The organism is Bacteroides sp. GD17, assembly GCF_038448625.1.
Taxonomy (GTDB): Bacteria; Bacteroidota; Bacteroidia; order Bacteroidales; family Bacteroidaceae; genus Bacteroides.
Window position 1 is genome coordinate 403,699 of record NZ_JBCEZS010000002.1, and the last position, 57,671, is coordinate 461,369.

Consider the following 57,671-nt stretch of genomic DNA (forward strand, 5'->3'; position numbering starts at 1 on the left):
GCTACCATCGGCAAGTTGCGGAAGGTACGGCTGGTATTGTCGTAATCGCTGTCTATCTGCGCCCAGCACACTGCCACGCCGGTAGGATCGTAACCCAGACTGCGGCTGGTCACCCTGTGATATTGCGCCACCACCACCACAAGGAATCCCAATATAAACGTCACCCCTACAAACTGGATGAAGAGCAGTGGCCGCTTCCACGACGTCTTCCGCTCCGTGTAGCGGCGGAATACTTGCGTGACGGGTACCGACGAGAGCAACCATGCCGGCAACACACCTGCCAGCAAAAATACCAGCAACACCACCAGTGCAGGCACCCACAGCGTCTGCAGGCTGAAGAGCGATCCCAGCCGTGCTGCCACCGTCTCTTCCACAAAGTCGCGGAAGTTGTACATCAGCAGCCCCACCAGGAAGATGGAGAAGAGCACGATCATCGCCGTCTCCAGCAGAAACATCGAAAAGACATTGCCACCGGTAGCACCGCTGCACTTGTGTACCCCCACCGCCTTGGCACGCCGTGCCATCGAAGAAATGGAGATAAGCACATAGTTGAACGCCGCCAGCAGCAAGATGGCAACGGCAAGGACAAGCATCACCACGATCATCGTATGGACGGTAGGGTCTTGAGTATGATAGTCCGACAAAGGACGGAAGGAAAGCTCCCAGCGGTCGGCAGCATCCTTGTTGAAGTCGGGCATATACTTGCGCAACATGTCGGGCAGGCGTGCCTCCACAGTGGCGGCATCTGCATCGGGATGGCGGAAGCGGACGATAGAATAGTAGCTCATGTCGAATCCCCAGCCGGCACGGTTGGCATTCCAGTACCAACTCATGGAGTTTACCACGTCAAAACGTATATCCGTATTCTCAGGTAGATCCTCGAACACACCGCGCACATTGAACGGCTGGGTACGGTTGTAGTAGAGCGTCTGCCCGATGGCATCGGAAAGATTCTCGCCTACTCCTATCCGTTGCGCCATAGAGCGGGAGATGAATACGGCATCTTCCTTCAGCAGTTCTTCGGGACGTCCTGCCAGTACACGAATCCCCAGGGTAGAAAACGAATGGTCGTCTCCGTAGATGCACTCTTCTACCAGGCGCTTGCCGTCGTGGTAGTACACCAACGGAGCAACGTCGCGAATTGTGGTGGCATCTTCCACCTCTTGCGGAAAGTTCTCGCGCAAGGCGGCCGAAAGCGTACCGTAAGTGTCGGGAAAACCTTCGTCAGGCACTCCGTTCAGTATATTGGTCAGATACGTCACGTAGAGCTGTTGCGGCTCACGGAAGAAGTTATTGAAGCTCAACTGAAAAGCGATGCAGGCGAACAGCAGAATCCCGATAAACAGCCCTACCGTGAGGGAGAGTATCTTGGTGATGTTGCTGTCACGTCCACGGATCAGCGTCTGAATGGCGTAGTATAATTGTCTCATGGTCGTTATCTCATTATTCGCTCTTGATACTCTTTACCGGATTCTCATTGGCAATGCGCCAGGCCTTGACTACTACCACCAGCACAATCAGTACCAGCAACAACAATCCCAGCAGGATAAACCAAAGCGGTGAAAGCAACGTACTGTCCGGGAACTGCTCCATCCAAATGCCGGAGACATACCAGGCCGAAGCAATGCCTATCACTACTGCACCGAGCGCCACCTTCAGGATGCCGATGGAGAGCAGATGCAGAATGGAAGCAGCCTCCGCCCCGTTCACCTTGCGGACGGCAATCTCCTTGCTGCGCCGCTGCGTTTCGTCACTGATGTAACCTATCAACCCCAGCAGGACAATAAGCAGGATACAGCCGGAAGTCATATAGACCGTGTTACGGAAGCGCAGCACCGAGGCATTACTGTCACTGCGTACATCTTCATAACTGAGAAAGGCAAGGCCGAGCTTGGGATAAACCTGTTTCACGAAATCATTCAGACGTAGCAGATTGTCGTGTTGCGGCTCCTTGAGGCGCACATGGAAAGTGGCACTGAGTGCGGGGTCGAGGATGAAAGCCACACAAGTCTTCCCGGAGAAGAAGCCCATGTTGCGCACGTCACGTACTACGCCCACTACCTTGGCACGGTCGGAACTGCCTCCACCACGATGGGCACGCAGACACTCACGACCTATCACCTGATCGTCCCAATTCAATTCCTTCACCATGTTCTCGTTCACCAGTGCCTCCCCCTCGTTCTGCGGCCAACGGCCCTCCACGAGTTCCAGCCCCACGGCTTCGGGAAAACCCTTGACGAAATATTGAAAATGTATCACCGAGCGTTTGTTTCCTCCCTCCGCTTCTACCGGCTGCGAAGAGTAATGCTCCAGCAGGTTCTGTTCACTGCAGCCCACAGCCTCCACGTAGGGTTGGCGGAGAAGTGCATCGGCCACCTGCTGCGCACCTTTTATAAACTCATCCGAGCCGTATGGTCCGAAACCTGCCGAAGCCTTTCCCACAGCCAGGCGGTCGGAGTTGAAGCCGATATCGCGTGTCATCAAATCGTGGTACTGATGCGCGCTGGTAAGCAGCATTCCCGAGATAAACGCTATGCCCAGAAACTGTACAAACAACAAGCCACGCTTCCAGGAACGTTTGTCGTCGGTGTAGCGGCGGAACACTTGCGTCACCGGAATACGGGCAAACATCTGCCCCGGCAACACACCTGCTATCAGAAAGAGCAAGACAACCGTCAGAACCGGCACCCACAACGTCTGCCACGTGAAGAGTTCCCCCAACCGGGACAATCCCAGCATCTCCTTGATAGGATCGCTGAACAAGTACATCAACAGAAGACTGCAAATGATGGAAAGCATCATCATCAAGCCCGTCTCCCAAAGAAACATCCCCATGACATGTCCCGAATCTGCACCGCAACACTTGTGCACGCCTACCATCTTGGCACGCCGCCCGATAGTGGCAATGGCTGCCAGCACATAGTTCATGCCGGATACAAAGAAGATGGAAAAGCCCAGTACAAACAGAATGACGATACGCCGCACATTGTCCGAACTGGTGAAATAAAAATCAGTCACAGGTATCACCTGGCATTCCATACTTCCTCCGTTATAAAGGTCTTTCACCGGAGTGTAGTGTCCTACGGCTTCGGTGACGCGTTCATTCACTTTCTCCAAATCATCGGCATGACGCAAGCGGACATAAATCATATAGATGTCGTTCTGGCTCCAGCTGCCTTGCCCGAAGTACTTCTCGACAGTGGGCAGGGAAACAAGGATATTGCTGGGGAAAGAGGTGTTTCCAGGCACATCCTGATAAACTCCCCGCACGGTAATGTCCTGACGTTTGTCCATGTTGAACGTCTTCCCTATAGGATTCTCGCTACCGAAAAGTTCACGTGCCTTGCTCTTTGAGAGGAAGGCATTGCCATCTTGTGCCAGCAGTTGCGGGTCACCGCTCAGCACTTCGATGCCCATAGTGCGGAAGTAGAGGGTATCGCCATAGATGACTTGAGTTTCTTCCAACTTCTTGTCGTCAATGTAAAGATCGGGGTGATACCAGAAGAACACAGGTGTGGCACACTCCACCAGATCGGGAAATGACTCGGCTACAGCCGCAGCAGCCGGACGGAAGGTATCGTACTCCCAATCGCCGGCAATGCCTTCACTGGAGACATTGCGAGTACCGAACATAACGAGCCGATCATGGTCTTTGTAGAAAGTGTCGTAGTTCAGTTCATAAATGATCTGCGAGAAGAGCAAAATGCCCACCAGCAGTCCCAAGGTCAGTGACGTCAACTTAACCAGGTTTCCTCCACGTCCGCGGAGCAATGTTTGTAGTGTGTAATAGAATTGTCTCATGTCGGTTCTTTTAAATACCCGTTATCGTTCTTTTAAATGCTCATTATAAATCTTGCGAAGCCACACTTGCCACCACGCTACCATCGAACAGATGTACCGTGCGGTGGGCAAAAGAGGCATCGTGCTGAGAGTGGGTCACCATGATGATGGTAGTACCTTCCTTGTTCAGCTCCGTCAGCAGGCTCATTACCTCGGCACCGTTCTTGGAGTCCAGGTTACCGGTAGGCTCATCGGCAAGTATCAGCTTGGGGTTCGTTACCACTGCACGGGCTATGGCCACACGCTGCTGCTGACCACCGGAGAGCTGTTGCGGAAAGTGCTTGGCACGGTGGCTGATGTTCATACGCTTCAGGATATCTTCTACCATGCGTTTGCGCTCACTTGCCTTCACGCCGAGATACGTCAACGGAAGCTCTACATTTTCGTAGACATTCAGTTCGTCTATCAGGTTGAAGCTCTGGAACACAAAGCCCAGCTTGCCCTTGCGTACGCGGGTACGCTCCTTCTCTTTCAAATCGGCCACTTCCTGCCCCAGTATCTTATAACTGCCCTCCGTAGGATTATCCAGCAGGCCGAGGATGTTCAGCAAGGTAGACTTTCCGCAACCGGACGGTCCCATTATAGCTACAAATTCTCCCTCTTTCACTTCGAGGTTTACGTGGTTCAATGCTACTGTTTCTACTTCTGAAGTACGGAACACTTTACTGATGTTGTTAATTTCAATCATGATGTTTATGGTTTATATTGTTACTAAATTATTCGCTCTTAATACTACTCACCGGATTTTCATTCGCTATCCTCCAGCTCTTCCAAAGCACGCAGCCCACGATTACCGCCAGGTTGGCTATCACCACCAGCAGGTAGACTGCCGGACTGAGCGAAATGCGCTCGGCAAACTGATCCATCCAAATTCCGTTGACGTACCACGCCGCTACCGTACCGATAATCACTGCCGGAGCTGCTACGATAAGCACATCTTTGGACAGCATTTCCAGGATACCTGATGCTTCTGCCCCGTTCACCTTGCGGATAGCAATCTCCTTGCTGCGGCGGCGCACTTCGTCGGTGGTGTATCCTATCAAGCCCATCAGCATGACGAAGAACATTGTTACCGCTGCCATCAGCGTGGCATTGCGGAATACGCGGACACTGTTGTATTGCCCTGCAATCACCTTCTCGTAATCTCCGAAGTCGATAGTCTTGTCGGGGAATGCCTCTTTCGCCGCCTTACTCAGTTTTTGAAGATTGTCGGCAAAAGGCTCTTTCAGACGGATGTGCACAGCGCCGTAGAAAGCTTTGTTGCCCACTGCCATGAAGGGTTTCTTCTCGCTGGTGAAAGTTCCTATCTGGAAGTCATTCAGTAATCCGGTCACTTTATAATTGTCCCCTCCCACGTTGATGGTGCGTCCCACTACATCGTTACCCCAGCGCATCAGTTTGGCAAAGGTTTCGTTCACCACGACTTCATCCTTGGTGCGTGCCATGCGTCCCGCCTTGAAGATCATACCCATCAGTGCCGGAAAATCTTCGCGCATATAGTAACAGTAGCGCGTAGAGAAAAGCGAGTTGCCCGCCTCATCGTTGATAAAGTTACCGCTATAGCCGTAGATAGGCGTTCCCTCGGCACTGCTGACAGCTTCCACGTAGGGCAGTCCTTTGAAGAACTGATAAGCGGCATCCCGTCCAGCCTCTTCATCTAAATAAAGCTCGCCGCAAACCAGTCCCTTGGGATTATAACCCATATCTTTGTTCAGCACATACTGATATTGCGCCATCACCACACACATCAGCCCGCAGATGAAAGCAACACCGGCAAACTGGACGAAAAGCAACGGGCGCTTCCACCCCTTCTTACCCTCGGAATAACGGCGGAATACCTGTGACACAGGAATGCGCGCAAACAAACGCCCCGGCAATACACCGCCCACCACAAACAATGCTGCCACTACCGCAATCGGTACCCAGATACGTTCCGGTGCAAACAGCATGGAGAGCTTCGCCACTGTAGTGTCTTCTACAACATCACGGAAATTGAGTAGCAGCATCGCCATCAGCAGCAAGGCGCCCAGAATGATCAAGGCTGTCTCCAGCAGGAACATCCCGAAGATGGTACCGCCATTGGCACCACTGCATTTGTGCACACCTACCGACTTGGCACGATAGCTCAGGGAGGAAATGGAAATAAGCACATAGTTGAGGGCGGCAATAAAGAGAATGGCCAAGCCCAGGATGCTCATGATGTTCGTCATGCGGCGTACATCTTCGTATCCGCGATAGGTGTCGCGGATAGGTTGTACGAAGGCAGTATAGCCGAACTCTTTCTTATCTTCTGCCGGACGATACTTATCGATCATTGCGTCAATGCGCTTGTTCACTACCGAACGGTCAGCCCCTTCGCGGAAGCGGATGTATTCTACCCAGCTGTCTCCCCCGCTCCATGAATAGTTACCCTCCAGGTGGCGGCTCCAAGCCGTAGGCAGGGAGATAACAGCTTCGGGACGCATGGTAGCGTTGTCGGGCAAAGTAGCATACGTACCTCTCACAGTCAAGTCTATCTGATGGTCGTAACTGAGCACCTTCCCAACCGGGTTCTCACCACCGAAGATCTTCTTTGCGAAGCGTTCGCTCAGGAAGATGACATCGGGCTGAATCAAGTCCCGTTCAGGGTCACCGCTCAATACTTCGATACCCATGGTACGGAAGAAGAGCGAGTCGGCAGCTACCTTCTGATCGTCGAAACGAACACTGCCGTTATAAAGAGGATTCGATACCAGCCATCGCCCTATACTGGTAGCAGCCTCCACTTCCTTAGGGAAGTTTTCGAGAATGGCACCTGCCACGGGACCGCAGTTCATCTGCGAAGGCTCGTGCTTCTCGCCGTTAGTAGTGAATACCGACCATATCTGGTACAGATTGTCAGTGTCATTGAAGCACTTGTCGAAGCTCTGCTCGTAGGCTACGCGCGAGAACAGCAGGATGCTCATCGTCAGTCCCAATCCCAGTGATATGACTTTGATAATGTTGGAGCCGCGTCCACGCAGCAAAGTCTGAATTACATAATAGAGTTGTTTCATATCGTTTATAGTTATTATATACATCTTCCTGCTTTAATAATGCAGAAAACGTGCCAAAGCACAAACATCACTGATTATCAACGGATAAGCGAAAGCAAGTTTCAGCGACAGTGTCTAATAATTAGACACTGCTGTCCAAGAATTAGACATCCTTTCTCCATGTGGAAACTATAAGTTCGCCCCCCAAGAACAAAAAAAAGGAGATTTAAGCAAGTCTTTAATCAAATGAAAACTCTATCTTTGCCCGAAGTTTTTCACTAATCAATGCCAAACGAATACTATACATATATATGAAACTATCCAAATTCCTATTCCCCTCGTTCCTCTGCCTGCTCATGGGCAGTTGCGACCTGATAGACTATCATCCTTACGATGTACGTATCAGCGGGGAAACTAATGTCAATGCCCATAACATCGAAAAGATAGAGAGGAACTGCAAAGACAAAACTACAATCCGCTTCGTCACAATGGGCGACTCACAACGCTGGTACGATGAAACAGTAGACTTCGTAAACCACCTCAATAAACGGGATGATATTGATTTCGTCATCCACGGAGGCGACGTCAGCGACTTTGGCGTAACCAATGAATTCCTCTGGCAACGGGACATCATGAACAAGCTCAAAGTGCCCTATGTAGTGATTATCGGCAACCACGACTGCATCGGCACCGGCGAAGAAACCTATCGTGCCGTCTTTGGTGAGACGAACTTCTCTTTCATCGCCGGACGAATCAAGTTTGTCTGCCTCAACACCAATGCCATCGAGTACGACTACTCCCGTCCTATCCCCGACTTTGAGTTTATTGCCGACCAGATAAGCGACCGACGAGATGAGTTCGACAAGACCGTCGTGTCCATGCATGTACGTCCGTACTGCTATGAATTCAACAATAATGTAGTGCGCGTCTTCGAACGCTATGTTACCGAATTCCCGGGATTACAGTTCTGTACAGCCGCCCATGAACACCATCTTTACGAAGAAGACACTTTTGAAGACGGAGTGATGTACTACATGAGTGATTGCATGAAAAATCGCAGTTACTATATATTCACGATAACACCCGACGGTTATGAGCGCGAAGTGGTATACTATTAAAAATCGGCTGAGGTATACCGCAGTCCTCTTCCTGGCATTACCTTTTTCTATCCTTGCACAAACCACACCCGATACCATTGTCGTGGTGAAACATGATACCGTATGGATGAGCCGTCAAACGGGAAAAGTAGTTGAAAGTGAAGTGCGCCCCAGCCGTTACGACCGCCGCGTACACCGTTACCGCAAGCACTGGGAGGTGCTTATCCCGACGCATACCAAAATCCAGTTTGCCGGTAATATGGGACTGCTTTCCTTCGGTACGGGATGGGATTACGGGAAACGGAACCAATGGGAAACAGATATCCTCCTCGGAGTGCTTCCCCAATACCAGTCTAAGCGTACCAAACTGACGTTTACTCTGAAACAGAATTATATGCCTTGGAGTCTTGACCTTGGCCGGCAGTTCTCCGTAGAGCCGTTGGCTTGCGGCATGTATCTGAATACGGTGTTCGGAGATGAATTCTGGACGCACGAACCGGAACGCTATCCGAAAGGCTACTACGGTTTCTCGTCCAAAGTGCGCATCCACGCCTTTCTGGGGCAGCGCATCACGTACGACATCGACCCTAGAAGACGGTTCACAGCCAAAGCAATCACTTTCTTCTATGAGATAAGCACATGCGACTTATACGTCGTCAGCGCCTTTACGAACAAATATCTCAAGCCGAAAGATTATCTGAGTCTGTCGTTCGGAATCAAGCTGCAATTATTATAATGATTTTACTTTTTCTTCCGTTTCCGTACGGAAGGGAAAATGTAAATCATTAACTTTGCCTGCAAGAAATAGAATTAAACCATGGCTAAGAAAACCGGAAATATCCTGATCGTTGATGACAACCGAGGCGTACTTACCGCCTTGCAACTCTTGCTAAAGCCGTATTTCGAACAGATCACCACACTGCCCTCACCGGTAACGCTCCCCAGCATGCTGCGCCAGCAAGCCTGGCAAGTGGTGCTTCTCGATATGAACTTTACTTCCGGCATCAATACCGGCAACGAGGGCCTTTACTGGCTGCACGAGATCAAGAAACAATGTCCCGCCCTGCCCGTTGTCCTCTTCACCGCATACGCCGACATCGACCTTGCCGTACGCGGCATCAAGGAAGGTGCCACGGACTTTATCGTAAAACCCTGGGATAATCAGAAACTGGTAGAAACCTTGCTGAATGCCGCATCTGCCACAAGCAAGAAGTCTTCTGCCCCAGCAAACAAACGCACAGACGACCCTTCATCTTCGGACGGACACGGCATGTACTGGGGCAACAGCGCCGTCATGCAGCAACTCCGCCTGCTGGTAGAGAAGGTTGCCACTACGGATGCCAACATCCTCATTACCGGTGAAAACGGCACAGGAAAGGAGATGCTGGCACGAGAGATACATTCCCTCTCTCCACGCCGACTGCAGGAAATGGTGAGCGTAGACATGGGTGCAGTGACCGAGAGCCTTTTTGAAAGCGAACTCTTTGGTCACATGAAAGGTTCCTTCACCGATGCCCACACCGACCGGCCGGGCAAGTTCGAAGCTGCCAATCACAGCAGCCTTTTCCTCGATGAAATAGGCAACCTCCCCTATCACCTGCAAGCCAAACTGCTGACTGCCATCCAGCGCCGTAGCATAGTCCGCGTAGGCAGCAACACTCCTATTCCTATAGATATCCGGCTTATCTGCGCCACCAACCGCAATCTTTCCGAGATGGTGGCAAAGGGAGAATTCCGTGAAGACCTGCTGTACCGCATCAATACGATACACCTCGAAATACCTTCGCTGCGCGACCGTACCGAAGACATCATCCCGCTTGCCGAACGCTTCATCACCCGCTTCTGCAAGCAATACGACAAGCCGCTTGTCAGCTTGACCGACGGTGCCCGCGAAAAACTGATGCAGCATCCCTGGTATGGCAATATCCGCGAACTGGAGCACGCCATCGAGAAAGCCATCATCATCTGCGACAACGACCGACTACCTGCCGAGTTGTTCCAGTTGCCCCGACGCACCGATATGCCCGAAGCAACCGCATCTACGCTCGAAGAGATGGAAATGCAGATGATACGCAAGACACTGGATAAATGCAACGGCAATCTCTCGGCCGTAGCATCGCAGCTGGGCATCACACGGCAGACCTTATACAACAAGATGAAGAAGTATGGACTTTAATCGCTAAACAGATGAAGATTAAGAACCCGGCACAATATTACCCTTTCCGCACTGCCGTCAGCTTGTTGGTAGCGCTCTTTGCGGGAGTGATGTGGGCAGATGTGTTCATGAATCCCTCCCAATCCCACGGACTGGGCGATCCGTTGTTCTGGGCTATCTTCTCTACGGCGCTTCTCCCCTTGGCTTTGCGCTGGCAGCAGAAGCTGTACCGGCATCATGTACGGAAAGTGCTCTTCATGCTCGATGCCATCGAGAACAACGATAATGCCATCCACTTCTCCGAAACGGAAGATACCTCCGACGCACGACTGGTGAACCGTGCACTGAACCGGGTAGCCCACATATTATATAATGTAAAGAGCGAAACGGCACAGCAAGAGAAATACTATGAGCTCATCCTTGACTGCGTAAACACCGGCATCCTCGTCCTGAACGACAGTGGTGCCGTCTATCAGAAGAACAGCGAGGCACTACGCCTGCTGGGACTGAATGTATTTACCCACGTCAGCCAGCTGGACCGTGTAGACACGCGCCTCACCGCCGTCCTTGCCAACTGCCGTCCGGGAGACAAGTTGCAAGTGCCTTTCAGCAATGAACGCGGCACCGTAAACCTGTCTATCCGCGTCAGCAACATCACCGTACGCCAGGAACACCTGCGCATCCTTGCCCTGAACGACATCAACAACGAACTGGACGAGAAAGAAATTGACTCCTGGATCAGGCTTACCCGCGTGCTGACGCACGAAATCATGAATGCCGTAACCCCTATAACTTCCCTGAGCGATACCTTGCTGGGATTGACGGAAGAACAAGCCTCCAAAGAAGAAATCAAGAACGGCTTGCAGACCATCAGCAGCACAGGCAAAGGCCTGCTTGCCTTTGTGGAATCTTACCGGAAGTTCACCCGCATTCCTACCCCGGAACCGTCGTTGTTCTATGTCAAGAGCTTCGTTGAGCGCATGGTGGAATTGGCGCGGCATCAATATCCCGACGTCCAAGTAACCTTCCATACGGACATCACACCGGATGACCTTATCTTATATGCCGACGAAAACCTGATATCACAGGTTGCCACCAACTTGTTGAAGAATGCCATACAAGCCATTGAGGGAGAAAAGGATAAGGAAGGCCATATCCACATCCGTGCCTATTGCAACGAAGCAGAAGCAGTGCTGATCGAGATATCCAACAATGGTCCTGCCATTCCACAGGACATTGCCGAACATATCTTTATTCCTTTCTTCACCACCAAGGAAGGCGGAAGCGGTATAGGTCTGAGCATATCCCGGCAAATCATGCGGCTTTCAGGCGGCAATCTCTCTCTGCTTCCCGGTAAGGAAACGACATTCGTATTGAAGTTCAATTGAACTTTTCAGGCTTGCAATTGTTAAATATATTGCATATCTTTGTGCTTTGAGATACAGAAACTATCATATTCTAAACCATATAACACAAAAATTATGTTATTTACAGCTGAAAACATATTACTCGTAGGTTCTATTTTGCTTTTCGTCAGTATCATCGTTGGTAAGACCGGCTATCGTTTCGGAGTTCCCGCCTTATTGCTCTTCCTCGTAGTCGGCATGATATTCGGCAGTGACGGACTGGGATTACAGTTCCACAATGCCAAAGAAGCGCAGTTCATCGGTATGGTTGCACTCAGCATCATTCTGTTCTCCGGTGGTATGGATACTAAATTCACGGATATAAAGCCTATCCTTGCGCCCGGTATAGTTCTGTCTACCGTGGGGGTACTGTTCACTGCCTTGTTCACCGGATTGTTTATCTGGTGGCTGTCCGGCATGAGCTGGACCAATATTCACTTACCGCTGATAACTTCCCTGCTGATGGCAGCTACCATGTCTTCAACGGATTCCGCTTCTGTCTTCGCCATTCTGCGCTCCCAGAAGATGAACCTGAAGCATAACCTGCGCCCCATGCTGGAGCTGGAAAGCGGTAGTAACGACCCGATGGCATATATGCTTACTATTGTACTGATTCAGTTCATACAATCGTCCGGAATGGGAGTTCCTCATATATTGGGGTCATTTGCCGTGCAGTTCATTGTCGGTGCTGCCGCAGGCTATCTGCTGGGCAAGCTCGCTATCCTTATGCTGAACAAACTGAACATCGATAACCAGGCACTTTATCCTATCTTGCTGCTTGCTTTCGTATTCTTCACCTTTTCCATCACCGACTTGTTGGGAGGCAACGGCTACCTTGCCGTATACATTGCCGGAATGATGGTGGGCAACAACAAGATTATGCATCGCAAAGACATCTACACGTTTATGGACGGATTGACATGGCTCTTCCAAATCATCATGTTCCTCTGCCTCGGTCTGCTCGTAAATCCTCACGAAATGCTGGAAGTTGCCGTAGTAGCGTTGCTCATCGGCGTATTTATGATTGTCATCGGACGTCCGCTCAGTGTTTTCCTTTGTCTGCTGCCCTTCGGCAAGAAGATTACATTCAAATCTCGGCTCTTTGTATCGTGGGTGGGACTGCGTGGTGCCGTTCCCATCATCTTTGCCACCTACCCGGTAGTTGCCAACGTGCCCGGTGCACACGTTATCTTCAACATTGTGTTCTTTATCACCATCGTCTCACTGGTTATCCAGGGTACTACGGTTTCATGGGTAGCACGCCTGCTGGGACTTTCCACGCCGCTGGAGAAGACCGGAAACGATTTTGGTGTGGAACTGCCCGAAGAGATTGACTCCGATCTGCGCGACATGACCGTCACCGAAGAGATCCTGGATCGTGGAGATACGCTGAAAGACATGAACCTGCCCCAAGGCACACTGGTAATGATTGTGAAGCGTGGTGACGAATACCTTATTCCGAACGGAACGCTGAAACTGCATGTAGGAGACAAACTGCTGCTAATCTCCGAAAAAACAAAGAATGAATGATTTCAGAAATCATTGCTCTAATGATTTCTGAAATTGTTACTGCAATGATTTCTGAACTCATTGCAGTGATGTCTTTTTAGTATTAACGGATGAATCGGAAAAAAGACGGTAACAATTTGCTTCGCATCGCGATAAGCCCTATCTTTGCGCAACTAAAACCAATGTGTGCAAAAACGAATGGAACAGGAACAAGGGTTCATTGACTATATAGAACAAAGCATCATTCAGAATTGGGATCGCAACGCTCTCACAGATTATAAAGGTATTACACTTCAATACAAAGATGTAGCAAGGAAAATAGCTAAATTTCATATCGTATTGGAAAGTGCCGGTATACAACCAGGTGACAAAATTGCTGTATGCGGACGTAACAGTGCGCATTGGGCGGTAGCTTTTCTTGCCACAATTACATACGGTGCCGTCATCGTCCCTATTCTGCACGAATTCAAGGCAGACAATATCCACAATGTCGTCAATCACTCCGAAGCCAAACTGCTCTTTGTAGGCGACCAGGCATGGGAGAACCTCAATGAAGATGCAATGCCGCTGCTGATGGGTGTTGTACTGCTGACGGACTTTACTCCGGTAGTTTGCCGTAACGAGCGCTTGCTCGAAGCTTTTGAACATCGCAACGCCATCTACGGCGCACGCTTTCCCAAGAACTTCCGTCCCGAACATATCTGTTACCGCAAGGAACAGTCGCCCGAGGAGCTGGCTGTCATCAACTACACTTCGGGTACTACGGGATATTCAAAGGGAGTCATGCTACCCTATCGCAGTCTTTGGTCGAACGTAGCCTATTGCCATGAAATGCTTCCCGTCCGTCCGGGCGACCACATGGTTTCAATGTTGCCTATGGGACATGTATTCGGCATGGTATACGATTTTCTGTACGGATTCTCAGCAGGTGCACATTTGTATTTCCTGACCCGTATGCCGTCGCCAAAGATTATTGCCCAATCGTTCTCGGAAATCAAACCGCGTGTCATTTCGTGCGTACCGCTGATTGTAGAGAAGATTATCAAAAAGAATATCTTGCCGCGCATCGACAATAAGATAGGTAAACTGCTGCTGCACGTACCTATCATCAACGACAAGATAAAAGCTGCTGCACGCAAGGAGGCTATGGAAATCTTCGGCGGCAACTTCGATGAGATCATTATCGGCGGCGCTCCGTTCAATGCGGATGTGGAACGCTTCCTCAAACAAATAGGTTTCCCCTACACCATCGCTTACGGTATGACCGAGTGTGGTCCTATCATCTGTTCCAGTCGCTGGGAAACGTTGAAACTCGCCTCGTGCGGCAAAGCTACTACCCGTATGGAGGTGAAGATCGCTTCTCCTGATCCTCAGAACGTGGCAGGTGAAATCATCTGTAAGGGCGATAATCTTATGTTGGGATATTATAAGAATGACGAAGCAACTTCTCAAATCATTGACGTCAATGGCTGGTTGCATACGGGTGACCTTGCTACTATGGATGCCGAAGGATATGTCACCGTACGCGGCCGTAGCAAAAACATGCTCCTTACTTCCAGCGGACAGAACATCTATCCGGAAGAAATAGAAAGCAAGCTGAACAATATGCCGTATGTATCGGAGTCGCTCATCGTCCTTCAGCAGGACAAGCTCGTAGCCCTGATATACCCGGACTTTGACGATGCCTTTTCTCAAGGTCTGCAACAAGCAGACATCGAAAGAGCAATGGAGGATAACCGCAAAGAACTGAATCTACAGTTGCCGGCTTACTGCCAGATCTCTAAGATAAAGATACACTTCGAGGAGTTTGAAAAGACGGCAAAGAAGAGTATCAAGAGGTTTATGTATCAGGAGGCGAAAGGCTGATAGTATCTTTATTCTCCTCCTCCTGGGAGGAGAATAAAGATAGTCTGTTAACAAAAGTTGGAGTACCGCTGTACTCCTTTTTTTGTGCCTATACCTCAAATACCGAACAGTTTCTTCAATCCTTTCATTTCAGATTTATCCTTTACTTCCAGAATGCTGATAGCATAGCCACCTCCCGGAGCAGCTTTTAACTTCAGAATCGTTTTCGGCGAAACAATACCTTTGCGAATGACATAAGCTTGGGGATTTGTTTTATAACCGGCATCCTTGGCATCGGCGTAAACAGTAGCAATGTATTGCTTGTCCGCATCCAGGAAATCAAGTTTCAGGGTGGAAGCATGTCCCTCTTCACCACTGGTGCAACCGATAAACCAGTTGTTCGTACCTTTAGCTTTGCGGGCAGCGGTAATGTAACGTCCCGGCTCGGCTTCCAGGTAACGGCTGTCGTCCCAATCTACGGCAACATCCTTGATGAACTGGAACGCATCCATGAAACGCTCGTAGTTCTCAGGAAGATCGGCAGCCATCTGGAGAGGGCTGTACATTGTTACATAAAGCGCCAGTTGGCGTGCCAGGGTAGAATTGACATGCGTATGGCTCTTCGGGTCCAGCTTGTTGATATCCATCTCGAAGATACCGGGAGTATAGTCCATCGGGCCACCTTGCAGGCGGGTAAACGGAAGTACCGTCGTATGCGAAGGCTTGCTTCCGGCAAAGGCTTCGTACTCGGTGCCACGGGCAGATTCGTTGCCTATAAGATTGGGATAGGTGCGGCACAGACCGGTGGGACGCACAGCTTCGTGGGCATTGACCATAATCTTGTGCTTGGCAGCTTCGGTCACGGCGTAAAGGTAGTGGTTGTTCATCCACTGTCCGTAATGATACTCGCCACGCGGAATGATATTACCGACATAACCGCTCTTTACGGAATTGTAACCATACTTGTTCATCAACTGATAGGCAGCTTCCATGTGACGCTCGTAGTTACGGGCAGAAGCGGAAGTCTCGTGATGCATCATCAGGCGTACTCCTTTGGAATGGGCATATTCATTGAGATACTTGATATCGAAATCGGGATAAGGAGTGACGAAGTCGAAAACATAATCTTTGGAATTGCCGAACCAGTCTTCCCAGCCCGTGTTCCATCCTTCTACCAGTACCTGGTCGAAACCATGTTCGGCGGCAAAGTCGATATACTTCTTTACGTTGGCTGTATTGGCGGGATGGATGCCGTTGGGCTTTACTTTGGAGTAATCCGTTTCGTCCAGCTTTACGGAAGGAAGGTCGAAGGTGTATGCCCAAGGCTTGCCGCCTGCAATCATCTCCCACCACACGCCTACGTACTTGACGGGCTTAATCCAGGAAGTATCTTCGTATTTGCAAGGGTCGTTCAGGTTCAGAATCAGGTTGGAAGCCAGTATGTCGCGGGCATCGTCGCTGACCATGACCGTGCGCCACGGAGTATGGCAGGGAGACTGCATATAGCCTTTGTTGCCTTGTGCGTCGGGTGTCAGCCAGGATTCGAAGACGAGGTTCTTGTCGTCCAGGTTGAGGTGCATGCACGAGTAATCTACCAAAGCGGCTTCGTGCAGATTGATGTACAGGCCATCGGCAGTCTTCAGCTGAAGGGAAGTTTGTACGCCGGTGGGTGAGAACTGCGTTTGCGAAGCGTTGCTGGTGATGGCTCCCTGCATCAGTCCGCGGATTTCGGAGAGTTTGGACTCTGTGTAGTCGTATTCCTGGGTATCGTAATCGCCGGGAATCCACCAGGCGGTGTGATCGCCGGTCATGACAAAACGGGTACGCTCCTCTTTAATGACGAAGTAAACCAGATTCTTCTGCTGCGGGAATTCATAACGGAATCCAACGCCATCATCATACACACGGAAACGGATGTTCATAAAACGATCGGTAGCGGGCTGCTTCAGTTCCACCAGCAATTCATTGTAGTGGTTGCGGATATCTTTCGTTTCGCCCCATACCGGTTGCCAGGTTTCGTCGAAGGTGGAAGTGGAAGTCTTTACAACTTCAAAGCCGTCCAGCAGACTGGTAGTGCCTTTTAATTCCAAACCCAACGTACTGGGGTTGATAACCGGAGTTTCTTTATAATCCACCTGATAGGTAGGTACTCCTTTCGCTAACTCAAAATTCAACTTCACCTTGCCCGAAGGAGACGAAACTCCTTCGGCTCTTCCAGCCAAAGCAAGAAGCAACAAGGCGGTGCTAAGCATTAATTTCTTCATAATGATATTTTTGTATTAATAGATAAATTCAATTATATGTTCCTTCCCGTCATCCGGCAATCTCAGCAAGCAAGTGCCTTGCTTCTTATCGGGACACCAAGCTGTCGTTGCAAACTCCGTATCCTGATTCCCGTTCAGCTTTTCGGCCGACGTCTTCTTGATTTTCTTACCATCTATGATTGCTCCCTTCGGCATCTGCCCGGCATAGATACGGAACATCAGATTCCGTTGCCCCGGCAGCGTATACTTCTCTCCTGCCCTTGCCCCAATCTTCAGGGTATATCCCTTCTCCGACGTCAGGCAAGCAACCGGGGTACGCATAAACTCTCCACGCAGATACCCCAAATCCGTACCGGCATCCTCATAAAGAGAGAAAGACGCTTCACTGCCCGTTGCTGCAGGAAATACTTCGAAGGTAAGCGGATAGACAGCCTTCTCATCCGTGTAGTTCATCACCGGCATTTGCGGAACAATGCTTCCTTTACGCACAAACATAGGGATTACATTCAGCGGAGCATCCACCGTAGCCCACTGCTCACCGCTATACTCAGTGCGCTTGTCGTTATAATCAATCCACGTTCCTTCGGGAAGATATACATTCTTGTTGCGTGCCCCCTTCTTTACCACCGGAGCCACCAGCAATTCACGACCAAACATAAACTGTGCATCCGTAGCAAACGTCTCCATATCCGACGGATATTCCAGGAACATGGGCCGCATCAGGGGCAAACCGGTGTCGTGCGCCTCGCGCGCGTACGTATATATATAAGGTAGCAGGCGATACTTCAACTCAATGGCCGCCTTCACATTCTTCTCAGCCTCTTCACCGAACAACCACGGTTCTACCGCCACATCGCCCTCGTGATGAATACGGCTCAAAGGATTGAAAGCTCCCATCTGCACCCAACGGGTATAAAGTTCTGCCATAGCAGGATAATCTTCTATATCTCCGCAGTAACCGGAAATATCGCAAGTAGTGAAAGGAATGATACCCAAACCGGCCGACAAAAGTACCGGAATCTGATTGGCCATCTGTCCCCAGCCTTGCGACACGTCGTCACCATTCCCGCTATCGCCCGTCCAACCGAACGTATAGCGTTGCAGACCTGCAAAGGCGGCACGCGTCATCTGGAAGACACGACGGTCGGGATTGCGTTTCTCGAACTGCTCCTTCACGACCTTGTCCCACGTAAGGCCGTACACATTGTGAATCTCATCGTGCATGCCCAGGTGATGCCGCATGACGAGGCGTTCAGTCTGTTCCTCATTGCTCCAGGCAGGTTCGCCCATATCGGTCCAAAAGCCGGAGATACCGTCGTCGATAGGTTTCTGCTGATAAGCTCCCCACCAGTCGGCTACTGCAGGAAGAGTGAAGTCCACCACTCCGCAATTGCCGCCCCACGGCCAGGGCATGTCGTAGCTTTTATTCGTAGTAGAGTCTTTTACGAAATAACCAAGGCGGTCTGCTTCGGCCCACTGCTCCTTGTTGGCTTGGGAGATGACGGGGTCTTGCGAAACAATGACTTTAAAGCCCATTGCCTTCAGGTCGGCAAGCATCTTCCGAGGGTTCTCGTAGTTTCCCTTGCGCCAGGCAAAGTCCTGCAAATACTGCGTCCAGCCGATGTCCTGATAGATGATATCGCAGGGAATGCCACGCTTACGGTAGCCTTCGGCTATTTCGTAAGACAGCTTCTCGTTGGTCAGCAAGCCACGGCATTGGGCAAATCCAAGTGCCCAGCGGGGAGGCATGATGGGCTTGCCGGTCAGCTCTACATATTGCTTCATGATTTCTTTGTAGTCCTTGCCGAAGATAAAGTAGTAGAGCATTTCTCCGCCGGGAGCTTCAAAGCTGTAATAGTCGCGGCTTTCGGTACCGAACTTGAACTCGGTCTTATACGTATTGTCCAGGAAGATGCCGTAGCGATAGCTGCTCATGAAGAAGGGAATGCTTTTATAAAGCGGGTCTTCGACGATGCTGTAGCAAGGCTTGTCGCTGTTCCACATCTTGTAGGATTCACCGCGACGGTCCAGTTTGCCGGTCTTCTCGCCCAGGCCGAAGAAGTGTTCGTCGCGGCGCAGGGTTTTGTACTCCAGCTTGCGTGGTCCGTCGCTGACGTGTCCCCGGTCGGCATAATCGCTGAACAGCAACTTCTGGTATTTATCGAATATCTGCAAGTTGAACGGAGCCTTGTTGACGCGGATGCGGAGCTTGGAGGTGAATATCTCGTAGCAGGCGTTCTGTTCGTCTACGCCTACAGTGCCTACCTCTTCCAGTTCTTCATTGATAACGGCAAACGAAGGATTGCTGCGTTCCAGCCTTCCATCCGGAGAGAACCAGATGCGCACTACCGACGGGCTGCACAATTGCAGTTGCACCGCCGAGCTGTCGTTCAGATGAAAAGTCACGGTTCTTCCCTGCAGGGAATAAGAGAGGCAGCTGCCCGTCACGCTTCCTGCATGCAGCTGCGGAGGGAAGAAGAGAAGAATCAAGAGGGGGAATAAGTATGTTTTCATGTTTTAATCTATTTACTTGTTTAGAAACCTTGTTCCGACGCTATGCCGGTTCAACTACAATCATCGTCCAATACCTCAGCATGGGAAGCGTAAAGCTGATAGCCCCGTCCTTCTGCTCGAACGCCAGCTCTTGCGAAGCACCGGCATGAAAATCGGGAGAAGCCACCCACACCTTGCTCACTTTCGCAGAAACGTTCAGCTTCAACGGCACATCCGATACCAGGCGCGGTTCGGGCATTGTCCCGTTCAGGTCGCGCCAACTCAGGTCATCGGCATTGAGGAAGTTCAGCAAATGGATAACTTGCTTGCCGTTCACATTCTTGGCATAGGCAGTGATGGCAGACTTCTGCGGGGGCCATACATTTAGAGATAAATTCCGTCCGGCATCCGTACAACTGATGGCAACGGAGATTTCCGCTTCCGTGTCTTTATCGCGAAGCAGATTCTGATAAGCGGTCATGAAATCGTAGTAGCGGACGATCGCCGTTTTCAGTGCATCGTTCATCTGCAAGGCGGTACTGGGGAAGTATTCACGGCAAAGCATGTGGTCGCCAAGTTCCAGGTGCGAACCGCCCAAAGCGAACATGACGGCATCGGTCAGCAATACACCCGGAGTATTGAACTCACCCGTGCTGTTGCCCGCTTTGTCGTAGTTCATATAGGCGGCAAAGACGGTCTTCAGTGCATGGTTGCCGTATTGATCGTTCGCCTTGATAATGGTGTGCAGGTCTTTGAAGCCGGCTTCATCGCCCCACACTTCGTTGTAAAGGAAGTCCACCTTGCCCGTACCTGCTATCTGCGAAGCGCCATAGCTGGAGACGGCATTCATCACCAGACTTTTATCGGGATGCTTCTGCTTCATGGCTTCGATGAAGGAGGCATAACCTTTGGGCAGGTTCACTTTGTTGCTGTTGTAGTCGTAGCGGTCGCCGCGGTTGCCAAGCTGGTCTATCTGATAGCCGTCGAAGTCGAAGTTGGCATATACGTCATCATTCCGCTGGGCTATGTATGCTTGCCATTCAGTATTGGCGGGGTCCAGCAAATAGATGTTGCTCTTCCAGCTCGAAGGCAGGTCGTGAGAGTCTTTGTCCGTGCGGCCTGTGTTCTTGAAGATGTACCACTCTTCCTTTACTCCGTCTGTGACGGCATCGCTCAATGCGCCGAAGGCGAGGTTGTAGAACATGGACTTCATGCCCAGAGCGTGCTGCGTGGCAATGTACTTCTTCACGACTTCGGTATAGACGTCACGGTTGGCAATGTCTTTGTAGACTTCTTCGAGGTGGTTGCGTACGCCGCCCAAGGGCCAGTGGTGCTTGTTGTGCCAGTCCTGAAACTGCACGCCGTTGATGTGGCAACGGTTCAGAAAGGCCATCTCGGCTTCAATCACTCCGTCGGCTTTCTTCGAAGCATCGAAGGTGGCGACAAAGCCATAGCGGGGGAAACGTGTCCAGTTGCTGGATACGTCTACGGCGATGGTGCCCAGAATGACTTCGGTGCCGTCTTCTTTGGTGCGATAGACATCGACCAGATAGCCGGTATAGTCGGTGGCAGGGGCAATCCAGGTCCAGGTGGTGCCGGAGGCGACTTGCTCGGATACGACTTTGTTCAAGGTCCGATAGCGGATCCTGGCACCGGCAGGCAGGGCATCGGCGGTGAAAGAGACGGCTTCGCCCGGTTTGTAGCAGGCTTTGTCGGTGGTGATGTTTACCGTCAGGTTCGAGGTGACGGGGGTTACGTCGGTTACTCCGCCTGTTTCGCCGCCACCATCGGGGATGGTACCTCCACCACCGGCATCATCATTGTCTTTGCTGCATGCTGCAAGGAAAAGAAGGGAAACCATTGCATAGAAAATCTTCTTCATATATTAATTACCTATTAAACTGTTGCTGAGACTTAAAGTTTTTAATCTTATAAACTATTATCTATTAAGCCCTTACAGTTTCCTGCCGTAGGAAACGCGCGTTTCTCCTTATAGGAACGACAGTTTCCAACCAATGGGAACGCCAGTTTCTCCTAATGGGAACGACAGTTTCCTATAATGGGAACGCGCGTTTCTCCTAATGGGAACTGTAGTTTCCTACAATGGAAACGGATGCTTCTCTTATAGGAAACTGTAAAGGCTTAATAAGCAATGGTTTATTGCTTCACTATCGAAATGGTTTCTTCTAACTGATTCAGCGTTATCTTATACGAACCTGCTGCCGTTATCTTCCACTTCTGATCGATGCCGCCAATCATTACATCCAAGTATTGCGCCTTGAAAGCATCATCCGCCTTATCGAGGAAGAGCAACGGTTCTACTTCTCCCGTAGGCTGCTTGTCGGCTTCGGCAGGCATGAACCAGGCACCGTTCCAGTCTTCCTTCTTGTCGCAAGTGAACTTCAGTTCACCGACATTCAGCGTGCCTTGCCAGGTAAAGACATACGGATCGGCAGTAGCTTGCATCGGAACGGCATCGCCAAGGGTCCAGCCGGCAGGACTGGCATCCCCTATCAAGTAAATCATCTCGTAAGGAGTAAATTCACGCATCATCATACGTTCTTTACCGTTGCGGATGTCTACGCAAATCTTGTAGGCCTTGCCGCATTCTTCGTCTTTCAGTACCCATTTGTTATCCGGGTCGAAGCCCTTTACAAACTCTACTTCGGTATCGGTGTAGGAAGCATCGGCATTCTTTGCCTTGTACATGTTTTCCCAACTTCCGTCGGCTGTACCGAACTTGAACTCTCCGCCCTTGCCTGCTTCGAAGAACTTGCTGAAACGGAACAAGTACGGATCGAGCACATCTTTCTTCATCGGTACAAATCCCCAGTCGGTGGCATTGCCGACGAAGTAGAGTTGATCGAAGGCAGGTGCCAGTGTTTCCGTCTTGGTCAGGGTCAGTACGCCGGTGAAGAGGTTGGCTTCTACTACGTAATAGTATTCTTCGTCGATGACGAACGGCTCGTCCGGCTGGTCATCGTTGGTGCGCAGGGTCAGTTTGCCGTCGGTTCCTTTGTTGTAGGACGGCAGGAAGGCGTCGGAGCTGATGATGAACTTGAACTCTCCGGCATTCAGCTTGCCTGTCCAGGTGAAGATACCGTTGTCCTTGCGGGTCATTTCCGTAGCATTGTCCAGGCTCCAGCCGCCTGGGGTTGCGCTGCCTATCAGGTAAAGAGTAGACGTCAAGGGCTTGTAGGCAGTGGCGCTGAAGGAGGTAGTGGCTACCTGCTTCTCATCGCGACCCGTTACAGAGGCCGTAAGGCGGGCTTCCAAAGAAATGTTCTCATTAGCCGTGGCACCGAAATGCTCACGAAGGATGTTGTTCAGTTCTTCTACGCTCTTCTTCCAGGAATATTCCTGCACGGCGTTCTCCAAGGCTATATATGGATTGGCAAAGCTGCTTCCGGCTTTGGCCAGTTCCAGGGTGTAAGAGATTTTATTGCCCGTTCCATAGTTGGTTCCCGTGGTCCAGGAAAGTTCCAGAGCGGCATCGGAGTGAGCCTGCTCGTTCAGTACGACTTCGGTGTTGCTGGTAGTAAGGGCAAGTTCGCTGTGTCCTTTGTCCAACTCCATATAATCATCGTCCACGCAGGCAGACAATGCCAGGCAGCCCAACAGGGCAAATACGATAGGTGATATATATTTTTTCATATTCTTCTGATTAAATTGATTAATAACCCGGGTTCTGTGTCATCAAAGCATTGGCATCCATCTCTGTCTGCGGGATGGGGAACAGCAAACGGTTCTTGTTCACGTTGCTCTTGCCGATGGATTGCAGGAAACTGATGGCGTACTCTCCGTTGTTGACACGAATCATATCAAACCAGCGGTGTCCTTCGAAAGCCAGCTCCATGCGGCGCTCGTGGATTATCTTCTCGCGCATGGCGTCTTGCGACAAGCCCGATACTTCGGGCAGTCCGGCACGCTTGCGCACGATGTTCAGAGGAGCGGCGGCCTGGTCGGGATGTCCCATCTCGTTCAGGGCTTCGGCTTTCTTCAGCAGAATGTCGGCATAGCGATAGACTACGAAGTTGGCGGGACTGGTGTTGTATTCGGGAGAAACTGTCTTTGAAACCAGGAACTTGCGGACATTGTAGCCCGTGTTGGAGTAAGAGCTTTTATAAGTCTTGCCGTCAAAGTCGGGACATCCTGCATAGAGCACCGTCAGGTCTTTGCGCTTGTCTCCGTTCTCGTATTGGCTTACAAACTCATCGGTCGGCTGGTTCCATCCGTAACTGCCTGCCACGAAATCGGAGTTACGCGGACCCATGAAGGTAGAGAGCCAGGAAGACTGCGGGTTGTTTCCCCAGAAGTCGTACTCCGTACTGCCCGAGTACTGTACTTCGAACAAAGACTCGGAACCGTTATTTATCAGCGCATCGAAGTTGTCTTCGTACTTGCAGGAAGAGAGGTCGTAGCCCAGACCGGTAATCTCGTCGCACAGGTCGGCTACTTCCCGGTAATACTCCGTATGGTTAGGGGCCAATGTCAGATAAATGTCTGCCAGCATGGCAAGCGCTGCATCTTTGCAGGCACGTCCCACGTTCTCGTCATTGTACGATGACTTGGCTGGAAGCAGGTCTACGGCATTCTTACAATCGGAAATAATCTGAGCGTAAGTATCCTCCAGGCTGGCGCGTGCTATGTCCGTCGGTTCTCCCGGATTGTAAGGAGCCAGGCGCAAAGGCACACCGCCGTAGAGACGTACCAGCACATAATAGTAGTGCGCACGAAGGAAGTAAGCCTCGCCCATGCAACGGTTCTTGACAGCCGCCGATACGGCTTCGGCTTGCGGAAGGCTGTTCAGCACAATGTTACACTGCCCTATGCCCACCCAGGGAGAACGCCACATGTAGAGTGCCATGCCGTTATCGCTCTGCGTGATGAAGTTGGAGGCTTGTATCGTTTCCAGCCCGTCCGTACCGCCACCGGCACCTACCAGACTGTTGCCGGCAACGATGTCCAGTGTCCAGATGCGCTGGTTGTACATATTGGAAGACTGAAGCGTACGGTAGCATGCATTGGTCAATGCAATGGCAACGTCGTCGGTCACCGCCGTTTCGGGGTCGACTGTGTTTTTGGGGGACTTATCCAAGAAGTCGCTGCATGAAGCCAGCAGCAATACTGCCAGCACATATACTAAGTTCGTTATCTTTTTCATATCCGAGTCAATCATTAAAAGTTAAAGTTTAATCCCACACTGAATGTACGGGAGATAGGATAACGGTTCTGGTCGATGCCGTTGATGCCTACCTCCGGGTCGAAGCCGGAGTAACCGGTGATGGTAGCTACATTCTCGCAAGAGACGGAAAGGCGTGCATTCTCTATCTGTACCTTTTGCAGCCATTGCTTGGGGAAGGTATAAGAGAGCGTGATGTTCTTCAGACGCAGGTAAGAGCCGTCTTCTACAAAGCGGTCGGACACACGTGCGTTCTGGTTAGGGTCGCCGAAGACGGCACGCGGCATGGAGTTGCTCGTTCCCTCTCCCCGCCAGCGGTTCAAGACGTCGGTAGTTTGGTTATACGCGGCAGCCATACCGATATTGTCGATATTATTGGCGTTATAGATTTTGTTTCCGGCGATGCCTTGCAGGAAGACGGACAGTTCGAAGCCCTTATAGGAAAGACTGTTATTCATGGAGAACAGCCAGCTCGGGTTGGGGTTGCCGATGACGGTACGGTCGCTGTCGTTGATTACACCGTCGTTGTTCAAGTCCTTGAAGCGGATGTCGCCCGGTTCGGCTCCCGGTTGCACGGCATGGGCGGTTACTTCGGCTTGATTCTGGAAGAGTCCGTCCGTGACGTAGCCGTAGAAGACATTGATGGGATAGTTCCTGGCAAGCATCGTTACGTAGGAGTTGTTGATCTGGTTGATGTAATAAGGTACATCGCTGTTCAGATCCTTAATCTTGTTCTTGTTGTAGGTAGCCGTCAGGTTGGTCTCCCACCCCAGTTCGCCGGTCAGGTTGATGGTGTGCAGGCTCATTTCCAAACCTTGGTTGCGTACCTTGCCGGCATTGGAGTAAGTGGTGATGGTATCTTCAAATCCCGAAGTGATGGGGATGGATGCCTTTACCAACATATCCCGCGTCTCTTTCAGGTAAGCATCGAGCGAGAACATGATGCGGGAGTTGAACAGAGAAGCATCAAAACCGATGTTGGTCTGTGCCACTTCTTCCCAATGGATGTAAGGATTGGCAAGCGTGGACGAAACCAATGCCGTCTGATTGCTGCTGGACGTTCCAAACGGATAGACGCTGGTGTTATAAGATGCCAGATAGCTATAATTGCCTACACTTGCCTGGCTACCGGTTATACCATATCCGGCACGTATCTTCAGGTCGTTGATGTAGTCGTTCTTCGGGAACCACTTCTCCTGCGATGCACGCCATGCCACGGATACGGAAGGGAATGTACCCCAACGGTGCTTCTTGCCGAAACGGCTGGAACCGTCGCGACGGATGGTTGCCGTCAGCAGGTAACGGTCTTCGTAAGAGTAGTTGGCACGTGCCATGTAAGAGAGCAAAGCCCATTCGGTTTCATTTCCGCCGATGGAGTACATTTCTTCGCCATTGTCCATCTCGTGCACGTTGTCGAACATAAAGACATTCTTCTGTGCATTCAGATAGTCGTTCGTATTCCATTGTGCGGACATACCTGCCATCAGGCCCACATGATGCTTTTCGGCAAAAGTATGGTCGAACAGGAAGTAGTTATCCCACAGATAGGTGAATGACTTATTGTCGCTCTTATAGCGCGAGCTTTCTTCGGTCGGAGTCGGTTTCCAATTGTATTTCGGAGTATAGTTATCAATAAACCAGAACTTAGCATCGTAGCCGAAAGTGCTTTTGAACTTCAGCCATTTGGTGAAAGTCAACTCTGCCGTCAGGTTGGCAAGGAAGTTATAGCCATCGGTTTGCCGCGTGTTCAGTTCTGTAGGTCCAATCGGATTGCGTATGCTACCATACCATTCGGAGTTGCCTTCGGGACCGCTCCAACTACCGTCTTCATTCTTCACCGGAAATACGGGAAGCGCTTTCAGTGCATCGCTGATATTATAATCACCGGCCTTCTTCGTATCGGCACTGAAAGTAATGTTATTGGAGAACTTCAACCACTTCAGCACTTGTGCGTCGCTGTTGGACTGGAACGTGAAGCGGCGGTAGTTTACGCTCTTCACAATACCCGACTGGTCGAGGAAACCACCGGACACATAGTAGTGGGACTTCTCTCCACCACCGGAGTAACTTACCGTATAGTTTTGCATAACGCCCGTGCGGAGCAACTCGTCCATCCAATCGGTACCTGCGCCCAACGTAGAGGGATTGGCCCATTCAGGATTCGGATTACGACCGCTGTTGGTCATCATATCGTTACTTAGTTCGGCATACTGGGCGGCATTCAATAAGGAAGGAACGTTCGTAGCATTCTGGAAGGAGCAGTTGGCAGACACCGACAGCTTTCCTTTGCCTTCGGTGCCGCGCTTGGTAGTAATCATTACCACACCGTTGGCACCACGTGAGCCGTAGATGGCCGTAGCCGAAGCATCTTTCAGGACATCCAGCCGCTCTACGTCGGCCATGTTCAGAGAGGTCAGCCCCAAGTCAGTAGGCACTCCGTCGATAACGACCAGCGGGTCGCAGTTGTTGATGGAACCCAAACCACGGATCTTGATAGATACATTATCTCCCGGCTTACCGGCGTCTACAATCTGCACTCCGGAGATTTTACCCTGTATGGCTTGTCCCAGGTTCGATACGGGAGAATCTTTAATGTCCTTGTTGCCGATGGAAGACACGGCTCCGGTAAGGTCGCTTTTCTTCATCGTACCATAACCTACTACAACGACTTCATCCAGCAGCTCGCTGTCTTCTGCCAAGACTACCTGAAGCTGCTTTTGCCCTTTCACGGGAACTTCCTGTGTCTTGTAGCCTACAAATGAAACAACGATAATGGCATTCGGAGATACGTTTAATAAGAAGTCGCCATCTACTCCGGTGATGGTTCCGTTGGTTGTGTTTTTCTCTACTACACTGGCGCCTATTACGGTTTCGCCGGTCTGGTCTTTCACTACACCTTGTACTGTAATTTGCTGTGCAAACATGCACATCGGAAGCAACATTCCTATCAGACAAGCCATGATGCGCAACCTGCTGATGGGTCTTTTGTACTTTTGCATGATATCAGATTTTAAAGTTAATAATAAAAAGATAAATCCTATGTGTCACTCTTTCGGAAGAGGAACAGTGCAAATGTATCTGATACGGAAAAGCAATACTAAGAGAAAGAGTGAAAAAGTAGTGGATTTAGCGATTTATAAATCATAAAACATTCATATAAAGCAATATAAGCAACAGCCATATTGTAGAAAAAGTAGTGAAAATATAAGCGTAATCAGGACACTTCTACACCCGAAAACGGGTATTTCAATCCTTTGTTTTCCCTATTTTCATCACTTCTTGTTCCAATTGCTCGCGGTCGCCGGCTGCTTTGTTACGAACCTTTGTACGGTAGTTGTAGATGGTGGTCACGGAGTAGCGCAAGAACTGGGCTATCTTTACGCTGTCTGTAATGCCCAGGCGTATCAATGCGAAAATACGGAGTTCGGTATTCATCCGTTCGTTGGGCTTCAAGGAAATCTGTTCATTCCCGGCAAGCAGGGCATTGAAGTCTTCGACAAAAGTAGGAAACAGTTGCAGGAAGGTATTGTCGAAGTTTGCATAGAACTCTTTCAGCTCTTCTTCTATGAACTTGGACGATTTTATGTTCTTATACAGTTCTTCTACATTACCGGTAGAAGCAATCTTGCCCAACGACCGGCGGTAGTTATCCATCTTCTCCAGATATACCGAACATTGGTCCATATACCGGCCGATATATTCTTCTTTCAGATAAGAGTTCTCGGCTATGCTATGATTGGCTTCCTTGAGCTGGCCGTTGGAACGATGCAGTTCTTCGTTCAGTTCCTTCAGCCGCTTGTTGGTGTCGATCACTTCCCTGCGGGCAGCCGCCACCCGTTTCATCTGTTTGTATACATAGAATATGGCAAGCAGCAAGAAGAGTGAAAGCAGGCTGATGGATATCAATGCCCACTTCATCTGCTCCTGTTGCTTTTCCGTCTTTTGCTGGTAGGCATCATTGATGATAGGGAATATCTCCAGAATCTCCAACTTGCGCAACCGGGCGTTGCAGGCGGCAGCATCTTCCATACAGATCTTCACATACGAATAGGCACGCTCGATGTCTCCTTCCTGATATAGCAATACAGCCAGCTTGCGCAAAGAGATGTATTCGCGGACAGCCGTCTTCATATCTGCCAGAGCAGAGACGATGAGATATTCCTTTTCTTTCTTCTTATCCCCTTTCAGACGGTAAGACTCCGACAAGGTGTAGGCACAGATTGCCACATCGTGCTCGTAATCGTTCTGCTGCGCCAGGTAGTCGGTGAGCAGACGGATGGCTTTATCGTACTCATTGCGCACATTGTACTGGTCGGATTGAATCAGGGTATGTATCAGCAGATTGTCTTTATTGACCACAAGCAACGAATCACGATACTTGTCGGTAAGTTCCGCATAGAGTTTCTTTTCATGCTCCGTTACGGCATAATCGGCCATCAGCCCATAGACAGTACGGTAGATGTGATAATAATATGGATGAATATCCCTGGGGAGTTGGTCTATATGGATATCCTTCATCAGGTCCAAAGCCTCTTTATACATGCCGGTCATTCCCATGATATCGGCTGTATTCATGCGGGCATTATCGATGTATCTCCGTTTGCCAAGGCGCAGGGCTATCTGTTCCCTCTCCTGTGCTACGCGCAATGCCGAATCGGTGTTGAACGAACGGTATTCGTCTTCCAGCGTACCCAGAATGGAATAACGTTCCTCATCCGGAAGATGCTGATGCAACTGTCTTTTCAGCTCATTCAGTTTATGCTCTTTCTGTTCCATATATATGGGACGCTCCTTTATTGCCTGGTCCAGCTTCAACAATAAAGAATCTGCCCGGCTGCCTTCAGCATGGAGACGAAACACGCATACAGTACAGATACACAAGAAGATAATAACTTTTTTCATCCGGATTTACTATTTAGTTTAAGGCTTTACTTTTCAAAAACTCTTATGCAAAAGTAATTAAATTACCCTAAAATCCTATCTTAGCAAACCTAAAAGCTTAGGAATAGGCCGATAAAAAAGCAAATGACAGATAAAAGTTTCAAAAGATTCGATTACCTTTACGGGAAATCAGAAGAATTGTATCACAAATAGCATTCAGAAACTATGGATATACGTACGTTTATTTCCAATTATCAGGAAGCATTCGGCGAACGTGCCGAATTACCTATCGCCTTTTGGTACTCAGACCAAGCGGAAGCACCGGCCGAAAAAGTAAACGGTTGCCTCTTTAAATGCATGAAGCAAGTCCGCGCCGGAAAGATTGTCAGCCTCAATAGTGAAACAATCACCTGCGGAGGTGGCAAGCTATATACCGGCTTTACGGATATGCCCGAACGTGTTCCGGGTTTCGTATCCCTTAAAGAGAAATACAAAAAGACGCCCGAAATGGTTGTCGATTTCATAAAAGAAACCCAAATACCAAGAACGGATAAAGCCTATCTGCACTTTGCCCGCATCGACCGGATCTCTTCTTTCGAAATGGTGGAAGGAATCTTCTTCCTGGGAACACCCGATATGTTATCGGGATTAGCAACTTGGGCGTACTTCGACAACAATGCCTCGGATGCCGTAGCAACTCCATTCGGTTCGGGCTGCTGCTCTATCATTACCCAAGCCGTTATTGAAAACAAGAAGCAAGGAAGACGGACTTTCCTGGGATTCTTCGACCCGTCCGTTCGTCCGTATTTTGAAACGAACGTGCTGAGTTTCACTATTCCGATGTCCCGGTTCAAGGAAATGTATCATACGATGCGTGACAGTTGCTTGTTCGGCACGCATGCCTGGGGGAAAATCAAAGAAAGAATCGAATCGGCTCAGATGGTCGGAACACCGGTCAAACCCTCCCCGATTTCATTCTCTATTCTTCCCGACATTCTTTTGCGCGAAGTCAGGATAGAAGATGCTGCGGCCATATATCATGCCATCGACACCCACCGTGATTATCTGAAGACATGGCTGCCATTTGTCGATAACCTGCATTCGGTAGCCGATGAAGAAAACTTCTTGAAGAGTGTCCTCTCCGCTCCTGCCGAACGGTACGAACCCGTATTCGGCATCTGGAACGACCGTAATGAAATCTGCGGATTGATAGGCTTCCACTTCTCCGACTTCGACAACCACCGCACGGAGATTGGCTACTGGCTATTGCCCGAATATCAGCATCGTGGCATCGTAACCACCGGTGTCCGCAAATTATGTCAATGGGCTGTAGAAGAGAAAGGAATGAAACGCATTCAGATCCGTTGTGCCACGGGCAATGCAGCAAGCAATGGCATTCCCATCCGCTTGGGATTCCTTCGCGAGGGAACAGAACGTGCCGGGGAGTTGCTTGCTTCGGGAGAATATGCGGATATACATGTATATAGTATCTTGAAGGAAGAGGTGCTGACGGAGCTCAACAGCCACAATAAGCAGGAGTACCCTCCTATGCATACTACCGAGCACATCATTAACCAAACCATGATCAGATTATTCAATTGTGGTCGCTCAGTCTCGGCACATATAGAACGGAAAAAGAGTAAGCTGGATTATCGCCTTACGGCCTGTCCTACCGAAGAAGAAGTGAAGCAACTGGAAGAAGCGGTAAATGAAGTAATTGCACAACATCTACCCGTCACAACAGAATTCATCAGCCAGGAAGAAGCGCAAGGAAGATTTGATTTGCAGCGCTTGCCGGAAGACGCTTCGGAAACAGTACGTGTCGTGAAGGTAGGAGATTACGACGAATGCCTCTGCATCGGAACACATGTTGCCAACACTTCCGAAATAGAAACCTTCAAGCTCATCAGTCACGACTGGGATGAAGAAAACAAGCGCTGGCGGATGCGTTTTAAACTAGTTTGAAATTCAATTAAAATTAATAAATAAGATAGTAAAAATGGCATTTATCAAGTAATTTAGTCACTATTCTTCTGACAAATCGTCAATAAAGTAAGTAGAATCCTATTGGCATGAGGTTTGCAATATAGTTAGTGAATTTATGTTTAACTTAAACGAATAGGAGACTATAACTATGATGCCAGTAAGAAGAACTCAGAATTGGTTACCGAGTATTTTTAATGATTTCTTTGATAACGATTGGATGGTAAGAGCTAACGCAACTGCCCCTGCTATCAACGTATTTGAAACCGAAAAAGAGTACAAAGTAGAGTTGGCCGCTCCGGGCATGACGAAGGAAGACTTCAACGTACACATCGATGAAGACAACAACTTGGTCATCAGCATGGAGAAGAAGGTCGAGAACAAAGAAGAGGACAAGAAGGAAGGTCGCTATCTGCGTCGTGAATTCTCATACTCCAAGTTCGAACAGACGATGGTTCTGCCGGACGACGTAGACAAGGAAAAGATTGCCGCTCATGTAGAAAACGGTGTATTGAGCATCGCTTTGCCCAAATATACCGAACAAGAAAAGGCAAAAGCCAAGAAATTCATTGATGTAAAATAAGGTAATTGGTAATTACAGAAATCCCCCGCTGCAATACAGTTTTGCAACGGGGGATTCTTGTATGTATTTGCTTCCGTTTTTTATTTCTTCTTTCCTTTCAGGAAACGGTCTGTCAACCACTTGCGTACCGGTTCGTCATACAGCTTCAAGCATGCATACGCCAGCACAAAGGCACCTACGAAAGTCAATATCATGTATGGAATGCCTTCGACCATCGTTGCATTGTTGTTGCACACCCAAGCCGTATAGGTATATACCAGCGGATAATGCGTGATGTAAATGGGATATGAAATATCACCCAGGAACTTGCATACAGTGGTAGAACGCTTGCCGGTCACCTTACCGCCCGCTCCCATAGAAACGATAATCGGGAAAATGCAGATGATGCAGAAGGCTTCATACAACCCGTTCATCCAATAACCGTCTTCACCACCAATACGGGGAACAGAAAGAATTACCACAATCAGCAGACTGCACCACCAGAAAGCACGCTTTTTGACACGTATCAGCCAGCCAAGGCGAGACAGCAGCAATCCGCCGAAGAACGGATACATCAGCCGTACAAATCCCACATATTGTTGTTCCCAGTTCAGGGCCCAACCGCCTACGATATCACCGGAAGGTGCAGTAAGGCAGCGGTATACCGTAAAGCAACCAGCCACCAACACAAGGATAGACAAAGCCACTTTATTGAACTTGCGCACAAACAGCGCATACAATATATTGCCGATATACTCATAGTAAAGTGACCATGCCGGACCATTCAACGGATGCATCTCCGTCCATCCACGAATATCGAACTTCAGCGGAAGAGGAAGCAAAGTGAAGCCCAGTAACATCACAAGCAGCATGTTGCCAATGGATGTATTCTCGATAGGTGGGAAACAAGGAGATTTCTGGAAATAAAAGAAGGCGGCTCCCACGATGCTTCCCATGATCACCATAGGATGCAGACGAATCACACGCCGTTTAAAGAAAGTACCGATACTCATCTTGTTCCAACGGTCGTCATACGCATAACCGATTACGAAACCCGAGAGCATAAAGAAGAAATCTACTGCCAGATAACCATGATTGATAATTTGATCCAGATGGCTGCCTCCGGCATGTGCCTCAAAAAGATGGAAGATAATAACCATAACGGCCGCCACGCCACGAAGCCCGTCAAGAATCTCATAATGCGGTTTCGAAGCAAGATAAGTGGTCTGTGTATTCATTTTGATATAAGATATTTGTTAATTCGCCGGCAAAGATAAAAGAATTTTTCAATATAGGGACGAATTAATATCATATAACGTGGAAAGTGGGATACGATGAATCGTTAATTCCGGTGTAGGTGAAAATATCTTTTCATAAAAAGAGCATAGGCTAAACTTAACAGCGCAATACAACTAAACAAATATATATACCCATATTCCCGGTAATGAATGTATGCTATGACTACTACTGCCTGCGTTATCATATAAATGCAAGATACCACTACATGAGGAACCTTCAACTCATTCGCCATGATCTGATACAAATGCTTCCGATGCGGTAAACCGATATTCTCATGAAGCATCAGCCGATGAATGATAGTCAGAACACTGTCAACACCATAAACAGCTAATAGGACAATCCAGCTGAAATCCTCAGTCTGAATGATCAGTTTACCAATCAGGAAAAGAAGAATGAAGGCAATACTCACAGAACCAACATCACCAGCAAAACATTTAGCTTTCTTACGGAAATTGAAGAAACAGAATACCAAGACAGAACAAAGAACCGTATAGATAAAGCCTTCTTCTACAAAAGGAATCATTTCTCTATTGATATAAGCCAGTGCAACAAGGATAACCAGAGAATAACCACCTGTGATGCCATTAATCCCGTCCATGAAATTATAAGCATTGATGATACCCGTACAAACTATTAACGCAACAATTATCCACCACCAGGATAAAGAGAACAATCCCCATTGATAGAACATCAAAGCCATAGCCGAGAAATGAAACAGCAACCGTAACTTCTGAGACGTAGATCGAATGTCATCCACAAAACTGATAAACGAAACCAAAGTCAATGCCAACATAAACCAAGAATACTCAAAACCGCTCGTCAGAAAATAAGCCAATGCTCCAAAATAGAAGATAATTCCCCCACCCCGAAGAGTTATCCTGGTATGAGAACTACGCTCATTAGGCTTATCGATGATATTACACCTATCAGCCACCCTAAAATAAAAAAGTTCTGCCAAGAAGAGCAGAACTAATACGATCAAATAATACATTCAAATAAAGAGTTTACATACCATGCCTATTCATCCGCACGGCAAATTGTACATTGTAAATTGTCAAATTGTAAATGACTCGATTGTCTTCTTTATCCCATCTTCTGCCCTTACAGGCATCCGTTCAATTCCCAAAGCAGCCTTAATCTTCGCATTACTCACCACATAGTTTTCCGTCAACTTACGCAAACGTTCCGTATTCAACGGTAAATGGAGTAAGGTGCCCAATCCTGCACAACCTTCCATCATACGCTTATTCATCTTCCAGATATGTGGCTTGCGCCCCAATACCTCACACATCAAAGCGATCAACTCATTCGTAGACAAAGCTTCATCATCACCCATATGATAAATGCCACTCGAAACATCCTTCGTCAGCAATCCCTCTATCACATAGCAAAGATTATCGATCGAAGTAAAGGATCTCCTGTTCTCAAAGTCACCCAAAGGCCAAGGAATACCTTTCTTCACCACATTATAAAGCAAATTCAGATTCCCCTTATTGCCCGGACCATGAATCATACAAGGACGCAAGATATACACCTGCTTATCCGAGTGTATCTCATTCTCCTCCTTCGGGAAGGAGGAGTACCCGCAGGGGGAGGTGGTAGGAAATAAAAAATGTTCCTTTATATAATCTTCCGCAGCAATCTTACTCTCCCCATAAGGTCCAACCGGTGTCGGTATCACCTCCTCCGTCAGCACATCCCCCACTACACTATCCGCAGCTGCTTTCACCGAACTAAAGAAAATAAACTTCTTCGCAGAAGATTCCAAAAAGAAATCAAATATCTTCTGAGTCAACCCAGTATTAATATCAAAATAAACCTGAGCAGCAGACTGATTCTTCGTATCATGGGCTTTTCCGGCCAAATGAATAATGGCATCAAACTTAGGAAGATTCTCCATCGGAACAGAAGCAGGCTCAATATCCTTCCAAGAAAAAGTCTGTATCACTCCCTCCTTTTCAGGCGCAACAATATCCAGCCCATAAAGGCTATGATGTTCCTTTAGGGCAATAACAAGATTGGAACCCACAAAACCGTGGATTCCTGTGATAAGTATGTTCATGGAAATAGTCTATAAAATATACTGACCGGAAGCATGATTATTGGAAATATACCTGACAAAGTAAGATTCTTCTACGATAGAGAAAAACACATACCATGTTGTATTATTATTACGTTGATAAGTAATATAATACATGTCCTTACCATATCGTTCAAAAAAAACAGGTGCTTTTTTCTTCAATTTAGAATGAATATTTTGTTGAATATCAACAATTAAATCTTCCACATAAGAAATAGCGAAAGGATAAGTACCCAAATACTCCTTTTCTATAAGTACTTCTATAAGTTCATATAAATCCTCTTCAACTTCAGGTGCAAATACAACTTTCATTTAAACAAAGCCTTTATACGAGGACGAAGTCTGTTCAATAATTCTTCACCTGAAATAGCACCTCCGATATCATCACGCTCCCCAATTGTAATACCGGAATTTATCTTGCATTTAGTATAAGCAACCATAGGTTCGTTTACCTCCTGTCGCTTAGATTCCTGTTCTTTATATGCTCTGGATTTACTCATTCTGTTTAGCTATTTGCTACAAAGGTAATTTACAGTATTGAAATATCCTAATAATCATTCGCATATTTGTGTTTTCAAATACAACTTCTTCACAAACTTCATATCATGGGCAACCATTATCTTCACCAACTCAGGAAAGCTCGTTTTTGTAGGATTCCAACCTAATAAAGTTCTCGCTTTCGTAGGATCACCCAGTAACTGTTCTACCTCACAAGGACGAAAATACTTAGGATCAACTTCAACCAAAATCTTACCGGTATTTACATCAATACCTTTCTCATTTACACCTTCACCCTCCCAACAAAGGTCAATACCAACTTCCAGGAAAGCCAAAGTGGCAAACTCACGAACTGTATGCATTTCACCGGTAGCTATCACAAAATCTTCAGGAACGTCATGTTGAAGTATCAACCACATACATTCCACATAATCTCTGGCATAACCCCAATCACGACGGGCATCCAAATTGCCTAAATACAATTTATCCTGGAAACCTTGCGCAATACGGGAAGCAGCTAAGGTGATCTTACGGGTTACAAAAGTCTCCCCTCTTCTTTCACTCTCGTGATTAAACAAAATACCATTAACAGCAAACATACCATAGCTTTCACGATAATTCTTAGTTATCCAGAAACCATACTGCTTGGCAACTCCATAAGGACTCCGGGGATAAAAAGGTGTTGTTTCCTTTTGAGGAACCTCCTGTACCTTACCGAACAACTCGGAAGTTGAAGCCTGATAAATCCTCGTTTTCTTCTCCAAACCAAGAATGCGAACGGCTTCCAACATACGGAGTGTACCAACAGCATCCGATTCTGCCGTGTACTCAGGTACATCAAAACTAACCTTCACATGGCTTTGGGCAGCAAGATTATAGATTTCATCCGGTTGAACCAACTGAATAATTCGGATCAGCGAACTGCTGTCCGTCATATCTCCATAATGGAGATTGATAAGACGGTCTTTTTTCATATCACGTACCCATTCATCTAAATAAAGATGCTCGATACGCCCTGTATTGAAAGAAGAGGAACGGCGAAGAATACCGTGAACTTCATAACCTTTTTCGATCAAAAACTCAGCAAGAAAAGAACCATCCTGACCAGTTATACCTGTAATTAATGCTATCTTTTTCATAAAATTTATTCTCTCGTAAATATGAATTCAAATACCTTTATAAAATATTTCAGAAACAATAACGGCATGCAAGTCCATATACCATTTTCTCTGCATGCACGAACTATCTCCTTGTTCAAAAGCAAATTACTCTTGAAAGATGCTGTACTGGTACCTCCCGTTCTCATTTTCATAAAATCCAAAGGCAAATATTTTGCTTTCAATTGATGAGTATATAGAAAACGTATCAATAGCTCATAATCAGCAGCTATCCGATAATCCGTTTTATAATAGCCAAATTCTTCAAAATATTTCCGATAAGTAAAGAATGTAGGATGCGCAGGCATAAAACCATAACGAAAATATCTTGGAGAAAAGTTCTTGGATGAATAATAGCGTACCGTTTTATTTAAGTTATCTGGATTGACAAAGCGAACATCTCCATAAACAACCTGTATTGTTTTATCCTGAAAAGATTCTACGACTTTAGTTACAATATCTGCTCGATGATAAAAGTCATCAGAGTTGATGATACCAACAATATCTCCCGTAGCCATATGGATGCCCTTGTTCATAGCGTCATAGAGACCTTGATCTCTTTCACTAATCCACTTTAACCGTCCATTGAAAGTTGGCTTGTATTTCTTAACAATATCCATTGTCTTATCTTTAGACAAACCATCAATAATAATATATTCAATATCTTGATAAGTTTGAGCAAGGACTGATTGAATAGTATCACTAAGAGTTTTATCACTATCGAATGTAACGGTGATAATAGTAATTTTCATTATGTATTTTTAGACAATAAATAAGCGTTTTTTATCACTCCTGGAATTCTAGCCACAAATAGTTTAAAACTGTATTTTAATGGGTGCTTAAGATACGTTACAAAGTATGTTATCATAAGTAAGATAGTAGTATATATTATCTTATAGACACTTATTCTTTTTCTCGAAGCAGACCCAGAACGTTCTCGTACATAATAAATAGCGTCATCTGTAGCAAATCTAAGACGTGAAAAACTGTCTGTTATGGATGTTATAAATAAAGCATCCTCCCCATTTCTAAAATGAGAATTAAAACGGTGTGTTCCAATTATATTGCGATGTATCAATTTTGCCACAGGAAAAGCTAAAAAAGAACGACTAATAAAAAAAGATGCATTTTCATATTTATCCTTGTCTTTTAGATGTTTGCATATAAAAAAGTTTTCTCTTCTCTCATTGAAGTTTTTTTTAAAGCTATAAACATTGCTCATACTAATAGTATCCACCGTAGCTTTTTCTAATAATCTCTCCAAATATGAAGGAGAAACCAAATCATCATCATCAATAAAACAAATAAATTCACCTATAGCCGTTTGAATTCCAAGATTACGTGCATTAGATACCCCACATTTACCGTTGTATAATAATTTAAAATTAGGATATGGCGATATCATTTTTTGAATCCACGAGTAGAATGGTTCTTTAGGACCATTCAGTATAATCAAAACCTCAAATTCATTTAAAGTTAAAGTCTGATGCATAACAGAATTCAAACACTCACATAAATAACTTGCGGGCTTATAAGATGGAATAATAACAGACACTTTTATCTTATCTTCCATAATGAAACGTCATCTAAAATAAATAGATTGATACAGATATTCTTTATTAGGAAATAGTAAAGTCTTAACCATATAAAATGCTATAAAACTTAGTACAATAAAAAGACAGGTTTTAAACATTCTGTTATGATATAAGCATTTCAAATAAATATAGATAGGTAGAACAGCAACCAATACAAATAATTGTCCTATTCTATCAAATATAAAATTTTCCAGAAAAAACAAACGAATAGAATATGCAATAATACCCATCCTATAGAGAAATCGATCTTTATCATCTATTTGATAATTAGAGATGGAGTTCACAGATAGCAGGTAAAGAGGGATAAATATCAGTTTTGTTACTATATTTATTATATCATTTGATTTATTAAAATTCCCATCAATATAACTAGAATAAGTAGCAGGAATAAAATTACTGAAAAAATTTATGATCCAATTTGAAGATCCTAGCAGAGAAAAAAAGGTACCAATTATAATTAAAATAAAGAATGCTTTATTGCTTGACAGCACCCTCACATGAAAAAACAAACAAAAAAGTAAAGCAAAATAAGATGAAAAATGCAATCCTCCTGCTATTATTATCCAGAAAATATATTTTAAATAAGATCTATCTTCACAAAAATTAATTATCGCATAAGTTATAATATATATTGCAGAATATTGTCTTAATCCATTTAACTGATTATTAAATGCTGAAGATAAAGTTATATAAAGTAGAACAAACAAAAAAACTGTTTTGTTTTCTAATCTAAAAAGGATTTTAAAAAAGAAAACAAAATTAATAAAATAGAAAACAAAGAATAATCCTTGCGGTGAGAGACCTATGTCGTGACATATTTCTATGATCCAAGCAAACAGCCATTCCGACTTATTATAATAGTAATCAGAAGATACATTTTTGAATATTTCGTAATAGCTAAAATAGTCAGTTCCAACGCCATACTGTCCACCACATATCAATAACCATATAAACCACAAAGGAGTAAACAACAAAAAATAATATAAAAATTTTTTTTGTATATTGGAGTGCTCATATACATAACAAAGTTTGCTAGAACACCATAATGAATATAATAAATTTAAAGTAAAAATCATCCAACTTACAGAGTACTTTCTGCTATTTCATTACAGATACACTACAGATGCTGTACTAAAAGATCCACATGTGAATATTAATGTATTTTATCTATAGCTTTCCTTAATTCAAATAAATATTGTTTACCATATTTCAAATCTGGTTCAAGATAATTACCTTCTCCCCATTCATTCCAAGCTTTAATAAAAACCAAATTATTTTCAGGTGCTCGAGTAGAAACAGTTCTAAATATGTTATAACACAAATCTCCCCACTTTTTAGGAGTACTATTTATCAAAATGATCCCTTTATTTCCACTCCGTGGAGAATGATCAAAATTAGGATCAATACAAGGATGAATTTGCTCAGAAACTTCATAAGAAGCCATAACTGCTCTAACATATTCATCATATTCTGTTAGATGAGGAATTCCCAAGATTCTCCTTTTTGTTTGAATAAATATTTTCTTTGCAATATTATGATTCTCTGGCGTCAATATATTCTCAAAAACAATGCCGTCAAGACCTTGGGATAAGTAATTGGAATATTGATTTTTTTTTAATGCATAACCCCAAAAATAAAATCCCTTCAATTTATTCTCTTCTGCTAATCTATTCCAAGTATCAATAAATAAATCTAACTCAGGAAAATCCCAAGGAGCAAAAAATCCAAAAATTAACTTCCCATTAACTCTCATATATCTCTTATCTCTGAAAGCAGGAAGCATTGCATAAAAATGGTCAATATAATCTTGTATGCCTGGATAATCCTGTTCTATTAATAATTTATTGGGCTTATTGGGGTTCCATGTCTTTTGATACCAAGAATGATTTGCCCAACACAAACAAAAAGGGAAATCCGGCTTACCACTTTCTACAACTTCCGAAAAAACCCTATCTAACAAACGGCGTCCTGAGAACCAATAATGCCAATAACAAAAACCTTCTATTCCTGCATCTTGGGCAAGCAAAGCTTGTTGTTCACGTACTTCTGGTATTCGCAAATCATAATATCCTAAGTCTGCAGGTACTCGAGGTTGATAATGCCCTTTGAACAAAGGCTTTGCATTACCAACATTCGTCCATTCTGTAAATCCTTTTCCCCACCACTCATCATTCTCCACTGTTGGATAATACTGGGGTAAATAAAATGCAATAATACGTGGTCTACTCATGTCTTTATATAATAACTCTATTCATTTTTTAATAGTCCTTTTTTCAACAATTTAGCTATTCTCTTCCGACGAGAAATATCATGCATTTTCTTATAAAGAGAATAATAAGGAAATGCCCAATAAATAGATTTCGGACAAGAATATTTTCTCAAAAAAGCATATAACTTCACAGAAAGACAGAATAGAGGATAAAAAACGTTATCTTCCATGAGTATCATATTTTTTAGCTGTTGCAAATGTTCATTAGAATCTTCTCCCAATAGAGTATATATATACACTATCCTTCTACGAATAGACCACTTGTTTTCGATTTTCCAACCTATAGGCAATTCTTTAAGTATTTTATGTATAAAATACAGATGAGAATCATAATGTGACACATTATAAATACTTTGTGATATAGAATTTGAATGAGGAATTATTCTAATATAATAATCTATGCGAGCATCATACGCATAATCATACTTATTTCCATTTATCATATTTCGAATATTAAAATCCGCATCTTGCAGAGATAATAAATGCTCATCCCACATTATACCTTTCTCGACCAAAGATGTAATTCTATATATATTGGTAACCACTAGAAATGGCAAATTACAATCAATAAGATGTTTTAAATCATCTCCTTCAGTCTTGATCCCCACATAATCATTTTCTCCTTCTCCAATCTTACCAGTAAAACTCATTGCAGGAAATACTGCAAAATCCAAATCTTTATTTCTTTCCATAAAGTCAACTCTTTGTTGAATGTTATAATCAGGTATCAAATCATCAGAATCAAAAAATATAACATATTTTCCTTTTGCATAGCTAAGGCCTATATTCCGGCAAACAGGAGCACCTTTAGGGTGCTTATCACGTTTATAAAGATAAATACGTTTATCAACAATAGTAAACTGATGCAGCATTTCAAGAGTATCTTCAGTAGAGCCATCATCTATTAATAAAAGTTCCCAATTCTGAAATGTCTGATTTATCACACTATTTATCATTGAACTAACCAGCTCTTTCCTATTAAAAATAGGTATAATAATAGAAACTATGCATTTTGCCATACAACTACAATCTCCCATCTATTACTTCTCTATCCAATGTCCCCTTTACATCATACACCACTCCATTATTCATGGCCAAAAAGCTACGCATATCAAGAGCTAAGAACTCTTTATGTGCTACAGCTAATATTACAGTGTCAAATTGTTTTTTCAAACAATCCATACTACCATTTACCAGTTCTATACCATATTCCTTCTCTACCTTTTTAGAATTTGCCCAAGGATCATAAACAGTAATATTGTTTGTATATTCTTTCAATGTCATATAGATGTCTATTATCTTAGTATTCCGTACATCAGGACAATTCTCTTTAAAAGTGAAACCTAATATCAATATCTTACTATCCTTCACCAATACGCCTTTCCTGTTCATCAGTTTTATCACTTGGTTCGCAACATAATCTCCCATTCCATCGTTCAAACGACGTGCAGCAAACATTACCCGAGGAAGCACCCCATACACTTGTGCCTTCTGTATCAGATAATAAGGGTCAACACTGATACAATGTCCCCCTACCAGACCAGGCTTCAACTTAATGAAATTCCATTTGGACGAAGCCGCCTCTATCACATCATTTGTATCAATCCCCATAGCATTGAAAATTTTAGCAAGCTCGTTCATAAACGCAATGTTGACATCACGCTGAGAGTTTTCTATAATCTTCGATGCTTCGGCCACCTTAATAGAAGGAGCTTTGTGTGTACCGTTCACCAACACTGAATTATATACTCCGTCTACAATATCTGCAACTTCGGGCGTAGAACCTGATGTCACTTTCTTTATCTTTTCCACAGTATGTTCCTTATCCCCCGGATTAATACGTTCCGGAGAATAACCGGCAAAGAAATCCTCATTGAACTTTAATCCAGAAACACGCTCTACAACAGGCAAACATTCTTCTTCGGTGACACCAGGATATACAGTAGATTCGTATACCACAATATCCCCTTTTGAGATGACCTTGCCCACAGTTTCACTTGCTCCCCACAATGGGCGAAGATCTGGGCGGTTGTTCTCGTCTACAGGAGTAGGTACTGCAACGATATAGAAGTTACAGCCTTTTATTTTTTTTATATCGGTAGTACAAACAAACCCATTCTTCTCAATAGCTTCTTGAAGTAATTCATCTGCTACTTCGAGCGTAGCATCGTGACCTTTCATCAAGGTATCTACACGATCTTGATTCATATCAAAGCCAACTGTTTCAAACTTCGTAGAGAACAAACGAGCCAAAGGAAGCCCAACATAACCGAGACCGATTACGCAAATCTTAATTGAATCCATTATTATAAGTATTTATCGAATCACATAAATTTTGTGTAAAGATCTTCCCGTCTTCTTTATACAAATGATTGCCGTCTATAGTGCGGTATTCTCCACGATCATTTCTAAAAGAAAAATAAGGGATATCATATTTAGCGGCAACCGTTCTCATATCCTTGTCGAAATCTATCCAATGCTTGTCTTCAAGACAAAGCATTCCGGAATATACCGGGATTCGACATAAATACACATTTCCGTAGTTTTTCAAATATTCAATAGTTTTTTCTAACCATTTCAATCGATACAAAGATTTATTTATATGATAAGTCTTATATAGAGCTAACTTTTGTTTTATATTCTCTTCAACTACGGAATCAACCATAGAAAAATTAACTCGGTACCAACCATCATCTTCCAATTGACTAAATTTACTACACCATTCCGAATCTCTAAGATGAAAATAATACGCAATATATTCCCAATTAGGTTTCATATGCAAGCACTTAATTTCATTTAAACATGAAAAAGTCTCCCTATAATCCTTAGCATCCCATTCTTCTTCTTCAGACAAGCTCCAAGGATCTACCGCAACAATAAATAAGCCCATTTTTTCTTTAACCGAAGTATCCAATATCTTCTTTATAGCATTGAAATAAATTTCTCCAAAGGGAGAAGAAGTCACTGTAAAGCTAAAATTATAAATAGGGAGCTTGATATTAGTACTGTCAGCAAAGTAGTTATTGATAACTTGGGGTTGTATCCCCTGCGCCGATCTTGAGGTACCTAGCACTAAAGATGTCTGCCTTCCGACAGTAAATCTTTTGTAAGCCCAATCGGACATGCCACTATAATCAATGATAAAACAAGCTAGAATAAAGAATAACAAAATCGAGCCTGAAAAAAGCAAAGTATTGACAATGAACTTTTTCATATTAAAATTGGAAATACATAAACGGGACAGTATGTCCACGAAGAAATAATATTGATATTACCAGAATCTCATAAATCAGATATCTCACATATTTATTACGGTATGTTTCAACAAGGCACAAACCATATTCTAACTTTCGGCTTTTCCACTCCAAAACTAAAATTGTCAAAGAAAAGAAAAGCAGACATAAGAATATATTCTTGGAAACAACGAATGACATAATTTCACTATAAGTTGGCACTTCAATCAGTGTGGAAAACATCCGGATACAATACTCCCCAGCTTCCGTTATATTCACCGATGCAAATAATATTAATCCCAAAGAGACAAGTAAATAAGTTGAAAGCATCTTGCAAAAGTCCCGAAACAAAGGTGTCCCATATTTGCTCTCAACCAGTTTTGTCTTCTTAAAAAACGATCCATTATACATTAATGGGATATATAACAAACCATGATACAACCCAAATAATGCAAATGTCAGGTTAGCCCCATGCCACAAGCCTATCAATATAAAGGTTATAATGATTGCCAGAACAGAACCAAACTTATTCCAGTTTCTGAAATAGATATTCAAGGGCATAAATACATAATCCGTCAACCAAGAAGTTAATGACATATGCCAATTTTTCCAATATTCAGCAATATTCCGCCCTAGAAAGGGATAATTGAAATTCTTGGCCACTTTTAATCCCAATAATTTCCCGACTCCGATAGCCATATCCGAATAACCGGAAAAATCCATATACATTTGGAAAGGATAAAATAGAACATTCAATAATAGAATAGGCCCAGAAAACTCATGGTATGAATGCCATACATTTCCTGTTATCAGAGCTAAATTATCCGCTATCACCATCTTCTTGAACATGCCCCAAAGTATCTGCCGGAGTCCGTCAACCGCCATGGAATAACTAAAGTTTCTGTTACTTTCCAACTGAGACAAAAAAGCTTTCGGGCGGTCAATCGGACCGGATAGAATCGTCGGAAAGAAAGAAATATAAGTGGCAAAGGATATAAAACTCTCACAAGAAGGAATGCGTCGGCGATGAACTTCTATTACATAACTGATTAATTTGAATGTAAAAAAACTGATACCTAACGGCATAATAATTGAGAATGTATGCCAATCGGTCCGTAACCCTATTGCATTAAAGAAACTGCCGAACGACTCTATAAAAAAGTTCAAATACTTAAAATACAAAAGTATTCCGACTCCCAGTAAAACGCCTATAACAGTCAGAAGAGAAGCTTTTTTCTCGCATTTATCATTATAGTAGCCGATAGCAAGGCCGAGTCTGTAAAATAACAAAGTTGCCACTAATAACAACGGAATCATTTTCCATTCGGCACAGCCGTAGAAAAAATAGCTTGCTATCAACAGCCATACATTTTTCCATTTATACTTATCGGGAAAAACAAAATAATATACAGCAAATACGACCGAAAAGAAAAGTAAAAAACTAAGTGAGTTGACAACCATATCTTTATATTAGAATTTATTTACCAATTCGATGAATCCCGTCTCTTTTTTATATAGATAACAAATAAGTTTATTTTCCATTGCAACTGCCTCGACAGGGCGAAAAAGGGGAATATAACCTTGATTTTCAGTCAACTCATTAAAAACGTTTTTAATATCATCAACTTCATAACATACATGATAAGGAGATACACCATTCTTTTTCAAAATCTTATTTACAGAAGACCGCTCGTCAACAGGCTCGACCAATTCTATTTTTGGAAAATCCTGTTTAGTTAAGAAACAAATTTTTACACGTTGAATATCATCTTCAATTATAGGACTCACCTGATAACCCGCTTGTAAATAAAGCACTGAAGTATCGGCTATGCTATCCGTCACATAACCGATATGGTGGAATTTCAAATTGTCAATCATCGCTTTATTTAGTGAAAATACAGTCAATCATTTCTCCCACATTATTCCAAGAAAGGATTTCCTTTGAGGTAAATTTTATGCCGAAAGATTTTTCTATGGCAACAATCAATTGGATATGGGATAAGGAATCCCATTCCTCAACGTCGTCCGCCGTCGTTTCATCATTCAAAACGATTTCGTCATTATCCAATACATCACGAAAGATATCCTGCACTTTCGCCAAAACGTCATTCTTTTCCATTTGATATAAATATTAGTTATTTCTTTATGATATAGCATTCACTTTCCCGATAAGAATTCACATCTAATTCAAACCGACGGGATACGGAGTCTTCTACGGGAGTAAAACCCAAGCGGGGATAATGTTCCTCCACCATTTGATTCTTCGCCGTCGGTAAATACTCGCCGATGATATGTTTGAAACCGTATTCCTTCGCATAGCTTACGATCGTGTTCAGAGTAAAATTCTCCATACCGCGTTTCAGCACGCGGCAACTCATAAACCAGGTATCAATGAAGAGGTTTTCCGCATCCAGCTTCTCCATGATAACGACACAAATCAAACCGTTATCACCAAACTTGTCCGACAACGTGAAAGAGAAAGTGGCATAACGGTCATCATTTTCTATGGCCGATATTTCGGCTTCCGTGTAACGGACGGTACGGAGGTTAAACTGATTACTGCGCTGCGACAACTGTGCCACGCGGGGAGTATTGAACGAATCGAAGCCTTTCACTTCAGAAATCATATTCAAAGATTTCAGGAAATCGGCTTCGTTGGTGAAACTTTGTTGGAGGGATACACGTTCGGCTTCTATTTGATACTGTCGGGTACGATCTTTGTCACCTTCGCTGTAGGAAGCCGTCTCAAACAGATTCAATGAATAGAGATATTCAAGATATTCGCCCGGATCCTCGGGGAGTTCGGGTACCGTTACTCCCGGTATGTGTTCACGCACCATGTTACGTTCAAAAGGATTGTCGTCCAGAAAAACCATCGAATCGAAACCGATATTCAGAATACTCTGAATAGTGCGGATATTATCAGCCTTGTTCTCCCAATTGGCCACAAACACAGAGATATCATCAAGTTTCAACACCATCTCGGGATTCTTCTCGAAAGGCTCTTTGGCTTTGGCTTCATCGTTCTTGCTGCATACGGCAATAATTATTCCGCGATTCTTCAGTTTCTTGACCCACTGCTGGAACTCGGTGAAGGCTTTGCCTATACCCAAGCTGTGACCGATTTGGATATTTTCCCAGCCGTCGTCGCCGACAACTCCTCCCCAAACGGTATTGTCCAGGTCAAGAATTAGGCATTTCTTGAATTTGCCTTCGGCGGCACAAACGATGTCGAGTGTGCGAGAAGCCACATAAGGCAGGGAATCAATACTGAGAATCATTTCGGTACTGACATATACATTACTGTCGAACATAAAGTCGCGCCCCCATTTGTTCTGGATACCCGCCAAATCACAGATAAACAGATTCGGGAAGTGTTGCGCCAGATTCATCAGTTCATAATTGAGCTTGCGAAGCTGATAAGTAAAAGAAGAAGGAACTTTATTGGCATAACTGCCGAAAATGGTATCTTCGATCTCGGGATAGTTATAATAGATAATGCGACCTGGAACGGAACTGCAGAGAGTACGGATAAAGTCCAGCCGATTCTCCGCCAAATTTTCCTGTTCGGAAACGGGAAGTGAACCGTATTTTTCCAACAGTTTATGGGTGGATTGGAACACAACCGTATAATCGGCTCGGAAGCCGTGTAAATCCGAAGCCATGTCCAAAACCTGACGTTCCACTTGATTGTATTCCGCCTCCCACAAATCTAGGTTATATCCACACTCATAACCCATACCGCGTATGGCAGCGGAAAGGAACTGGGTGGCAGCATCACCTAATAAGGCAATCTTAAAAACGGGAAAAGAAGAGCCGTCTTTCTTGAGATTACGCTTTAAGTCTTGAAAAGTTTTCATTTATTTTTTTATTTTATAACACCTCAATCACCATCTACAAACATTTTATTAACTGCATAGCAATTGATTATCCTTTATTGATAAAAAGAAGCTGATTATTGTTTCAAATAGGATGCCAATCTACTATTCATTCCAAACTATTTTCCACATCTGTGAAGTCTGTTCCTTAATTTTAGTAACTTGTTTTTCTAAGTGTTGCCTGATTAAACGATTGTTTTCAGGTTGAAGATATTCCACAATCTTATCATCTACATTATTAAGTTCTAAAATACTATTCTCCAAGCCATAATCCCTAAACAGTTCTTCATATTTATGGCTCCAACTAGTGGCCAGGCAAGGAACACAAGAATTTAATGCAGAAGCCACTCCGTGAAAACGAGAAGTGATACATAAGAAAGAGGATGCAATAAGGCCTTTTACTTCTAAAGCATTAAGACCAGTTACTACTTCTATATTATCATTCAGATGCTGTTGTACAGAAAAAGCCAATTTTTCATCTGCCATTCCTTCATGGTTAAGTAAATAAACTTGCTTACCATAACTCTTTGCCAAGCGAACTATTCTTAAAAGAGCTGCAAGGTAATCTTCCATTGATATCATACCCTTATCTATCATTCTCATATTGGGGATAATACACACAGCATCCCTTAAGGAAGCATATTTTTCAGGAAAACGTCCTTCAACCAAAGAAGTAAAATCCGTAAATAATTTAATCTTATCTTGATTTATAAAACATTGTGCCAGATAGTTCTTTGAAACCATTTCGCGAGGCATCACAACATCTGCATATTTGTCTATACATGAAATAATTTTCCTCGTAAACTCCTTTTCAACGGGACCAAAGGCTTGGGGAAGGAAAATAATTTTAGTACCTTGTTCGTGATAACTCCTAAGGATATGTTCCCAATAATATAAAGCACTGAAATTTAAATTCCACTGGTCAGAAAAAACGAAACCACTTCCGTCTATAAAATAATCAGCATTTTCTACCACAGTAGTATCGCTGAATATATGAGTGGGTAAATGCAAGATACGGAAAATACCCCTTATCTTGGAGCGAATTGCTATTGCTTTCCATTTAGAATATGGCTTATATTTTAAACTAATTCGCGTATCAACGTATTCCGGTCTCACTGATTTTTTCGAAATAAAGACTTCTGCTTGCGGATATTTCAACTCTATTTGCTGCAATATAGCATAAAGCATCAATTCAGCACCTTTATTAGTGGTCCCCAAGCCTGATAATACAATTTTCATTTTAAAATTATTCTATAAATCCGTTTTGCAATACGAATAATTATATTCTTGTTCATTCTCTCTTTCTTAATGGCTGCTTCTATCAAGCGATGAGCTTCCTCTACAATCATTTCCTTAGATTTCCTCTCACGTTGAAGAAATTGCTCCATTTCAATCATCGCTTTTTTACTATTTACAGAAACTGCTTTTCCTTTCTCTTGAGAATATAAATAAGAATCGCACTTTACAGGAAGAATTTGTAAAGCCGACGAATATACAGCAACCTGTTCCCTACGTTTTTGAATACCTTGCCCACGCAACATCTCCTCCAAATCGGCCTCACGCAACTTTATTTTTTTATACAAAATTGCATCATCAATTAATTGTTTCCCTAAATCGGTACGCACAATAACTAATGATTCACCATGTTGCCAGTCAATATTGGACATCCCCCAAGGATCACCTAATACTATATCTGCAAAAACATTTAATTTGTCATAACAAACCCGACAACGAGGAGAGGTAAACATATCCTTCAGTGCAAAGCGATAAAGATTCGGATATATATATTCTTCACCATTTTTATAAGTAACGACTAATGGTGCTGTTTTATAGGGATAATAAGTAGAACCATGATTGAAATCTTTACGTTTCCAATCTATCTTAACATATTCTCTTTTTTGATATGAAACCATTACATCTTGTAAGGTAGAGCCAAGAGTACGTTCACATATTAGGCCTATTCTATATTTCACTATAGAATATTTATTAGAAGTTCGCATCAAAGCTTCCAAACCTTGAATATGGCAAGGTAGTCCTACAATAGCAACTTTACTTTTATCTTTTACCGCTTTCAGGACAGATAGGATATCAACCGGAGCATAACAACTCTTTTGACAATCAAGCAATTGCTCCTTCTTATTGACTACTACTGACTCTACAATAGGAATATTTCTACCATAAGACATACGGCAAAGAACTGCACAATCTATAGCACCACTCTCAAATAAGTGCTCCAATAAGGTTGTACAAACTCCACCACTTTGAGCATTCTTATAGAATATATCATTAGTAGTTTTTCCGACATATACCTTCTTTATTGCTCCTATATACCTATCTGAAAAGATAGCATGCAAACCATAATAATCCAAAGACGGACATACTTTAGTACACAAACCACAATCCACACAAGTCTCGCTTACAGAAGCATACATTCTGCCTAACGAACTGAATTTAAAAGAAATAGATTCTCTTGGACAAATAGCTTTGCATGCACCGCAATTTGAACATAACAAAGCATTCGATACTATTTGGATATTATTCATGGATGAAACTTATGATATACTACACTTACTATTTTCTGAGATATCTTTTTTTTCTCATCCAGACTTAATCCCACAAAGCAAATCACAAGAGATGCAGAGCACACAGAAGTTATAAGTAAAATCCAAAGATTACTTGTCAAAGAAAATGAAACATAGAATGGAATAGCTGCTGCCAAAATGAAAACACTCCAACATTTAAGAAATACATTCCTTAAATATAACCCGGCAGATAACCCTATATACTTTCGACAGAAATAAAGTCGTTGAGTCAAGCACACTAGTTCAAGTCCAATAATCACCCAAATACTAACCAAAGGAGTGCCCCCAAATTTGAGAATAATATAAATAAAAGGGAGTGCCAATAGTTTTGTACTACCTACAATTATTTGATAATTTTTAATATTACCATTCGCTAGGATTGATGTTACTAAGAAACGAGATAAAGTATCACATAACAAATAAATAAATGTCCAACGTATAAAAACGACTGTATAATCAGGTACTACACTCAACCAAAGAGACAGTATCTGTGGCGTTGCAACCATGATAGGTAAAGAAAAAAAAATCATTAAATAAAAAGAAAAACGTCCTCCCTGGAAAATCAATGTACGCGTCCTGACATAATCCCTTTGTGCCACAGACATAGTTAACTGGGGATAAACTGCTGTCTGGAAATTACCCACAAACTGATAAACACCATTCTGTACTTGATTACAGATTCCTTTTGCCGCATTTATAGTAACGCCAAAAAACAAATTTAAAATAATATCAACCCCTTGATTACGTAAAACAGCAGAACCAGTTCCCCATAAATTCCACGATGCAAAAGAAAACATATCTCTAAAAAGTTTACCATCTATCTTTAAAGATATATGTTTGGCTTCCGCAAAATGGTTTTTACAATAGATAGAATAGACGGCACGTTGAATCATTGTTATAATCAATATGAAAATAGCATACGCAACTAATTTATCTGAACCAACCAACCATAACAGATATGCAGAACCTAGTTTTAGTACAGCATCTAATATACTAATATAGGCAAATGCGCTCATTTTTTCATAGGCAATGATCAAAGAATTATACGGTACTGAAATAATATTGATGAAAAAAGCAAAAATACTACATTGCATCACCCAGCCTGCAGCCGATAATCTCTCTATAGGAATATTTAGCTTATTATACAAGAACCACAGACCAAAAATTTCAAGTATAATTACAATGAAGATACCTAAAATAAGATGTAGAGTAACACTTGTTGAAAAAACACGAGAAACACGTTGTCTATCATTTTCCCCTAAAGCGTAAGTTATAAAACGTTGGGAAGCTCCAGCCATAGTTCCACTAAGCATGGAAAACATAGCCACAACTCCTCCTACCAAGTTATAAATACCATAATCATCGACCCCAAGAACATCCAATACAACCCGTGAAGTAAATAGAGATACAAATAGTAATATTAATACTCGTATGTATAACAAGAAAGTATTTTTTGCTATACGTCTATTACTTCCAATATTCACATCAGTCATAAAAAATGTAAAGGCCTATTATATGAGAAACATAAAATTTATTTTTCTATTTCTTCAAAAGGGTACGTATTTTCCTCAATATTCCTCAATTCCTCAACTATCTCCACCTGTTCCAAAGTCAGCCCACCTTCATCCCAAGTATCAATAATACCATGAGCTTCCTTTGCCAACTCTTCATCATAAACCTCACCATAGCAATAAGTCAGCAGGCGAACTTTCAGCAAAGAAGCAGGAAGCTTGGGAAGCACCTCCCAGCTACGGTCAAGTACATTCTGAACATATTGTTGCTTGCGGCCGTTATCATAAATAGTAGCGGCAAAAGCAACTAACAGGCCAAGGCAAAGCTCGGCTTCTTCTTCGACTGTGTTGCCACGAGTACCATAAAGATGAAGAGCTTGCTCGTAGACGTCACGATTCAAACGTGTAAACTGGTCCGCGTAAATGGGACTACCATCCATGCCTAAGGTTAGGAGTTGATGGGCAAGAGTGTATAAAGAATCCATGAAGAATTATAATTATAAATTATTTCAATACTTGAGAAGAGAAGTCTTTCAGAAAGCTTAGAATGACAAATAACATCAATCGCTGAACAAGCTTAGGATGACAGATTATATCAATCATTGGTTAATGGCTCGACCAACGACGAATGAATAAAAGTGGTAGCAACAGCCATGACACCTTCTATATTTACTACTACCCGACGGTCGTGACGAATGCGGACAAACTCTCCGATAACGCCTTTGAAGATGCCGTCGATGATACGGACTTTCTGACCTTTCACTAAATGAAGCTCGGCGGGTTCTATGTAGAGAATGGACTCATCGTGAGTACCGGCAACAAGGATGAAGCTACGCATCTGGGCATCGGGGATGACAACCGGACGGCAATATTCACGATTCATAATGAAACGTATGGGCAGGGAAGCTTCGAGCTCATCCTTCAAGAGGTCAATACGTTTGCGCGTGGAATGGATGAAGACAAGGTTGTGGATAGCAGGAACTAACTTGCGTACACGCTTGCCTCCCTTCATTATATAACTATACCGCATGGGAATGAAATTCTCTATCTGCTCTTTATCTAAAATGGCTTTCAAAGTCAGTTCGCGGCTATAGGAGACGCGAACGGCGAACCAATAAAGATCAGACGAAGAAAAAGACGATGTATTTCCAGATGAATTACTCATTATTATAAAAGAGGAGAAGAGAGCCTTTGTGAGAAAAAGGGGAAAGAGATTCTTCGCTTCGCTCTGAATGACAGGGAGAAAGAGATGAAGAAAACTCTATTTTTTCTTTGAAAAGGACGCTTACTACCTAAAGAAAGGATACTTACTACCTGAAAAAAGGATATTTATTATCTCAGAAAAGGATGTTTTTTAGGGACACCGGAGTAGTGAAATACCTCCCGGTCAAATTATGTAATGCGATTGTTTTCAGTAACTTATGCTGCATTCATATTATCTCAAAGCTTCCTACCATCACGGAAAAAGAAGCGGTGAAACAGTTATAGGACACTTTTTAGAGTATAAAAAGCTATAAACGAGCGAGTTAAAGACAGTAAAGCGTTCAATAAACGTTCGTTTAATGGACGCCTTTTCCAGCCCTCTTACATATCATGCTATTTTAATAGAAATACATGTTAAAATTCCAAATTGGGATATTGTGCAATAATCTGATATATAATCAGATAAGCGTTTTATTAAAAAAGATTATCATTTTATTCATCAGAATATTTTGTAATTTCATTTCTTGACGTTACCTTTGCGTCCATTAAACGAACGTTTAAAAACCACTTCCCCACCCCTATTCCCCTTTATTTTAAATACATACGCGCACGCGCGTAATACTCTCTCTTTTTTAAAAGAAATCCCCCTACATATATATTACAGTAATATACACAGCGACAGCACACGGCGATTTTTTTCTCAAGAGATTATTGTTTCAGCAGAACTACCGATATTAATTTTGGCAGAAAGTGAATAAACACTAATTTTGCGCCATTTTAACGTATAAACATTTTTAATCGTTAAACGAAATTAGAAAAAACAAATGAAAAATGTAATTTTAAAAAAGCAACGGTGATTGAGGAAGAACAGTACAACATCGCCCTGAAAGACGAGAAAATTAATGCAGAAAACTTTGCTTTAAGTATCAAACTAATGGGCAGCACACCCCTACCCGTGACGAAAGAGAGAAAGGAGATTATAGATGCCGCAGCCCGCATTATCCTTATCCTGAAAAAAAAAGGAAGAGCGACGGAAGTCAAGGAATGGATAGCATTCTTGATGACACAGTTCCAATTCCTGAACACAAGAAACGTCAGTAAAGAAATCAACTCTAAAAGTCTTGAAACAGAACTGTATAATCGAATAAAAGAACTGGAAAACGCCAAATAGCCGAACAGGCAAATCCGCATTCCGAAATTAAAGAAACAGCCCGCTTCCACTAAGCCGGGCTGTTTTTTTATTCGGATTTTTTGATATTATTTTGCAGTGTGTTCCCCAAGAGATAAGGAACAGCTGAGCTTATGAGTTCCTAAGTTTTCCATCATGAAGAGCTTACCGATTCACAGACTCTTCGAACTAATTTAAAACTTAAAAACAAAAGAACCGATGGAAGACATTACCATCACCCTACACAAGGGATTCTCTGCCGTGGCAGGAAAAACGAGTCTTAAAACAATCATTGAAGAAGTGCGCAATGGGAAGCATGCCGCAACCATACAACGCATTGTGCAACAAGCAGAAAAAGGAATGAAGAAGGAGGCAGAAAAACTGAAAAGGACACTCCCCTACCTTTCGCTGACCGCCAACTACGAAAAAGAACGGCTGCCCTACAGCATCGCAGGCTACAACCCCGTTATTACCATCGACATCGACGGGCTGAAAACCGAACAGATCAAAGCCGTCCGAAAGCTCCTGGAGGCCGATCCGGACATACTCGCCGCTTTCCTCAGCCCCAAGCAGCATGGTTTCAAGGTATTTGTCTACCTGCGCACTGCCTACGCCTGCAAACTGCGCGAAACGACCTTCAGCACGCGGGAAATCGGCTATACCGAACTGGAAAAGTATCATGCGCAAATGTACGAAGCCACGAGAGTCCGCATCGAGCAACTGACGGGAGTAAAAGTAGATACCAGCGGAAGCGACATCAGCCGGGGATTCTTCGAGTCGTACGACCCCGAAGCGTATCTGAACGAAGCACTGCTGGCAGCCATCCCGGACTACAATCTGCAGATCGTACCTCCGGAAAAGACAGTACGGCCCAGGAAAAAAAGAGCATCCGTCTCTCCCACATCCGCCACCCAGGTGGAGCCGTGGGAAATGATGGAATACCGCAAAGCACTGAGCACCACCAAGCGTTCGGACAAATTCGTGGAAGGAAACCGCGACAACTTCCTCTACATACTGGGCAACCGCTGCTATCGCAAAGGAATCAAGGAAGAGTCCGCCTGCCTGATGATACAAAAAGACTTCGGCAACCAAGACTTGAACGTACTGGACCCCGTACACAACGCCTACAGCTACACCAGCAAGACCGAAGCGGCAGAAAAAGCAAAGGAAGAGAAGCAACCCGTCATCAACCAGGTGATGGATTTTCTGGAAGAACATTACGGGATAAGAAGAAACATCGTCTTGGACCGACTGGAGTTTATGCCATACGACCGACCGGAAGAAGCCCGAAAAGGTTACCGTCCCATGCGTATCAAAGACTACAACTCCATATTCGTAGACCTGCAGATGGCAGGCATTTCCTGTTTCCAGAACTTCCTGAAAGCCGTGATCGATTCCAATTACGCCAAAGATTTCAACCCATTCCTCGGCTACCTAGACAACCTGCCGTCGTGGGACGGAACGGATTACATCCGCCAACTGGCAGACACCATACAGACCGAAAACCAGGAACTATGGAGAGAAGGATTCCGGAAATGGATCGTAGGCATGGTGGCATGTGCCATCCGCGACAAGGACATGAACCAGCTGGTACCCATACTCTACAGCGAACAGGGAAAGGGGAAAAGCACCTGGATACGCAACCTGCTGCCGCCCGAATGGAAAGAATACTTCTACAACGGCATGGTGGACCCTGCCAACAAGGACCATGCCCAACTGTTATCCACCAGACTCATCATCAATATGGAAGAGTTTGAAGGAGTAAAGCCCGGAGAACTGGCAAATCTGAAGAGATTCATCACCCAGGAAAACGTCACGCAACGAAAAGCCTACGATTTCGAAGCCTTCACCTTCATACGGCATGCGTCTTTCATCGGAAGCACCAACAACCGGCAATGTCTGCAGGACGTAGGCGGAAACCGGCGTTTTCTGCCCATCACCATCCGGCAGGTAGATTATCGTACGCCCGTAAACCATGCCGGAGTTTACTCCCAAGCACTGGCTCTGCTCGAAAGCGGTTTCCGCTACTGGTACGAAGGCGAAGAGATAGAGCAGCTGAACAAACATAATGAGTTGCACCGCATGAAGGATCCGGTGGAAGAGAATCTTTTTGTCTTCTTCCGCAAGCCGTTGCCGGAGGACCTGAACGTACGATGGATGCCGGCAGCTGCCATACTGACAAAGCTGAATGTATTCGGAAAGGTGCCGGTGACCCAGCATGCACAGCAGGTATTGGTACAAGCGTTGGAGAAATACGGTTTCAGAACAAGGATAAATGAGCAGGATACCACGGAATACGAGCTGGTGGATATTCAGCAGGATGATGTGGAGAACAACTTCAAGGAGCCCAACTCTTCACAGAAGAAAACAGAAGGAGGAAAAGGAACAGAAGAAGAAAACAAGTTGCCGTTCTGAATGAAAGGCTAATGACAAGAGAAGCCCCGTTACATATATTGTTATACAGAATAACATATATTGTTACGGGGCTTCATATATATTGGCATTTTCTTTACAAAGGATCAAGGTTCTCCCAAGTATTTCACCAGCAGAGATACTTCCCGGGGAGTAAAGCTACGACGGTAGCGGTTGTAGCCTACGGCGGCGAGTTCCTCTTTCAAGGGTTTGTTCAGGCGAATCCAGGCGGAAAGGGTATTGATGGCATTGGTAACGCAGAAGGTAGGGTTGTAGAGCATGGCAAGCTCTTCTTTGGTGTAGGTGCGGACGTGGAACGGACGGAGGTCTTCCGCTTCTTCTTTCTTTTCTTTTTCGATTTTCATTCTGATAGGTTTTAGTTGATTAATATGGTATAAAGGTAATGAATATCAGGGATATAAGCAAGAAATAGTTATACAAATAAGGGGGAATGGCAGGAGGATTCCGGTGAAACATCGGGAAAGGTGAGACAACGGAAGGAGCTCACGGGAACTCATGATAAAGAAGAAGGGAAAAGGGTACTTTTGTGGCAGA

Annotated in this window: 44 protein-coding genes and 1 pseudogene (1 of these 45 running past the window's edge); 11 read left to right on the forward strand and 34 right to left on the reverse strand. The window is 44.6% G+C overall.

Annotated features, from left to right (window positions below):
- The 4 genes in view from AAE250_RS04910 to AAE250_RS04925 are tightly spaced (at most 43 nt apart) and all read right to left on the reverse strand, a layout consistent with a single transcriptional unit that may run on beyond the window.
- Positions 1 to 1,430 carry the 5' portion of an ABC transporter permease gene (locus AAE250_RS04910; RefSeq protein ID WP_294599073.1) on the reverse strand. The gene continues 907 nt to the left of window position 1, outside the view, so 1,430 of the gene's 2,337 nt are visible here — the first part of the coding sequence; it begins with the start codon at positions 1,428 to 1,430; its stop codon lies off the left edge, out of view.
- 13 nt (positions 1,431 to 1,443) lie between these two features.
- On the reverse strand, positions 1,444 to 3,801 hold the full coding sequence (locus tag AAE250_RS04915) for an ABC transporter permease (RefSeq protein ID WP_294599070.1): 2,358 nt from the start codon (positions 3,799 to 3,801) through the stop codon (positions 1,444 to 1,446).
- A gap of 43 nt (positions 3,802 to 3,844) precedes the next feature.
- Positions 3,845 to 4,528 (reverse strand): ABC transporter ATP-binding protein, encoded by a 684-nt coding sequence (locus AAE250_RS04920; protein ID WP_294599066.1) that lies wholly within the window; start codon positions 4,526 to 4,528, stop codon positions 3,845 to 3,847.
- 28 nt (positions 4,529 to 4,556) lie between these two features.
- A complete protein-coding gene (locus AAE250_RS04925; RefSeq protein WP_294599064.1) occupies positions 4,557 to 6,875 on the reverse strand; it encodes an ABC transporter permease in 2,319 nt (772 codons plus the stop codon).
- Between the two features lie 290 nt (positions 6,876 to 7,165).
- Between AAE250_RS04925 and AAE250_RS04930 the strand changes: the two genes are divergently transcribed.
- The 6 genes from AAE250_RS04930 to AAE250_RS04955 all read left to right on the forward strand — a co-directional run bounded on the left by AAE250_RS04930 (position 7,166) and on the right by AAE250_RS04955 (position 14,887).
- A complete protein-coding gene (locus tag AAE250_RS04930; protein ID WP_294599062.1) occupies positions 7,166 to 7,972 on the forward strand; it encodes a metallophosphoesterase family protein in 807 nt (268 codons plus the stop codon).
- Positions 7,947 to 8,687, forward strand: a complete 741-nt coding sequence (locus tag AAE250_RS04935) for a hypothetical protein (protein ID WP_294599059.1) — start codon at positions 7,947 to 7,949, stop codon at positions 8,685 to 8,687. Before AAE250_RS04930 ends, AAE250_RS04935 begins: the two co-directional genes overlap by 26 nt.
- Before the next feature lie 81 nt (positions 8,688 to 8,768).
- Positions 8,769 to 10,127 (forward strand): sigma-54-dependent transcriptional regulator, encoded by a 1,359-nt coding sequence (locus AAE250_RS04940; protein WP_294599056.1) that lies wholly within the window; start codon positions 8,769 to 8,771, stop codon positions 10,125 to 10,127.
- Positions 10,128 to 10,138: 11 nt separating this feature from the next.
- Entirely contained in the window at positions 10,139 to 11,494 is a 1,356-nt protein-coding gene (locus AAE250_RS04945) for a sensor histidine kinase (protein ID WP_294599053.1), read from the forward strand.
- 93 nt (positions 11,495 to 11,587) lie between these two features.
- Positions 11,588 to 13,042: a potassium/proton antiporter gene (locus AAE250_RS04950; protein WP_294599051.1), complete on the forward strand. Its 1,455-nt coding sequence runs from the start codon at positions 11,588 to 11,590 to the stop codon at positions 13,040 to 13,042.
- A 177-nt stretch (positions 13,043 to 13,219) separates the two neighbouring features.
- The gene (locus AAE250_RS04955) at positions 13,220 to 14,887 is read left to right on the forward strand and encodes a long-chain fatty acid--CoA ligase (protein WP_294599049.1); all 1,668 of its coding nucleotides are present in this window, start codon (positions 13,220 to 13,222) and stop codon (positions 14,885 to 14,887) included.
- 95 nt (positions 14,888 to 14,982) lie between these two features.
- Here AAE250_RS04955 and AAE250_RS04960 read toward each other — a convergent pair whose 3' ends face one another.
- The 7 genes from AAE250_RS04960 to AAE250_RS04990 all read right to left on the reverse strand — a co-directional run bounded on the left by AAE250_RS04960 (position 14,983) and on the right by AAE250_RS04990 (position 29,707).
- Positions 14,983 to 17,130 (reverse strand): glycoside hydrolase family 97 protein, encoded by a 2,148-nt coding sequence (locus AAE250_RS04960; protein WP_294599047.1) that lies wholly within the window; start codon positions 17,128 to 17,130, stop codon positions 14,983 to 14,985.
- A 15-nt stretch (positions 17,131 to 17,145) separates the two neighbouring features.
- Entirely contained in the window at positions 17,146 to 19,644 is a 2,499-nt protein-coding gene (locus AAE250_RS04965; RefSeq protein ID WP_294599041.1) for a glycoside hydrolase family 31 protein, read from the reverse strand.
- A gap of 40 nt (positions 19,645 to 19,684) precedes the next feature.
- Positions 19,685 to 21,505, reverse strand: a complete 1,821-nt coding sequence (locus AAE250_RS04970) for a glycoside hydrolase family 66 protein (RefSeq protein WP_294599038.1) — start codon at positions 21,503 to 21,505, stop codon at positions 19,685 to 19,687.
- 275 nt (positions 21,506 to 21,780) lie between these two features.
- Complete coding sequence (locus tag AAE250_RS04975; RefSeq protein WP_294599036.1) at positions 21,781 to 23,277, reverse strand: SusF/SusE family outer membrane protein; 1,497 nt, start codon at positions 23,275 to 23,277, stop codon at positions 21,781 to 21,783.
- 19 nt (positions 23,278 to 23,296) lie between these two features.
- Positions 23,297 to 24,787, reverse strand: a complete 1,491-nt coding sequence (locus tag AAE250_RS04980) for a RagB/SusD family nutrient uptake outer membrane protein (RefSeq protein WP_294599034.1) — start codon at positions 24,785 to 24,787, stop codon at positions 23,297 to 23,299.
- Between the two features lie 14 nt (positions 24,788 to 24,801).
- A complete protein-coding gene (locus AAE250_RS04985; RefSeq protein ID WP_294599031.1) occupies positions 24,802 to 27,804 on the reverse strand; it encodes a SusC/RagA family TonB-linked outer membrane protein in 3,003 nt (1,000 codons plus the stop codon).
- 247 nt (positions 27,805 to 28,051) lie between these two features.
- The gene (locus tag AAE250_RS04990; protein WP_294599029.1) at positions 28,052 to 29,707 is read right to left on the reverse strand and encodes a DUF6377 domain-containing protein; all 1,656 of its coding nucleotides are present in this window, start codon (positions 29,705 to 29,707) and stop codon (positions 28,052 to 28,054) included.
- A 204-nt stretch (positions 29,708 to 29,911) separates the two neighbouring features.
- Between AAE250_RS04990 and AAE250_RS04995 the strand changes: the two are divergent.
- The 3 genes and pseudogenes from AAE250_RS04995 to AAE250_RS05005 all read left to right on the forward strand — a co-directional run.
- Positions 29,912 to 31,090: pseudogene (locus tag AAE250_RS04995) on the forward strand (GNAT family N-acetyltransferase); the annotation flags it as partial.
- Positions 31,091 to 31,234: 144 nt separating this feature from the next.
- Positions 31,235 to 31,651 (forward strand): hypothetical protein, encoded by a 417-nt coding sequence (locus AAE250_RS05000; protein ID WP_294599102.1) that lies wholly within the window; start codon positions 31,235 to 31,237, stop codon positions 31,649 to 31,651.
- A 169-nt stretch (positions 31,652 to 31,820) separates the two neighbouring features.
- Positions 31,821 to 32,252: an Hsp20/alpha crystallin family protein gene (locus AAE250_RS05005; RefSeq protein ID WP_294599026.1), complete on the forward strand. Its 432-nt coding sequence runs from the start codon at positions 31,821 to 31,823 to the stop codon at positions 32,250 to 32,252.
- 80 nt (positions 32,253 to 32,332) lie between these two features.
- Here the strand turns inward: AAE250_RS05005 and AAE250_RS05010 are convergent, their stop codons facing one another.
- The 22 genes from AAE250_RS05010 to AAE250_RS05110 all read right to left on the reverse strand — a co-directional run bounded on the left by AAE250_RS05010 (position 32,333) and on the right by AAE250_RS05110 (position 53,498).
- Positions 32,333 to 33,469: an acyltransferase family protein gene (locus AAE250_RS05010; RefSeq protein WP_294599023.1), complete on the reverse strand. Its 1,137-nt coding sequence runs from the start codon at positions 33,467 to 33,469 to the stop codon at positions 32,333 to 32,335.
- Positions 33,470 to 33,573: 104 nt separating this feature from the next.
- Positions 33,574 to 34,521 carry an MraY family glycosyltransferase gene (locus tag AAE250_RS05015; protein WP_294599021.1) on the reverse strand — a complete coding sequence of 316 codons (948 nt, stop codon included), beginning with the start codon at positions 34,519 to 34,521 and terminating at the stop codon, positions 33,574 to 33,576.
- A gap of 63 nt (positions 34,522 to 34,584) precedes the next feature.
- Positions 34,585 to 35,592, reverse strand: a complete 1,008-nt coding sequence (locus AAE250_RS05020; RefSeq protein WP_294599018.1) for an NAD-dependent epimerase/dehydratase family protein — start codon at positions 35,590 to 35,592, stop codon at positions 34,585 to 34,587.
- A gap of 9 nt (positions 35,593 to 35,601) precedes the next feature.
- Positions 35,602 to 35,922 (reverse strand): hypothetical protein, encoded by a 321-nt coding sequence (locus AAE250_RS05025; RefSeq protein ID WP_342288745.1) that lies wholly within the window; start codon positions 35,920 to 35,922, stop codon positions 35,602 to 35,604.
- The gene (locus AAE250_RS05030) at positions 35,919 to 36,110 is read right to left on the reverse strand and encodes a hypothetical protein (RefSeq protein WP_294599012.1); all 192 of its coding nucleotides are present in this window, start codon (positions 36,108 to 36,110) and stop codon (positions 35,919 to 35,921) included. The genes AAE250_RS05025 and AAE250_RS05030 overlap by 4 nt, the downstream gene beginning before the upstream one ends.
- A gap of 54 nt (positions 36,111 to 36,164) precedes the next feature.
- Positions 36,165 to 37,247, reverse strand: coding sequence for a GDP-mannose 4,6-dehydratase (gmd, locus tag AAE250_RS05035; protein WP_294599010.1), 1,083 nt, complete (start codon positions 37,245 to 37,247; stop codon positions 36,165 to 36,167).
- 5 nt (positions 37,248 to 37,252) lie between these two features.
- Entirely contained in the window at positions 37,253 to 38,017 is a 765-nt protein-coding gene (locus AAE250_RS05040; protein WP_294599007.1) for a glycosyltransferase family 2 protein, read from the reverse strand.
- Positions 38,017 to 38,838, reverse strand: coding sequence for a glycosyltransferase family 2 protein (locus AAE250_RS05045; protein WP_294599004.1), 822 nt, complete (start codon positions 38,836 to 38,838; stop codon positions 38,017 to 38,019). Before AAE250_RS05045 ends, AAE250_RS05040 begins: the two co-directional genes overlap by 1 nt.
- Positions 38,839 to 38,847: 9 nt before the next feature.
- Positions 38,848 to 39,936 carry an EpsG family protein gene (locus tag AAE250_RS23610; protein WP_366779565.1) on the reverse strand — a complete coding sequence of 363 codons (1,089 nt, stop codon included), beginning with the start codon at positions 39,934 to 39,936 and terminating at the stop codon, positions 38,848 to 38,850.
- 77 nt (positions 39,937 to 40,013) lie between these two features.
- On the reverse strand, positions 40,014 to 41,090 hold the full coding sequence (locus AAE250_RS05050) for a glycosyltransferase WbsX family protein (protein ID WP_294599001.1): 1,077 nt from the start codon (positions 41,088 to 41,090) through the stop codon (positions 40,014 to 40,016).
- A 17-nt stretch (positions 41,091 to 41,107) separates the two neighbouring features.
- Positions 41,108 to 42,166 (reverse strand): glycosyltransferase family A protein, encoded by a 1,059-nt coding sequence (locus AAE250_RS05055; protein ID WP_342288746.1) that lies wholly within the window; start codon positions 42,164 to 42,166, stop codon positions 41,108 to 41,110.
- On the reverse strand, positions 42,153 to 43,433 hold the full coding sequence (locus tag AAE250_RS05060) for a nucleotide sugar dehydrogenase (protein WP_294598995.1): 1,281 nt from the start codon (positions 43,431 to 43,433) through the stop codon (positions 42,153 to 42,155). Before AAE250_RS05060 ends, AAE250_RS05055 begins: the two co-directional genes overlap by 14 nt.
- Entirely contained in the window at positions 43,420 to 44,343 is a 924-nt protein-coding gene (locus AAE250_RS05065) for a hypothetical protein (protein WP_294598993.1), read from the reverse strand. Before AAE250_RS05065 ends, AAE250_RS05060 begins: the two co-directional genes overlap by 14 nt.
- A 1-nt stretch (position 44,344) precedes the next feature.
- Positions 44,345 to 45,823, reverse strand: a complete 1,479-nt coding sequence (locus tag AAE250_RS05070; RefSeq protein ID WP_294598990.1) for an MBOAT family O-acyltransferase — start codon at positions 45,821 to 45,823, stop codon at positions 44,345 to 44,347.
- Between the two features lie 9 nt (positions 45,824 to 45,832).
- Positions 45,833 to 46,240: a VOC family protein gene (locus tag AAE250_RS05075; RefSeq protein ID WP_294598987.1), complete on the reverse strand. Its 408-nt coding sequence runs from the start codon at positions 46,238 to 46,240 to the stop codon at positions 45,833 to 45,835.
- A gap of 4 nt (positions 46,241 to 46,244) precedes the next feature.
- Positions 46,245 to 46,481, reverse strand: a complete 237-nt coding sequence (locus tag AAE250_RS05080; RefSeq protein WP_294598984.1) for an acyl carrier protein — start codon at positions 46,479 to 46,481, stop codon at positions 46,245 to 46,247.
- Between the two features lie 16 nt (positions 46,482 to 46,497).
- Positions 46,498 to 48,222: an HAD-IIIC family phosphatase gene (locus AAE250_RS05085; RefSeq protein WP_294598981.1), complete on the reverse strand. Its 1,725-nt coding sequence runs from the start codon at positions 48,220 to 48,222 to the stop codon at positions 46,498 to 46,500.
- A 123-nt stretch (positions 48,223 to 48,345) separates the two neighbouring features.
- Positions 48,346 to 49,479: a polysaccharide pyruvyl transferase family protein gene (locus tag AAE250_RS05090; RefSeq protein WP_294598978.1), complete on the reverse strand. Its 1,134-nt coding sequence runs from the start codon at positions 49,477 to 49,479 to the stop codon at positions 48,346 to 48,348.
- On the reverse strand, positions 49,476 to 50,783 hold the full coding sequence (locus AAE250_RS05095; protein ID WP_294598975.1) for a Coenzyme F420 hydrogenase/dehydrogenase, beta subunit C-terminal domain: 1,308 nt from the start codon (positions 50,781 to 50,783) through the stop codon (positions 49,476 to 49,478). Before AAE250_RS05095 ends, AAE250_RS05090 begins: the two co-directional genes overlap by 4 nt.
- On the reverse strand, positions 50,780 to 52,315 hold the full coding sequence (locus AAE250_RS05100; protein ID WP_294598972.1) for a lipopolysaccharide biosynthesis protein: 1,536 nt from the start codon (positions 52,313 to 52,315) through the stop codon (positions 50,780 to 50,782). Before AAE250_RS05100 ends, AAE250_RS05095 begins: the two co-directional genes overlap by 4 nt.
- Positions 52,316 to 52,353: 38 nt before the next feature.
- Entirely contained in the window at positions 52,354 to 52,818 is a 465-nt protein-coding gene (locus tag AAE250_RS05105) for a UpxZ family transcription anti-terminator antagonist (protein WP_294598967.1), read from the reverse strand.
- Positions 52,819 to 52,928: 110 nt separating this feature from the next.
- Complete coding sequence (locus tag AAE250_RS05110; protein ID WP_294598965.1) at positions 52,929 to 53,498, reverse strand: UpxY family transcription antiterminator; 570 nt, start codon at positions 53,496 to 53,498, stop codon at positions 52,929 to 52,931.
- Between the two features lie 891 nt (positions 53,499 to 54,389).
- Here AAE250_RS05110 and AAE250_RS05115 point away from each other — a divergent pair.
- Both AAE250_RS05115 and AAE250_RS05120 read left to right on the forward strand, forming a co-directional pair.
- On the forward strand, positions 54,390 to 54,707 hold the full coding sequence (locus tag AAE250_RS05115) for a hypothetical protein (RefSeq protein ID WP_294598962.1): 318 nt from the start codon (positions 54,390 to 54,392) through the stop codon (positions 54,705 to 54,707).
- A gap of 216 nt (positions 54,708 to 54,923) precedes the next feature.
- Positions 54,924 to 57,119 carry a VapE domain-containing protein gene (locus AAE250_RS05120; RefSeq protein ID WP_294598960.1) on the forward strand — a complete coding sequence of 732 codons (2,196 nt, stop codon included), beginning with the start codon at positions 54,924 to 54,926 and terminating at the stop codon, positions 57,117 to 57,119.
- A gap of 104 nt (positions 57,120 to 57,223) precedes the next feature.
- Here the strand turns inward: AAE250_RS05120 and AAE250_RS05125 are convergent, their stop codons facing one another.
- Positions 57,224 to 57,481, reverse strand: coding sequence for a DUF4248 domain-containing protein (locus tag AAE250_RS05125; RefSeq protein WP_294598956.1), 258 nt, complete (start codon positions 57,479 to 57,481; stop codon positions 57,224 to 57,226).
- Between the last annotated feature and the right edge of the window lie 190 nt (positions 57,482 to 57,671).

What these genes read in the sequence shown, in the direction of transcription:
- AAE250_RS04915 (WP_294599070.1), bottom strand. Translation starts at nt 3,801, where the DNA reads ATGAGACAATTCTATTACACACTACAAACATTGCTCCGCGGACGTGGA.
- AAE250_RS04920 (WP_294599066.1), bottom strand. Translation starts at nt 4,528, where the DNA reads ATGATTGAAATTAACAACATCAGTAAAGTGTTCCGTACTTCAGAAGTA.
- AAE250_RS04925 (WP_294599064.1), bottom strand. Translation starts at nt 6,875, where the DNA reads ATGAAACAACTCTATTATGTAATTCAGACTTTGCTGCGTGGACGCGGC.
- AAE250_RS04930 (WP_294599062.1), top strand. Translation starts at nt 7,166, where the DNA reads ATGAAACTATCCAAATTCCTATTCCCCTCGTTCCTCTGCCTGCTCATG.
- AAE250_RS04935 (WP_294599059.1), top strand. Translation starts at nt 7,947, where the DNA reads ATGAGCGCGAAGTGGTATACTATTAAAAATCGGCTGAGGTATACCGCA.
- AAE250_RS04940 (WP_294599056.1), top strand. Translation starts at nt 8,769, where the DNA reads ATGGCTAAGAAAACCGGAAATATCCTGATCGTTGATGACAACCGAGGC.
- AAE250_RS04945 (WP_294599053.1), top strand. Translation starts at nt 10,139, where the DNA reads ATGAAGATTAAGAACCCGGCACAATATTACCCTTTCCGCACTGCCGTC.
- AAE250_RS04950 (WP_294599051.1), top strand. Translation starts at nt 11,588, where the DNA reads ATGTTATTTACAGCTGAAAACATATTACTCGTAGGTTCTATTTTGCTT.
- AAE250_RS04955 (WP_294599049.1), top strand. Translation starts at nt 13,220, where the DNA reads ATGGAACAGGAACAAGGGTTCATTGACTATATAGAACAAAGCATCATT.
- AAE250_RS04960 (WP_294599047.1), bottom strand. Translation starts at nt 17,130, where the DNA reads ATGAAGAAATTAATGCTTAGCACCGCCTTGTTGCTTCTTGCTTTGGCT.
- AAE250_RS04965 (WP_294599041.1), bottom strand. Translation starts at nt 19,644, where the DNA reads ATGAAAACATACTTATTCCCCCTCTTGATTCTTCTCTTCTTCCCTCCG.
- AAE250_RS04970 (WP_294599038.1), bottom strand. Translation starts at nt 21,505, where the DNA reads ATGAAGAAGATTTTCTATGCAATGGTTTCCCTTCTTTTCCTTGCAGCA.
- AAE250_RS04975 (WP_294599036.1), bottom strand. Translation starts at nt 23,277, where the DNA reads ATGAAAAAATATATATCACCTATCGTATTTGCCCTGTTGGGCTGCCTG.
- AAE250_RS04980 (WP_294599034.1), bottom strand. Translation starts at nt 24,787, where the DNA reads ATGAAAAAGATAACGAACTTAGTATATGTGCTGGCAGTATTGCTGCTG.
- AAE250_RS04985 (WP_294599031.1), bottom strand. Translation starts at nt 27,804, where the DNA reads ATGCAAAAGTACAAAAGACCCATCAGCAGGTTGCGCATCATGGCTTGT.
- AAE250_RS04990 (WP_294599029.1), bottom strand. Translation starts at nt 29,707, where the DNA reads ATGAAAAAAGTTATTATCTTCTTGTGTATCTGTACTGTATGCGTGTTT.
- AAE250_RS05000 (WP_294599102.1), top strand. Translation starts at nt 31,235, where the DNA reads ATGCATACTACCGAGCACATCATTAACCAAACCATGATCAGATTATTC.
- AAE250_RS05005 (WP_294599026.1), top strand. Translation starts at nt 31,821, where the DNA reads ATGATGCCAGTAAGAAGAACTCAGAATTGGTTACCGAGTATTTTTAAT.
- AAE250_RS05010 (WP_294599023.1), bottom strand. Translation starts at nt 33,469, where the DNA reads ATGAATACACAGACCACTTATCTTGCTTCGAAACCGCATTATGAGATT.
- AAE250_RS05015 (WP_294599021.1), bottom strand. Translation starts at nt 34,521, where the DNA reads ATGTATTATTTGATCGTATTAGTTCTGCTCTTCTTGGCAGAACTTTTT.
- AAE250_RS05020 (WP_294599018.1), bottom strand. Translation starts at nt 35,592, where the DNA reads ATGAACATACTTATCACAGGAATCCACGGTTTTGTGGGTTCCAATCTT.
- AAE250_RS05025 (WP_342288745.1), bottom strand. Translation starts at nt 35,922, where the DNA reads ATGAAAGTTGTATTTGCACCTGAAGTTGAAGAGGATTTATATGAACTT.
- AAE250_RS05030 (WP_294599012.1), bottom strand. Translation starts at nt 36,110, where the DNA reads ATGAGTAAATCCAGAGCATATAAAGAACAGGAATCTAAGCGACAGGAG.
- gmd (WP_294599010.1), bottom strand. Translation starts at nt 37,247, where the DNA reads ATGAAAAAGATAGCATTAATTACAGGTATAACTGGTCAGGATGGTTCT.
- AAE250_RS05040 (WP_294599007.1), bottom strand. Translation starts at nt 38,017, where the DNA reads ATGAAAATTACTATTATCACCGTTACATTCGATAGTGATAAAACTCTT.
- AAE250_RS05045 (WP_294599004.1), bottom strand. Translation starts at nt 38,838, where the DNA reads ATGGAAGATAAGATAAAAGTGTCTGTTATTATTCCATCTTATAAGCCC.
- AAE250_RS23610 (WP_366779565.1), bottom strand. Translation starts at nt 39,936, where the DNA reads ATGATTTTTACTTTAAATTTATTATATTCATTATGGTGTTCTAGCAAA.
- AAE250_RS05050 (WP_294599001.1), bottom strand. Translation starts at nt 41,090, where the DNA reads ATGAGTAGACCACGTATTATTGCATTTTATTTACCCCAGTATTATCCA.
- AAE250_RS05055 (WP_342288746.1), bottom strand. Translation starts at nt 42,166, where the DNA reads ATGGGAGATTGTAGTTGTATGGCAAAATGCATAGTTTCTATTATTATA.
- AAE250_RS05060 (WP_294598995.1), bottom strand. Translation starts at nt 43,433, where the DNA reads ATGGATTCAATTAAGATTTGCGTAATCGGTCTCGGTTATGTTGGGCTT.
- AAE250_RS05065 (WP_294598993.1), bottom strand. Translation starts at nt 44,343, where the DNA reads ATGAAAAAGTTCATTGTCAATACTTTGCTTTTTTCAGGCTCGATTTTG.
- AAE250_RS05070 (WP_294598990.1), bottom strand. Translation starts at nt 45,823, where the DNA reads ATGGTTGTCAACTCACTTAGTTTTTTACTTTTCTTTTCGGTCGTATTT.
- AAE250_RS05075 (WP_294598987.1), bottom strand. Translation starts at nt 46,240, where the DNA reads ATGATTGACAATTTGAAATTCCACCATATCGGTTATGTGACGGATAGC.
- AAE250_RS05080 (WP_294598984.1), bottom strand. Translation starts at nt 46,481, where the DNA reads ATGGAAAAGAATGACGTTTTGGCGAAAGTGCAGGATATCTTTCGTGAT.
- AAE250_RS05085 (WP_294598981.1), bottom strand. Translation starts at nt 48,222, where the DNA reads ATGAAAACTTTTCAAGACTTAAAGCGTAATCTCAAGAAAGACGGCTCT.
- AAE250_RS05090 (WP_294598978.1), bottom strand. Translation starts at nt 49,479, where the DNA reads ATGAAAATTGTATTATCAGGCTTGGGGACCACTAATAAAGGTGCTGAA.
- AAE250_RS05095 (WP_294598975.1), bottom strand. Translation starts at nt 50,783, where the DNA reads ATGAATAATATCCAAATAGTATCGAATGCTTTGTTATGTTCAAATTGC.
- AAE250_RS05100 (WP_294598972.1), bottom strand. Translation starts at nt 52,315, where the DNA reads ATGACTGATGTGAATATTGGAAGTAATAGACGTATAGCAAAAAATACT.
- AAE250_RS05105 (WP_294598967.1), bottom strand. Translation starts at nt 52,818, where the DNA reads ATGGATTCTTTATACACTCTTGCCCATCAACTCCTAACCTTAGGCATG.
- AAE250_RS05110 (WP_294598965.1), bottom strand. Translation starts at nt 53,498, where the DNA reads ATGAGTAATTCATCTGGAAATACATCGTCTTTTTCTTCGTCTGATCTT.
- AAE250_RS05120 (WP_294598960.1), top strand. Translation starts at nt 54,924, where the DNA reads ATGGAAGACATTACCATCACCCTACACAAGGGATTCTCTGCCGTGGCA.
- AAE250_RS05125 (WP_294598956.1), bottom strand. Translation starts at nt 57,481, where the DNA reads ATGAAAATCGAAAAAGAAAAGAAAGAAGAAGCGGAAGACCTCCGTCCG.